The organism is Kitasatospora sp. NPDC001540 (assembly GCF_042894345.1).
Classification (GTDB): Bacteria; Actinomycetota; Actinomycetes; order Streptomycetales; family Streptomycetaceae; genus Kitasatospora; species Kitasatospora phosalacinea_C.
The window spans coordinates 1-44490 of the sequence record NZ_JBIAVO010000053.1 but is presented as its reverse complement, the minus strand read 5'-3'; the positions used below and the strand labels follow the sequence as shown (position 1 = coordinate 44490).

The window sequence follows — 44490 nt, the reverse complement described above, 5'->3', positions numbered from 1 at the left end:
GCTACCTCGCCGGCCTCCAGCTTCGCGGCGCGATGATCTGGATCAAGGACCTCACCAGGACCACCCCTTGATCACGACCAAATACGCTCCCTAGGGCGAGGCGGTCGCGGCCGGGTGCGGCGTCGGGCCGTGCTGCGCCGTGTACACCAGCCCGAAGCCGAGCACGGCCGCCAGCGTCACCGCACCCGCCCAGGCCAGCGCGCGGAGCAGACCCCGCCTCCGCCGCTCCTGCCGGTGCGCGCGCAGCGCGGCCGCCTCGGCCTCGGCGAGCTCCGCGTCGAACCAGGCGGCCCAGTCGGAGTGGAGATCGTCGGACGCCATGCAGCGGACATTAGCAGCCCTTTACGTGCCGTCCGGGGGAGCGCCGAGGGGTGTGGCGGGGGGCGCTCAGGAGTGTGGCGCAACGCGAGAGGCCCCCCGGTGAAGGGGGGCCTCTCGCTGTCTGTGCGCCGCCAGGGACTCGAACCCCGGACCCGCTGATTAAGAGTCAGCTGCTCTAACCAACTGAGCTAGCGGCGCCTGCTGACGTGGAAGACTGTAGCAGCGGGCGGGGTCGGAGCCAAAATCGATTCCCACCGGGGCGGCACCCGCCGTTCAGCGCGCGTTCGACACCCGGTCGCCGCCCTCCCGGACCCGCCCGCGGGCCGCCCGGACGCACGCCCACAGCACCACCGACGCCCCCGGCAGCCACGGCTCGCTGGTGTCCGGCGCCACGATCCACCGGCTGGACGCGCTCTCCGGCTCGTCCACCGCCCGCTGCACCGGCGGCACCGTCACCGCGTCCCCCCGGCCGTGGCAGAGCAGCGGCGGGACGTCCCGGGCCCACTCCTCCCAGGCCAGCAGCGTCCGCAGCCGGGGCGCCGCCCCCGGCTGCACGAACAGCAGCGTCCGGCCCCGGTAGGTGGCGACCGGGCCGCAGCCCGGGCCGGAGGTCCACAGCTCGTCCAGCACCCGGCGGCCGAACACGGCCGGCAGGCTGATCACGTCGAACACCCGGCCGCACGGGAGGATCGCGGGCGCCCACGGGCGGGCCTCCCACAGGGCGCGCATGCTGCTCGGGTACTCGCTGGCGGAGGCGAGCCACGCCTCCCCGGCGACGCTGACGTACTCCACGGATTGATAGGTCCAGATGTCCACCCGGTCAGGGTGGACCGGTGGCGGGACCGGCCGAGGAGAAAACGGCGTTCGCCGGACAGCGGAGGGGGTGTGGGCGTACCATCGCCCGCCGCATATGCCAGAGGCCTGGCGGGGCCTACTCCTCCGGGCCGCGGCGCTGCAGCGAGCGGCCGTACTCGACCATCTTCCGCGCGTAGTCGGACGTCCAGTCCGCCCGGTCGGCGATCTGCTCCGCCGAGAGCGCGTCGAACCGGCGCGGATCGGCGAGCTGCGCGGCCGCGAGCGCCTGGAAGTCCGTCGCCCGCTCCGCCGCGGCCCGGAACGCCAGGGCCAACTGGGTGGAACGCGCCAGCAGTTCGGACGGGTCGTCGATCGACTCCAGGTCGAAGAACCGCTCCGGCTCCGGCTCCGGCCCGGCCGGCTCGAAGAGCAACTCGACCGGCCGGATCCGCCGGGCCGGGCCCGGCACCGGGGGGACGACCGCCGGGATCGACGAACCACCCTGGTCGGACGCCTGCGGATGCGAGTCGGGCATGACGGGGCACCTCCGGGAGTGCGAGGGGGAAAGACGGCCGCCGTCCATTGTCGCGCGCGAACCGTCAGAACCGGAACGGTGCGCCCACGAGCGCTATTCCCCGCCGGGGGCGCGCAACCCGCGCTGCGCGCCCCGCGCGGGGTGCCATCAGGGGCCCGGGGAACGGCGGGCGGGGGCTGCTCACGGTTCACTGCCGGGGCGTGCGGTGGCTTCGGGTTCTGTTACTACGGCCCGAAGCAGCACGGACCTTCGGTGGGCTCCGGCCGTCAGCAGCACGGACTCGCCGTTCCCCGAGCCCCTGACGGGGCTCGCCAGCAGCACAGGCCGAGCCGTTCCCCGGGCCCCTGATGGCCCCCGAACCAGCCGCCTAGAGGCGCACGCGGTGCTCGGCGAGGTGGGAGAGGACCGCGTGGTTGGCCTCCCAGCCGTCGGGGAACTTGACGGCGACGCCGAGCTGGACGGGGTCGGTGGCCGGGTGGTCGTCGAGGAGTTCGGGGATGCCCGCGCGGGCGACCACGATGCAGGCGTGGCGGTGGCGGGAGGCCAGCACGCACAGGCGGCCGGTCTCCAGGTGGAAGGCCGTCGCGTCGGGGCGCCCGGAGAGCGGGTGCAGGACGACCGTGACGTCGTACTCGCGGCCCTGCAGCCGGTTCGCGGTGTCCACCGTCACCGCCTCCCCGGCCGCCGGGTCGACCGGGACGCTCAGCCGGGCCAGCTCGGCCCGCACCGCGGCGGCCTGGTCGCGGTGCGCCGTCCCGACGGCGACCCGGTTCGGGGTGAGCGGGGCGGAGCCCTGCTCGGAGTGCGCGGTCAGCTCGCGGTCCAGCAAGCGGCGGACGGTGGCGGCCACCGCGGCGACCGCCTGGCCGTCGGTGCGGACGGTGTGCCGGGCCGGGAGCTCCAGCAGCGCCCAGCCGCTGGCCGCGGCCTCGTCGATCGCCGCGTCCACCGCCGACCCGTCGCCGCGCCGCCCCGGCCGCAGGGTGCGGTCGTCCGGGCCGGTGCCCGCGCGGAACGGGGTGTACGGGTAGAAGGCGTCGGAGACCAGCGGCGCGGCCGAGGCGGGCAGCCGCCAGGAGACCGGGAGCCGGTGCGGGCGGATCGCCGGGTTGTGGGCGAGCAGGGTGACCACCGCGGAGGAGGACGGGTCGTAGGACAGGCCCGCCCACTGGTCGGTGCCGACCACGGTGAACGGGTCGAGCTGGCCCGGGTCGCCGACGAACAGCGCCCGTTCGAAGAGCCGGGCGACGGCCAGCAGCGCGTCCGAGCGCATCTGGTACGCCTCGTCGACGATGGCGTGCCGCCAGGGCTGCTCGGCCTTCACCCACTGCCACTTCGCCGCGGTGGAGACCACCACGTCCTGCTCCAGCAGGTCGGCGACCTTGTCCTTGGCGGTGACGTTGGCGTGCCGCAGGGCCTCCGGCGCGGGCCGGGAGTCGCTCGCGTGCAGCCGCCCGATGCTCATCCCCGGGGCCTTGGACGCCAACCGGTCGACCAGGTCGTCGACCTGGCTGTTGGTCTGGGCGACGATCATCAGCCGCTCGCCCGCGTCCACCAGTTCGCGGGCCGCCCGCACCACCAGCGTCGACTTGCCCGCGCCCGGCGGGGAGTCCACCACGACGCCGCGCGGAGCGCCCGGCACCGGGCGCACCACCGCGTCGAGGATGCCCGCGACCGCCCGGTCGGCGGCCTCGCCCGGGGCGAGGGCGGGGTCGGGGCCGGGGAAGGCGCCTTCGGGGTCGGTCACCGCTGCTCCAGAGAGATCCATGCCGTCGGTCATTCCCACTCGTCCGCACCGACCGGCGCGTCCTCGACGGCCACCGGCGGGCCGCCGTGCGTCCACGGGGTGTCGGCGGGCTCCGGCAGCGGCGCGGACTGCCGGGGCGCCAGCTCGAACAGGGTGAACACCACGGCCGTGCCGGGCTCCGGGACGCTGCCCGGCTCCGGGTCCTTGCGGCGGCCCATGCCGGACAGCAGCCGCACCACCACCTCGCCCGGCGCCGCCGAGACGATCTCGGCCCGCTGGGCGGGCTCCGCGTGCGCCCGGTGCACCTCGCGGCCCGGATCGGCGTGCGGACGGTCGTCGGTGCGCACCACCAGCAGCGGGCGCGGCTTGGGGGAGCGGCCCGCGGACCACTCCGGGACGACCTCCACCACCTCGCCCGCGAACGCCTCGCCCGCGAGCCGGCGCTCCGCCATCGCCAGCGGGTCGTCCAGCGCCTCCTGGATCTCCAGCTTCGCCTGCTCGCGCTCCCGCTGGGCCAGCTTGCGGGCCGCCGTCACCGCGTCGTCCCGGCGCGGCTGCGGGGGCTCGCCCGCCGCGACCCGGTCCCGGTGCATGGTGAACGACCAGCGGTCGCCCTCCCAGCGGTCCGGCAGGTGCCCGGCCGGGGGCAGGGCGCGCAGCAGGTCGAGGCCGTGCCAGACGTCGTGCCAGGTCGGCAGCGTCGTCGCCAGCAGCACCCGGGCCAGCTCGGCGCGCGCCTGCTCGACCAGGCCCGCCGCCCGGCGGACCTCCGCCGCGTCCCGGGCCGCCTCGGCCCGCTCGCGCACCGCCACCGCCGCGTCGTGCCGCAGGATCGCCGGGGCCAGCACCCGCTCGTCGAACTTCGGGTCGGTGGCCGGACCGGCCGGCGGGTGCAGCGGCAGGCCGTCGCCGTCCCGCGCCGACTCCACCCACTCGGCGGCCGCCGCGCCGGTGGCCGGCGGCTCGAACCCGGCGGGCGGCAGGTGCCAGGCCAGCCGGGCCGCCAGGTGCTGGTCCTCCAGGTTGCTCTGCCCGGTCGCCCAGTGCCGCGACAGCAGGCCGGTCATCGCCAGCAGCATCGAGGAGCCGGGCACCTGCGCCCGGTCCGTCAGGTGCGTCAACCACCGCCCCAGCAGCGGGACCTCGGTCGGCGACGGGTACTCGCCCGGGTCGGGGTCCTCCACCGTGCGGCGGAACCGGGTGGAGCGGCCCAGCAGCGCCAGGTGCGAGACGCCGCCCGCGTTCGGCACGATCAGCTGCGGCGCGTCCGCGCACAACTCCCGCACCACCGGCACCTTCTCGCCGCTCACCGGGTCCTTCTCGGAGCCCTCCAGCAGCTCCACCTCGTCCCCGAACGACTCCAGGTACGGCACCACCTCGCGGGCCACCGCCGCCAGGAACTCCGAACGCTGGGTGCGGTTCAGCGGCTGCGGCACGAAGTACAGCCGGGGCGCCTCCCGGTCGGTGCCCAGCAGCACCGCCAGCGGCGCCCCCGACTCGCCCGCGGCCGCCAACGGCACCAGCACCATCGGACGCTCCGACAGGTGCCGGTGCCGCACCGTGGCCAGCGGCTGCGCCCGCTGCGCCCGCACCGCCTCCAGCCGGGCCAGCGTCGACAGCAGACTCACCGCACGCCCCCGGCGGCCAGCGCCCCGGCCCGCAGCCGGGCCGCGTACGCCAGCCGTTCGGCGGCCTCGTCCAGCCCCGACCCGCCCTCCGGGCCGCCCCCGGCACCCTGCTCGGCGGCCGCCAGCGCCTCCTCGACGGTGCGCAGCGAACCCAGCTCGCCGCGCACCCCGCGGCCCAACTGCTCCACCGCGCCCGCGCAGCGCGCCTGGGAGCGGCAGTGGAAGCCCAGCTCGCAGGTGGAGATGCACTCCGGGGCGTACGAGGCGGGCACCGCGGCGACCGCCGCCGCCAGCTCCCCGGCCGGGCGCGTCGGCGCGCCCGAGGCGTCCCGGGCCAGGTCGAAGGTGACGCCCTCGGGCAGCGCCGCGAGCAGCTGGTCGATCCGCGTCATCCGGGACAACTGCCGCCGGGTGACCGCCAGTTCGCGCCGCACGTCGACCGGGACGGCCACCGGCTGGGAGGAGAAGTCCTTCGGGCAGACCAGCAGCACCGTCAACTCCGGCGCACCGGGCAGCTCCTGGACGGCGTACGGACCCGCCGACAGCGGGCGCCCCGCCAGCCGGGCCGCCGCCTCCTGCAGCGCCAGCACGTACACCGCGGCCTGCCGGGCGGCCGCCCCGACGTTCGCCGGATCGGCCGAACCGTCCAGCACCGGGAAGGACTTGATCTCCACCACGGTGCACCGGCCGGCGTGCACCACCACCGCGTCCGGCTCCAGGTAGGCCGGGCTGCCCGCCACGTCCAGCCGCAGCATCGGGTGGTCCAGCAGCGTCCAGCCCGCCGGGTCGGCGGCGGCCTCGGCCAGCGCCGCCGCCGTCCGCTCCGCGCGCACCGCGGGGGAGGCGGAGGGCAGCAGGTCCGGCACGGCGAGCGAGGCGACCTCGTCCTCCGGCAGGCCCAGGCGGCGGCGCAGCGGGGCCAGCAGCACCGCGTACCCGTCCTGCTTCAGCCGGGACTCGAACTGCAGGCCGCGGCGGATCGCGAACGGCGACTGGCCGAACGGCGCGGGACGCCCCAACTGCTGGGCCAGCGCGGTCTTGTCGACGCCCGCGGCGTCCAGCAGGGCGCGGCGGCGGCAGCCCGGATTGGCGGCGAGGGCGGCGAGGGCACGGGCGTCGAGGCTGCGCTGCGGTGCCGGGCCGCGCAACTCGGAGAGCCGCCGCAGCGGCGGGGTGGCCTGCCCCAGGTGCGAGACGTTCATGGTGCGGCCCAGTCTCGCATCCGACGGCGACAAAGCGGAGCCCGGTCGTCGAAGCGGGGCGCCGGGTGGGGGATCATGGGGAGGACGGCCCCGCCGAGGGGACCGCCACGCACCCCTTCGAACGAGGTAGCCCCCCATGCCCGCCCGCATCGTGCTGGTCCGCCACGGCGAGACCTCCTGGTCGGCCACCGGTCGGCACACCGGCCGCACCGACGTCCCGCTCACCGAGGAGGGCCGCGCGATGGCCCGCGCCCTCGGCGAACGCCTCGCCCGCGCCCCGTGGAACGGCCTGCCCGGCGCCACCGTCTGGACCAGCCCGCTCTCCCGCGCCCGGGAGACCGCCGAACTCGCCGGCTTCGGCGACCGCGCCGTCGAGAGCCCCGAACTCCTCGAGTGGGACTACGGGCAGTACGAGGGCCGCACCGGCGCCGACATCCGCGCCACCGACCGGCCCGGCTGGCTGATCTGGCGCGACGGCGTCCCCGGCGGCGAGACGCTCGCCCAGGTCTCCGACCGGGTCGACGCCTTCCTCGCCGGGATCAACGAGGAGCACGGCACCCCCGACCCCGACACCACCACCATGCACTGCGCCGACCGGGACGTCGTCCTGTTCGCCCACGGCCACCTGCTGCGGATCCTCACCGCCCGCTGGCTCGGCCTGCCCCCCGAGTACGCCCAGCGGCTCAAGCTCGGCACCGCCGCGCTCTGCGTGCTGTCCTGGGAGTACGGGCTGCCCGCGATCGAGATCTGGAACGACCACAGCCACCTGGAGCGGCTGGGGCACTGACCCCGCCCCGGTGACGAGGCCTCAGGCCGCCACCGCGTCGTAGCCGTCCAGGAACTCCCGGACCTCCGGCACGGCGGCGTGGCCGCGCAGCCGGTCCGCGGTGTGCGCCAGCATGCCGCGGATCCGCGCGGAGCGGACCTGGCCCAGCAGCGACACCGCCGCCGTGCCGTGCGTGCCCGCGCCCGCCAGGTCGCCCCGGCCCAGCCGGTCGTGCGCCAACTCGGCGGTGTACAGCACCCGGTTGCGCACGAAGTGCGGCTCCTGGAGCCCTATGGCCCGCTCGGCCCGGGCGCTGGCCCGGTCCCAGTCGCCCAGCGCCGACCAGCACTGCGCCTCCTGCCCGGCCAGCTCCGCCTCGCCGTAGAAGGACATCCACTCCGGGTCGGCGTCCGGCCGCTCGCCGCGCTCGAACAGCGCGTACGCCCGGGACAGCGCCCGTTCGCAGGCCGAGCGGTCGCCGAGCAGCGCCCAGCCGCTGGCCTCGCGCAGCACCAGCAGCGACAGCAGCCGGTCCGAGCCCAGCCCCTGCGCGGCGGCCTGCCCGGCCTGGGCGGCCCGCAGCGCCTCCCGGGGGCGGCCGGCGTCCCGGGCCAGGAAGGCGCTGTTGCTGAACACGTGCGCCTCCAGGTGCGGGTCGCGGGCCATCCGGGCGGTGGCCAGCGCCTCCGAGTAGAACGACCTGGCGTCGGTCAGCCGGTTCGAGTCGTGCGCCAACCAGCCCACCGAGATGGCCAGTTCACCGGCCCCCGACTGCAGGCGGCGCTCGGTCGCGGCGTTGTAGTCGCCGTCGTTGAGTAGCACGTAGGCGCTGCGCAGCGACTGCCCGGCCAGCTCGAACAGGGCGTCCGCGCCGTGCGCGTCGTCCAGCAGCCGGATGTCGCGGACCGCCTGCTCGACCCCCCGCACCTCGGCGGCGCCGACCCGGCGGCGCTCCGGCAGGGGCGCGGCCGCAGTCGGCGGGGTCGCGGTCGGCGGGGCCTGGTCCAGGCCCAGCACGGCCGCCACGGCGGTGGGACCGCCGTTCAGGAACGTGCGGCGAAGCACCTCGTCGTTCTCCTCGTCAGACCGGTGCGGTGCGTCCGGCGGATGTGCCGGGACGGACGGATCGGTGGCCGTCGCGCGGCGGCGGACCGCCGTCCGGGGCGCGAACCCGAGATCCGCCAGCGAGCGGTCCGGCCACATGTGCCGGAACACCCGCTCGTACGCGTAGTTGGGGCAGCGGATCTCGCCGGACTCGACCCGGCCGACGTAGCGCGCGTCGCAGGACACGTGCTCGCCGATCTCCCGGGCGGCCCGGCGGACCAGGGTGGCGAACTCCCCCGGCGAGAGGCCCCCGCGCAGCTCGCGCATCGCCTGGTTGGGGACGGGAGCCGGCCGGGACTCGCCGGTTCGGGTGGCTGCCATGCTGCACTCCGAGGTCGTTCCGGGGTGGTCGCGCCGCCTCCCGGGGGAGGCCGCCGCGTCGCCACGACAGTACCGGCAGTCACCGTGCGAACACGGCGGGTCGTCGGGAGCTGGTGGGTCAATTGCGGACGAACCGGACGGAGTTGCCGTCTTGTGCCATGAAATGCCATGGCTTGCTGTATCGGAGGCCGTGGCCTGGACGACCGGTTCCGCGTTGTCCTGATACATGGACACCGGCGGTGCGGGCCCCCTCCCGCACCGGCCCCCGTCGCCCGACCGGGTGACGGGGCACCGACCGGTTTCCGCGCGTCCCGAGGTGACAGGAGGTCCCCCATGGCCACCGGAGTTCCCCAGTACCGGCGACCGGCCGCCCCCACCGCGCCGCCCCCCGCGCCCACGGGCACCTCGGCCAGCCGCGTGGTCCAGTACGACACCGTCACCGTGCAGGTCCGGCACGGGCTGGAGGCGGTCGACATCCTCCGGCTGCGGCGGGCCTGCGGAGCCGTCCAGCAGACCGCGGGCGGCACCGCCGTCGCCTTCCTCGTCCCGGCCGGCACCGCCCTGCGCTGGCACCTGGCCGGCTCCGCCTGTACGCCGGGGGCCGAGCTGCTCCCGCCCACCGACCCGCGCTGGATCATCCCGCCCTCCGGTCCCCAGCCGTACCCCCGTCCCACCGACGCCTGGGTGCTGCGCTCCGCGCTCTGCGAAGCCGCCACCACGCTCACCGCGGGCGGCCTCGGCCCGCTCTGAACGCGCCCCGCGCGTCGACTGACGATTCGTCAGAGAACTTGCCCGACCGGCGAGTTGGCATGCAAGCGTCGTCTCACCGGGTGGACCGTCCGACCCCGCAGCGGGCTGCCCCCGTCACCCACCGTGCCCATCCCGGGCCGACTCCCGCCGCCCGCCGCGCCCGGCTCCCGCCGTCCGTCCCGGCCGCGCCCGGCGATAATGGACGCCATGGGCCGCCCACGCACCACCCCCACCGTCCCCGGCCGCGCGCACGCCGAAGGCCCGCTCACCGCCGCCGTCGCCTCCGGCACCGCCGAGCTCCGCCCCGACCGCGACCGGCCGCACGCCTGGGAACTCCGGCTCGACGGCGCCCCGCAGTCCCTGGTCGACCTCGCCGACCCCACCCACCTCGGCTTCGCCTACCAGCGCCGGATCGGCCACCTGATCGACCTCTCCGCCCCCGCCCGGCAGCCCCTCACCGCCCTGCACCTCGGCGGCGGCGCGCTCACCCTGGCCCGCTACACCGCCGCCACCCGGCCCCGCTCCCGCCAACAGGTCGCCGAGATCGACACCGAACTCACCGCCCTGGTCCGCACCGAACTGCCGCTCGACCGCGGCTGGCAGATCAAGGTCCGCGGCGGCGACGCCCGCGCCGTCCTCGAACGCACCCCCGACGACTCCACCGACCTGGTCGTCGCCGACGTCTTCGCCGGAGCCCGCGTCCCCGCGCACTGCGCCACCGCCGAGTTCGCCCGGCACGCCGCCCGCGCCCTCACCGGCAGCGGCCACTACGCCGCCAACCTCACCGACGGCGGCCCGCTCGCCTTCGCCCGCGCCCAGGCCGCCACCCTGCTGGCCGTCTTCCCCGAGGTCTGCCTGATCGCCGACCCCGCCGTGCTGCGCGGCAAGCGCTTCGGCAACCTCGTCCTGTTCGCCGCCCACACCCCCCTCCCGCTCACCGACCTCACCCGCCGCCTGGCCACCGACCCCGCCCAGGCCCGCCTGCTGCACGGCCGCGACCTCACCGACTTCACCGCGGGCGCCGCCCCCACCACCGACACCACCGCCGTCCCCTCCCCGGCCCCGCCCCCGAAGACCTTCGGCTGAGACCGGAGCCCGCGCCGGGCGTCAGCGCCGCAGCGCGGCCGGATCGAGGTCGAACGGGAACGGGTCGGTGAGGGCGGTGGACCCACCGGGCGGGACGGTGCGGTCGAGGTAGCCGCTGCCGTCGGGGGACAGGCGGCCGAGGTGCAGGCGCGGCGCCGGATCGAGGTCGAGGCGCCAGTAGTGCGGGATGCCCGCGGCGGCGTACAGGCCGGGCTTGGTCCGGCGGTCGATGACCTCGGTGGACGGCGAGGCGATCTCGATGGCGACCACGACGTCGTCGGCGTGCAGGGTCGCCCCGGCCCCGGCGGCTGCGGCGGCGATACCGGCGTGGTGGGGAGACGGGTCAGTGGCCGCCGCCGGGGAGGCCGCGGTGCTTGTACATGGCGGCGGCGGTGAGGAGCAGGCCCGCGGCGATCGGGAGGAGGACGGCGAAGGCGTCCTCGCCCGGGGAGCGGGCCGGGGCGCCGGTGAGGGTGAGGCGGTCGGGGGCGGGGTGCGGGACGGCGGCGTGCGGGCGCGGGGTGCCGAACGGGATGGGCGGGATGGAGGACTCGGCGCGGACGGGGGTCGGGGCGGGGGAGGGCAGGACGGTGTCGGCCGGGGGCGCGTCGACGGGGGAGGCGTCGGCGTGGGTGCGCTGGGCCGGGACGGTGGCGGCGGGCGCGGGGGCCGGTGCGCCGGGTTCGCGGCCGTCCCCGGGGTCGGAGCGGGAGGCGCGCGGGGGCTCGCCGGGGCGGGGCTGCGCGGGGACGGCGGAGAGCAGGCCCGCGGCGAGCGAGAACGCGTCGGGGCGGTCGGCGTGGTGGCCGGGGAGCGGGAGTTCGCCGGTGCCCAGGTGCTGGCCGAGGGTCGCGCCGAGGTCCTGCACCGGTCGGGTGCCGGTGCCGGCCGCGCCGCCGAGGCTGCCGACGGTACCGGCGGGGTCGGTGGGGTCGAGGCCGTCGACGGCGGTGGCGGTGGCACCGCCGACCGTGTCGTCGAGCAGCCCGACCTCGCCACCGCCGGAGCGGCCCTCACCGCCGGAGCGGCCCTCACCGCCGGGCCGGACGACGCTGCCGAGGGCCCGGCCGGGCTGTTGCGGTGGGTGCCCGGTGTCGGCGGCGCGGGCGTCGGCGGCGCCGAGTCCGAGCCCCAACACCTGGGCGGCGAGCATTCCGCCCGCCGCCAGTGTCCCGGGCCGCCCCCACCGGTACCGGGGGGTGTCCGAACGTCGCGGTCGCTTCGCGTGGTTGGTTCGCACACCAGGGGAGAACGAGCGGGACTCCCCGCGGTCACGCTCGTCGCTCACACTCCGTCACACTGTGCGGGGGTGCGGGAGTTCAGGCGAGCCCCCCGCGCCGGATCACCTCCGCGTACCAGCGGGCGCTGGTCTTGGGGGTGCGCCGCTGGGTCTCGTAGTCGACGTGGACGATGCCGAAGCGCTTGCTGTAGCCGTACGCCCACTCGAAGTTGTCCAGGAAGGACCACAGGTAGTAGCCCCGGACGTCGGCGCCCGCCTCGATCGCGTCGGCCACGGCCTGCAGGTGCAGTTCGACGTAGCGGACCCGCTCGGGGTCGTCGACCTCGCCGTCCGGGCCGACCACGTCCTCGAAGGCGGCGCCGTTCTCGGTGACCAGCAGCGGCAGGCCGAAGTCGTTGTGCATGCCGACCAGCGAGTCGGACAGGCCGGTGGCGTCGATCGGCCAGCCCATCGCGGTGACGTCGTCGTTGGCGAGGTGGAAGACCACGTCCTCGGAGCCCGGCCAGCAGCTGAACTCGCTGTCGCCGTGGCCGTCGTTGCGGGCGGCCTCGGCGGTCTCGGCGTCGTCGCGGGGCGCCGAGACGACGGTCGGGTTGTAGTAGTTGAGGCCGAGCAGGTCGATCGGACGGCCGATCTCCGCCTCGTCGCCGGGGCGCACCAGCTCGTCCCAGTCGACGAGGTGGGCGGTGTCCGCCTTCAGGTCCTCGTCGTAGCCGCCCTTGAACATCGGGCCGGTCCAGATCCGGTTGCCGACCGCCTCGATCCGGCGGGCCGCCTCGCGGTCCTCGGCGGTGTCGGTGAGCGGGCGGACCAGGTGCAGGTTGAGCGAGACGGCGATCTTCGCGGAGGCGGGCAGCACCTCGCGCAGCGCGCCGACGGCCAGGCCGTGGCCGAGGTTGAGGTGGTGGGCGGCCTTGAGCGCGTCGGCCGGGTCGGTGCGGCCGGGGGCGTGCACGCCGGAGCCGTAGCCGAGGAAGGCGCTGCACCACGGCTCGTTGAGCGTGGTCCACACCGGGATGCGGTCGCCGAGCGCCGAGGCGGCCAGCGAGGCGTACTCGGCGAAGCGGTACGCGGTCTCCCGGACCGGCCAGCCGCCGGCCTCCTCCAGGTCCTGCGGGAGGTCCCAGTGGTAGAGGGTGGCGACCGGCGAGATGCCGTGCTCCAGCAGGGTGTCGACCAGGGCGCGGTAGAAGTCGAGCCCGCGCTCGACGGCCGGGCCGCGGCCGGTCGGCTGGATCCGCGGCCAGGACAGCGAGAAGCGGTACGAGGTGAGGCCGAGGTCGGCCATCAGCCGGACGTCCTCGCGGAAGCGGTGGTAGTGGTCCACCGCCACGTCGCCGGTGTCGCCGTTCAGGACCTTGCCCGGGGTCCGGGCGAAGGTGTCCCAGATGGACGGGGTGCGCCCGTCCTCGGCGGCCGCGCCCTCGATCTGGTAGGCGGCGGTGGCCGCGCCCCAGGAGAAGCCGGGCGGGAAGGCCACCCGGGGGGCCGCCACCGAGGTGTGGGCGGCTGTGGTCGGATCGGTCATGGTCATACGGGAGCGCTCCCATGGCTCGGGGTGGACGGGGCGGTGTGCTGGGGCCGGTCGGCGGACCGGGGCCCGGCGGATCAGCTCTTGACGGCGCCGGAGGTGATGCCGCCAACGATGTGCTTCCCCAGAACGGCGAAGATCAACAGCAGCGGCAGGGTGCCGACGAGGGCGCCGGTCATGATCACGGCCTGGTTGATGTCGTGGCCGGAGCCGCCGCCGATGGCGGAGAGCGCGACCTGGACGGTCGGGTTCTGCTGGGTGAGCACCACGAAGGGCCAGAAGAAGTCGTTCCAGGACTGGACGAACACCAGCATGCCGAGCACCGCCATGGCGGGCCGGGCGATCGGGAACACCACGTGCCAGATGATCCGCAGGCTGTGCGCGCCGTCCACCCGGGCCGCCTCGATCAGCTCGAACGGCAGCGCCTCGGACAGGAACTGGCGCATGAAGAACACGCCGAACGCGGCCACCAGCGAGGGCAGGATCACCGACTGCAGTTGGTTGCCCCACTCCAGCTTGGTGACGATCCGGTACAGCGGGATGACGCTGAGCTGCGGCGGGATGGTCATGGTGGCGACCACCAGGGTCAGCAGCGCGTTGCGGCCGCGGAAGCGCAGCTTGGCGAAGGCGAAGCCGGCCAGCGTGGAGAACAGCACGGTGGAGAGCGACACGCAGCCCGCCACGATGGTGGAGTTCAGCAGCGCCTTGCCCATGTCCGCCTGGTCCCAGGCGGTGGTGACGTTGGTCCACAGCTCGCCGCCGGGCACCATCGGCGGCGGCGACTGGGCCACCCGCTCACCGGTGTTGGAGGCGGCGACGAAGGTCCAGTACAGCGGGAAGAGCGAGACCACGGCGGCGAGCGCCAGCAGCACGTAGGCGACCGGGCCGGCCTTGTCGTGGTCGCCCGCCTTGCGGCGGAACAGCCCGCTCGGACGGGCCTGTTCGGCGTGCTTCGCCCTCTGGGCGGAAGGGGTGGACAGGGTGGCGGCCATGTCAGCCTCCCAGCTCGTGGCGCTTGCGGTAACGGGTAATCAGGTACTGCACCAGGCCGATCAGCAGCAGGAGCAGCAGCATCGTCCAGGCCACCGCGGAGGCGCGGCCCAGCTGGCGCGACGGCCAGCCCAGCTCGTACAGGTAGAGGCTGAGCGTCTGGAACTGGTGCGCGGAGCCGCCGGACACGCCGACGCCGCCTCCGAACAGCATCGGCTCGCCGAACAGCTGGGTGGCGCCGATGGTGGAGACGATGATGGTGAACAGGATGGTCGGCCGGATCGAGGGGATGGTGATCCGGGTGAACTGCTGCCAGCGGTTGGCCCCGTCCAGGCTGGCCGCCTCGTACAGGTCCTTCGGCACCGCCTGCATCGCGGCCAGGTAGATCAGCGCGTTGTAGCCGGTCCAGCGCCAGGTCACGATGGTGGAGATGGCGATCTGCGAGGGCCAGGTCTCGGAGTACCAGTTCGGGTGGATGCCGACCGCGTCCAGCATCCAGTTGATGAACCCGTAGTCCGGGTTGAACAGCTGGACGAACACCAGGGTCGCGGCGGCGATCGAGGTGGCGTACGGGGCGAGGATCGCGACCCGGAAGAAGCCGCGGCCGCGCATCCGGTAGTTGAGCAGGTGGGCCAGCCCGAGCGCCATCAGCAGCTGCGGGACGGTCGAGATCACACCGATGGTGAAGGTGTTGCGCAGCGCGGTCCAGAACTGGTCGTTGGACCACAGGCGGGTGTAGTTGCCGAACCCCCGCCACTCCATCACGTCCGGCTTGAGCAGGTCGACGTAGTGCAGCGACAGCCAGCCCGTCCAGATCAGCGGGAAGAGGCCGAAGGCGGCGAAGCAGATGAAGAACGGGGCGATGAACGCGTACGGGGACGCCTTCAGGTCGAACCGGTACAGGCGGGAGCGCCAGGCGGGGCGCGCGGGCGGGGCCTCGGCGCGGACGTGGGTGGCCACTTGGGGTTTCCTTCCCGGGGGTGGCGAGGGGCGGCGGAACGGCGCCCGGCCGGGTGGGCGGACCCGGCCGGGCAGTAGGGATCGGCTACCGGCGCGTTGCCGGCCCGGATCAGTTGCTGGTCTTGTCGTCGATCAGCTTGGAGACGTTGGTCCAGGCCTTGGCCGGGTCGGTGCCGTGCTCCTCGATGTCGAGGATGCCGTTGTCGGTGATGATCGTCTTCACGTTGCCGTCCTGCTCACCGATCGGCGCCGGCTTGATGGACTGCGCGGCGGCGGCGAAGATCTGGCCGGTCGGCGCGTTGTTGAAGTACTCCTGCTTGGCACCCTGGACGGCGGGCTGCTGCAGGCCGCCGATGGTGGAGGGCAGGTTGCCGACCTTGGTGAAGACCTTGGCCTGCTGCTCCGGCGCGGTCAGCCAGGCGACGAGGGCCGCGGCCTCCTTGGTGTGCTTGCCGGCCTTCGGGACGGTCAGGAAGGCACCGCCCCAGTTGGAGGCGACCGGCGGGGCGGCGACGTCCCACTTGCCCTTGCCCGAGTCGCCGGAGTACTTGCTGATGATGCCGGTCATCCAGGACGGGCAGACCACGGTGGCGAACTTGGCGTTGGCGAACGCGGCGTTCCACGGGTCCTGGAACTGGCGCAGACCGGCGCTGATCTTCGCCTGCGAGGCGGCGACCGCGAGGTCCCAGGCGGTCTTCACGCCGGGGCTGGTCTTGTAGACGAGCTTGCCGGAGTCGTCCGAGTACTGCTGGGGCTGGGCCGACAGCACGGCGTTGAACAGGCCCGAGGCGGAGTCGGTGAAGAAGGTGCCGGCGGGGGCCTTCTGCTGGTACTGCTTGCCCGCGTCGACGAACTTCGACCAGTCGCCCGCCCACAGCTTGCCGACCGCCTCGCGGTCGGTGGGCAGGCCCGCCTGCTGGAACAGGTCGGTGCGGTAGCAGATCGCCATCGGGCCGATGTCGGTGCCGAGGCCGATCAGCGAGCCGGACTTGGTGGTCGCCTGCTTCGACTTCCAGGCCAGCCAGTTGCTCGGGTTGACGCCCTCGGTCTTGCCGAGGTCGACGAACTTGTCGCCCAGGGTGTTGGTGGCCTGCGCGATGTAGCCGACCTCGACCGCCTGGATGTCGGCCAGGCCGCTGCCGGAGCTCAGGTGGGTGGTCAGCGCGTCCCAGTACTTCTGGCCGTCCTGGACGGTGTCGTACTTGATGGTGATGTTCGGGTGCGCGGCCATGTACTCGTCGTACAGGCCGGCCTCCACGTAACCGAAGGTGCCGAAGTCGCCGACGTTCAGGGTGATCTTCGCGTTCGGGTCGCTCTTCCCGCCGCTGCTGTCCGAGCTCGACGAGGAGCAGGCCGTGAGCATCAGGGTGGAGGCGGCGAGGATCGCGGTGGCGGCGACAGCGGCTCTGCGGGGGCGGGAGGTGGTGCGCATGGGGGCGAACTCCTTTGTCCGGGTGGTTGTCCGGGTCGGGCCCAAGTGGCTCCGGCGGTCTTCCGGGGCCTGCGGGTGGGCTTTCGTGGGTCGTGCCGGGCTTGAAACGAGAGCTTCGTTGGGTGTTCTTGGTGCGCCGAACTTGGCTACAGTGTGGGAGCGCTCCCACAGCTAGGCATGCCGGAAGGTTGCTGTGTCGCGGGGGTGAGTGTCAAGACGTGGTGACATAAACGTTGCCGGAGCGTTTCCGCCTTCGTTACCACCGCCGTTGACGCCCTCGTGCTGCCCCCGAGCCGGTCCCGGGCCGCCCCGGATGGTCGGAAACACCGTGGGACCGGCCACAATGAACAGTCCGTACGGGCCCGGGGCGGGCCCCGCGGATCCGTCCCATCCGTCCCATGAGACCGAGAGGTGTAGCGATGAGCCCGACCGCACAGCGCCCCGACGCGCTCCACCCGGGCGCCGGCGGCAGAGCCACCGCGCGCCCCACCCTGGAGGAGGTGGCCGCGCTGGCAGGCGTCGGCCGCGGCACCGTCTCCCGGGTCATCAACGGCTCCCCGCGGGTCAGCGCCAAGGCCCGCGAAGCCGTCCAGACCGCCATCGCCGAACTCGGCTACGTGCCCAACCGGGCCGCCCGCACCCTGGTCACCTCGCGCACCGACTCGATCGCGCTGGTCGTCCCCGAGGCCGAGACCAGGCTGTTCTCCGAGCCGTACTTCTCCGACATCATCAGCGGCGTCTCGGCCGAACTCGCCGAGACCGACATGCAGCTGCTGCTGATCCTGGTCCGCAACCAGCGCGAGCGCGACCGGCTTTCTGCCTACCTGACCGCCCAGCGCGTCGACGGCGTCCTGGTCGTCTCGGTCCACCGCGACGACCCGCTGCCCGGACTGCTGGAGAGCCTGGAGATCCCCTCCGTGCTGGCCGGTCGGCGCAGCGACCTCGAACCGCTCAGCTACGTCCACGCGGACAACGCGGGCGGCGCCAGGATGGCCGTGCGCCACCTGCTCCGGCGCGGCTGCACCCGGGTCGCCACCCTCACCGGCCCGCTCGACATGGAGGTCGCCCAGGCCCGCCTCGGCGGCTACCGTCGGGCCCTGGAGGAGGCCGGCCACGCCTACGACGAGGAGCTGGTCGGACTGGCCGACTTCACCGAGGAGGGCGGCCGGGTCGCGATGCGCGAACTCCTGGCCCGCAAACCCGAGTTGGACGGGGTCTTCTGCGCCTCCGACGTGATGGCGGCAGGCGCGATGCAGGTGCTGCGGGCCGCCGGGCGCCGGATCCCCGACGACGTCGCGGTGATCGGCTTCGACGACTCGATCGTCGCCCGGCACACCGACCCGCCGATGACCAGCGTCCGGCAGCCGATCGAGGAGATGGGCCGCACCATGGCCCGGCTGCTGCTCGACGAGATCCACGAACGCGGCCGGGCCCGGCGGCAGGTGGTGCTGGCGACCGAGCTGATCGTCCGCGACTCCGCCTGACGGCGCGGGCGCTGCGGGGCGCTACGGGGCGCTACGGGCCGTGCCGGGGCGCGCTGAGACGTGCCGGGCCGGGCCGGGCCGTGCACTGCGGGGGCTGTGCGGCGGGGCGTGGTGGTGCGTGGTGGCGGTGCCGGGAGGGTGCGGGACCGGGTGTCCGGCCCCGCGGGCCGTCCGCTGTCCGCCGTCCGATCAGGAGTTGGGGCGCAGCGTCCAGACGATCTCCAGCACGCCGGTGACGGCGCCGTCCTCGCGGGTGATCTCCACGGTGATCGGGAACTCGGGGCGCTTGCCCTCGTCCAGCTCCGCGATCACCTCGGCGACCGGGCGGCCGAGCGTCGCGGTGGCGGTCACCACGCCGCGGGCGAGCTTCTTGAACGAGATCTCGCCGACCGTCGGCAGCGGCACCGCGCGGCCCAGTTGGTCGCCGAACGCCGCCAGCACGATCGCCCCGCTGGCGGACTCGGCCAGCGTGAACATCGCCCCGGCGTGCGGGCCGCCCACGTGGTTGCGGTACTCCGGGAGGTCGGGCAGCCGCAGCACGGCCCGCTCCGGGGTGGTCTCCAGGTACTCCAGCTGCAGGGTCTTCACCATCGGGACGGTGGAGGTGAGCAGTTCGCCGATCGCAGTAGTGGTCATGCGGCGATGTTACTAGCGGGTAGCTTGGTCGTCCATGGCTCGGAGCCGCTGCGTCGGTCGTCCTCCGGTGCGGTGGTGCGGGAGTTCGTCGCGCGGTGCGCGGAGGAGCGGCGCGGGAAGGTGCGGGAGCGACCGACCGGACGCGTGCGCGCCCCCAATTCGCCGTCGGCGCAAGCGGTTCCGGATGCTCCGGGGAACGCGCCCCGGGGAACGCCGAAGGCCCCGGTCGATTCCTCGACCGGGGCCTTCGCGCCTGGGGTGAGTGACGGGACTCGAACCCGCGACCACCTGGACCACAACCAGGTGCTCTACCAACTGAGCTACACCCACCATCTGTCAGGTGCTTTCCCGCTTGCGCGTTCCCGCTCCGACAGGAAGAACTCTACAGGATGCCGAGGGGTGCTCGCGCCAGGGTTTCCCCGACCACCCGGGTCGGACCGCTGGTCAGGTGGTGGGCACCTGGTGGCGGGCGGCGATCTCCCGCGCGGTGTCGGTGTCCGGGCCCGGCGGCGGGACGAACACGGCCTCGCGGTAGTACCGGAGTTCGGCGATCGACTCGCGGATGTCGGCCAGCGCGCGGTGGCTGCCGCCCTTCTGCGGGCTGTTGTAGTACGCGCGCGGGTACCAGCGGCGGGCCAGCTCCTTGATCGAGGAGACGTCCACGATCCGGTAGTGCAGGTGCCCCTCCAACTCGGGCATGTCCCGGGACAGGAAGCCGCGGTCGGTGGCCACCGAGTTGCCGCACAGCGGGGTCTTCCCGGCCTCGGGCACGTGCTCGCGGACGTACGCCAGCACCCGCTCCTGCGCCTCGGCCATGGTCAGGCCGTCCGCGAGCTCGTCGAGCAGGCCCGAGGCGGTGTGCATCTGCCGCACCACCTCGGGCATGCCCTCCAGCGCCTCGGCGGGCGGGCGGATGATCACATCCACGCCTTCGCCGAGCACGTTCAGCTCGGAGTCGGTCACCAGGGCGGCGACCTCGATCAGGGCGTCCCGATCGAGGTCGAGGCCGGTCATCTCACAGTCGATCCATACCAGACGGTCATTCACGCCCTCACCCTACGGCGCGGTCCCGCGCCCCCGACACCGCACGCGCCCCGTCGGGACCGAAGTCCGCCGTGTCGCGCGCCCCGCGCTCCGGCTCGGCCTCCGGACGGTGCACCACCCGGCGGTCCCGGGCTGCGGGCTGCCTGCCGTCCGCGTCCTCCGCGACGGCGTGCTCCACCGGACGGTCCGGCCGCTCGGCCGACCCGCGCCCGCCCGGGTACGCCGCGCTCGGCCGCACCGGCTGCCCGGGGGAGGGCTGCGCGTGCGCGTGCGCGGGCGACGGGCCCGGCTGGGTGCCGGGAGCGGCCTGGCCCGCGGTGCGGGCGGCGTACCGGGGGTCGACCGGACGCTCCGCCCCGGGACGCCCGTAGGCCCCCGGCGGACCGGCCTGCGGCGGCACCAGCGGACGCGGCCGCTGCCGCCCCGCCACGCCCCCGCCGGGACCGGAGGCCCCGACGGCGGGACCGGTCCCGCCCGGCGCCTGCTGGCCGTGGCCCGCCGTCCCGTGCCCGACCGTCCCGTGCGGGGCCTGCGGGTGTCCGCCCGCGCCCGCGCCGCGCTCGACCGGGAGGCCGTTCGACGGCGGCGGCACCGCGGGCCCGCCGACCGCCGGACGCCGGGCCCGGAAGGCGGTCCGGTACGCGGCCGGGGAGACCCCGAGCTGCCGCCGGAAGTGCCCGCGCAGCGCCACCGGCGAGCGGAAGCCGCACCGGCGGGCGACGTCGTCCACCGACAGGTCGGAGGTCTCCAGCAGTCGCTGCGCCTGCAGCACCCGTTGGGTGATCAGCCACTGCAGCGGCGCGCTGCCGGTGAGGGTGCGGAAGCGGCGGTCGAAGGTGCGCCGCGACATGTAGGCGCGGGCCGCCAGCACCTCCACGTCGAACTGCTGGTTGAGGTTCTCCAACGCCCAGGTGACCACCTCGGCCAGCGGGTCGTTGCCGATCTCCTCCGGTAAAGACTGGTCGATGTACTGGGCCTGACCTCCGCCGCCGCGGCGGTTCGGCACCACCAGCCGACGGGCCAGCGCGTTGGCGGCCTCGGCGCCGTGGTCGCTGCGGACCACGTGCAGGCACAGGTCGATCCCGGCCGCGGTGCCCGCGGAGGTGAGCACGTCGCCGTCGTCCACGAACAGCTCGCGGGGGTCGACGTGGACCCGCGGGTAGCGCTTCGCCAGCGTCGGCGCGTACATCCAGTGGGTGGTCGCCGGACGGCCGTCCAGCAGCCCGGCGGCGGCCAGGACGAAGGCGCCGGTGCACAGGCCGATGATCCGGGCGCCCTCGTGGTGGGCCTTGCGCAGCGCGGCGATCGCCTCGACCGGCGGCGGCTGCGAGATCGACCGCCAGGCCGGGACCACGATGGTGCCCGCCCGGGACAGCGCCTCCAGCCCGTACGGCGCGGTCAGCGTCAGCCCGCCGGTGGTGGTCAGCGGGCCCTCCTCGCCGGCGCACACCAGCAGCCGGTAGCGGGGGACGCCGGCGTCCTGCCGGTCCACGCCGAACACCGACAGCGGGATCGAGCTCTCGAAGATCGGCGCTCCGCTGAACAGCAGCACCGCCACCGTCTCGCGCCGCCGCCGACCCGCCAGCTTGCGCGGGGAGGACAGCGCACCGGGGCCGGGGCCGACCGGGAGCACGTCCGTCGCGGTGCCCGCGCCCGCGCTCGTCGCGCCGTGCGCGGACGCCGCCGGGGGGGGGCGCCGCGGCGGACGTCGCCGAGAGGGACGGAACCGCGGAGTGCTGACCCGGCGTCATCCCTCCCGGGCCGCCCTGGAGCTGACCGCCGCCAGGCCCGCCGACCGGTGAACCGGACGTCGCACCACCGAACTTGCCGAGTCTCGCCGTGCCACCGGGACGGGACGACGGCTGGCGACCGTTCTCAGGACCCGCGTCGCTCCTGCTCACCCTGCTCAAGGCGCTCCAGCCCCCTCGGTGGTGTGGTGGTCTCGGCTGCCGCTCTGCGAGCCAAGATCGAATCTACTTGGTGGACCGTTGCCGTTGTGACAAGTTCACCATCCGACGCTATGTCGACATGGCAATTTGGCGTGAAGCATTCGATCACGAAGCGTGGCACCCGTCGACCCCGCTGTGAAGGGGGCGCGGAGAAGCGTGGCCGGTTGTCGCACGACCCGTCGGTGATTCCCCCGTCGACGGTGCACTCACCGCCCGCTGTGTGCTGCGGATTTGCCCGAACGACAGGGCCGCGGCGCAAGTTGGCCGAAAACGGACGGTTGAAATCGGGGGCGCGAAACCACCCTCCACGCGCCACAGCGCACACCTGAGCCGTGATCCCCGCGCCCCTTCAGTCCCCCGGCCCACCGCGAACCGGCCACTCCGGAACGCCTCTCACCTCACGCTCCGTCACTCCGTGCCCGTCGTTCCACTTGTGCCCCACCCGTCACAGCCACCCCACCGTCCCGCCCCTCCCCGCCGGTCCGCCCCGCGGGCCCGGGTGCCGCACATTCGTCCGAATCCGATCCCTGGACGGGCGGGCCGGGCGCGGGGAGCCGGCGTCCGTTCGTCCCGGGCCCTGTGCCGCCGGGCTCCTGCGCCAACTCCGCTCCGCCGGGGGGTTCCGCACGTCCGCAGCGCGGGTGCGAGTGGGGGCGCGGGCCGTTGGTGACGAAGCGTCAGATTCCTTGGTGGGTGCGGGAGATGGCGGAGGTGGTCGGTCGGCCCGGTCGCGCTGTCGGCTCAGCTCGCGGCGGCGGCCGGGGCGGGTTCGATCGGCGCGAGCGGCACGGCCTTCGTCGGCGCTGCGTTCGGGGGTGCTGTGCTCAGGGTCGCTGCGGTCAGGGTCGCTGCGGTCAGGGTCGCTGCGGTCAGGGAGGCAGCCGGGGCGTTCGGGAGGTTCGGAACGTTCGGGGCGACCCGGGCGGGCGTCGGGGCCAGGCGGGAGGCCGGGACGGCGAGGCGACCGCGCGAGCGCTGGGGGCGACCGGCCGTGGTGGGGGCGAACCCCCGTCCGGCGGTGGGGTGTTCGTCCGCGGCGAGGATCACCCGTACCGCCTCCGGCAGGTTCGGCGAGCTGACCGTCGGGCGGTAGGCCCGCTCGGCCCACGGGCGGCCGTGGTGCAGCCAGGCGCTGCGCAGCCCCGTGGCCGCCGCCCCCGCGATGTCGGCCGGACCGTAGTCGCCGACCATCCAGGTCTGCGCCCTCCAGTCCCCGGCCGGTCGGAACCCGCACCGGCGGGCCGCGATCTCGAAGATCAACGGGTCCGGCTTCAGGCAGCGGGCCTCCTCCGAGATGACCCAGCCGTCCACCAGGGCGGCGAGCCCGGTGCGCCGGATCTTCTCCAACTGGGGCATCGTCCCGCCGTTGCTGACGATCCCCAGCGTCCACCCCGCCTCGCGCGCCTCCCGGAGCGCCGCGACGTGCGAATCCGGGCACCGGATGTGGGAGTTGATGCCGGTCCGGTAGTGCGCGAGCATCGAATCGACCGACCGGTCGAAGCCGTAGCGGCGCTTCGCCGCACCCAGTACGGTGCTGCGCGGCACGTAGCCGCTGCCGTCGAGCATGACCAGCCAGTCGAGGTCACCGGCGGGGAGGCCGTTCTCGGAGAGGAAGTCCTCCGCCCACGCCCGGAACGCGGCGTCCCTGGGCAGCAGGGTGTTGTCGAGGTCGAGCAGGAGCAGCGGCATGCCGAGCATGCTGCCAGCGGCCACCGCGTATGCACCTGGCAATTGCCAAAGGCAGGTGGAATTTCCGCGAAATGGCCGAATCCGGATGCTACCCGCGCAACTCGGACCATGATCCGAAAAGCCGTCGGTCCCACCGGGCGGTCCCCGAACCGGCGGCGGAGTGCGGACGTGGGGCAACTGCCGTGCACCGCTTGCGGACAGGGGCGATGACAGTCGGGTCACGTTGTGTCGGCGCACTGTTGCGCACATCGCGTCTCGTCGGTCAAGCTCCTGGGAACCCGTCGCGCGGGGGCGCACGTTTCGGCACGTGCTTCCCCCACCCGCGGGAACCCGATCGCACGAGGGCGCCGTCGCTGGGCGGGGCCCGCCCCGAGCCGTACTCTGAAAGGCACAGGTCTCCGACGGTGGTAGTCGTTCCCGGACGCGTCGCCACCGCTGCCGTCCCTGTCACCGGGACCGGACGGTCCGCCGCCGCGTCCCCCTGCGTAGGCCCGCTTCAGTTGAAGAGTTTTGAGCCATGGCCGGTCACGAGCCCTCCGCTTCTGCCCACGGCAGCCCGTACGACGGCGGCCGGTACGACGGCAGGTCCGACGCCGGACGCCCCGGCGCCCCGCCGCTCGCCGATCCGGCGCGCCCCCCGGACGTCCGGCGCCCCGGCCTCCGGCAACCGGACGTCCGGCAGCCCGGCGTCCGGCAGTCCGACGTCTGGGTGCGGCGGCCCGACCGGCCGCGGCGCGGCACCGGAGGGCTGCTGGGCCACCGGTCGGACCGCAATCCGGAGCACGGGGACCAGGAGCGCGGCGGCCCCGAGCGTGACACCCCCGGTACGGCGGCGGACCCCGTCGTCGGCCCTCGACCCGGTACTGCGGAGGACGCGATGACCGACCGATCCCGTCCCACCGTCGGCCGCCGCGACGACGAGGGTGAACCCCAGCTCCAGGAGCACGGCTCGCGCGCCTGCGACCCGCAGTTCCAGCACGGCGTGGTGGTCGGTTTCGACGGCTCGCTCTCCAGCGAGCGCGCGCTGGCCTACGCCGTCGGCATGGCCCGCCGCTCCCACTGCGGCCTGGTGATCGTCCACGTCGCCAACCGGCTGCCCGCCACCGTCTGGGCGGGCTGCGAACCGCCGGTCTTCGTCGACCTCCCGGACCAGCGCACCGAGATCCTCGGCCTCGAACTCGCCTGCGCCGACTTCCTCTCCGGCGTCCCCTGGATCCTGGTCGAACGCGGTGGCGACATCTGCCACGAGATCGAGGAGGTCGGCCGCGAGTACGCCGCGGACGCCATCGTGGTCGGCAGCACCCACGGCCTGCTCGGCAAGATCTTCGGCTCCGTCTCCAGCCGCCTCGCCCGCCGCGCCAACCGCCCGGTGATCGTCATCCCCTGACCGGCCGCCCCGACCGGCCGCCCCGACCAGCCTCTCCTGCCCGGTGTTGCCCTGCCCGGTGTTCCTCGTTCGGTGTTCCCTGCTCGCCCTCGACTGCGGCGACCTGCCGCTATCGGCCGATCGAGTCGTTCCCGAGCGCTGCGGTGCGCCGTACCGGTGAACGGGCGATCCCCTGCTCGATCATGCGGGGGTGACCGATCGTCATATCGACGTACAGACCACCGGATGGCGCAGCGCAGTGGCCGTCCTCCGCCGCCCCGCGCCCGTCGTGCTCGGGGCGGCGCTGCTGGCCCCCGTGGTCCTCGGCGCCTGGAGGGCGGAACCGGGAACCACCCGGGGCGGTGAGGTGCGCGACGGACTGCGGTTGAGCGTCAGCACCAACACCAGCACCGACCCCGCGGTACGACTGCGTGCCGGGGAAGCGGCCACCCGCACCTACCACCTGAGCAACCACGCCGAGTACCCGCTCGGCAACGTGCTGCTGAGCGACCCCCAACTGTCCGGGGGGCAGCTCTCCTGCGGCGCCGACCGGAGCATCCCGCCCGGCGGCGCCATCGACTGCACCGCCACCCTCACCGTCGCCCCCGGGCCGCAGTCCGCCCGGGTCTCGGCGGTCGCCGACGCACCGAACCACTTGCCCCAGTCGCACGCCGACGCGGCCACCGGCTACCTGGGCATCACCGCGGGCATCCGGCTCACCCGGCTGGGCGCCCCCTCCGGTACGGGCCTGTCCCACCGCTCCACGCCCCGGACGCCCCCGAACACCACCCCCGACCCCACGGCCGCACCTGGCACCGCGCCTGTCGCCGCCCGCCCCGCCCAACCCGCCCGCCCCGCCCAACCCGATCGGCCTGCAGTCAGGGCGGTGGCTGCGGGCGGTGGGAGCATCGAACTCCAGTACCGCCTGGAGGCGTTCGGTGACGTCCCGATCACCGCCGCCTCGATCACCGAGGGACTGCCCGGTCTGGGCCAGGTGAACTGCGCGGGCCCCGACGGCGGGCACACCATCGCTCCCGGCCAGACCGTCGACTGCCGGGCGACCGGCACCGCCCGCCCGGGACGCCAGACCGGTACGGCCCGGGCGGAGGGCACGGCCGACGACGCGACCGTCGGCCCGGACGGCAGTCGCCAAGCACCCCGCCGGGTCTCCGCCGAGGCCGACGGCTCCTACGACGGCCTGCAGCCCACCCCGCCCGGCCCGGAGCCGACCGAACCCACGGCCGCAGGCCCGGGTTCCGGTGCCGGTTCCACCCCAGGAACGGGCAGCGGCACCGGCAGCGGGGCGGGGGCGGGCCAGGGAGCGGGCAGCACCACGGGCGCCGGGACCGTTCAGCCGGCCCCCGGTACGGCGGGCACCAGCGGCACCGGAACCGCCGGAGGCACGGGCACGCCACCGGGCTCCTCGACGGACGCCGTCCCGCCGGGGCTGCTCCCGATCACCGTCCCGCCCGGCACCCAACCGGTCGCCGCCGCTCCCGGCCAGCCCCCCGCCAACGCGACGCAGGCGCAGGGTCAGGTGCAACAGCCCGCAGCCGGAGTCCCTGCCCTGGCCGGGCAGTTGCTCGGACCGTTCCTCCCCGGACGGGCTCCGGCGCTGCTCCCGGGCGGAACCGCTTTCGCCCGCCCCGCCTCGCCCTTCGCCGCTCCCGGTCAGCTCGCTGCATCAACTCCCGCCACGAGCAGCCCCGTTGCCACCACAGCCAACCCACCCGCCTCCGCCTCCGCCTCCGCGTCCGCCTCCGCACACGCTCCGAGCCCCGCCGCCGGCCTGCAGCAGTCGCGACCCGCAGCCGACCGCTCCCCGGGCGCGCAGGCGCAGAGCCAGTACGCGACGGGCGACTGGCCTGCTGAGGAGGAGGAGAACCCCTGGGACACCACCGAGGTGATGATGCTCCTGCTGGCGCTCCTCCTTCCGGTGCTGTGCGTCCTGGCGGCGATGTTCACCGTGCGGAACCGGAGCCGGAAGTGACGGCCGTGACGGAGGTGACAGCCACGACGATCGTGGCGGTGGCGGTGGCGGTGCGGGCGACAGCGGCAACGGCGCAAGCGGGCCGAAGCACGCTGCGCCCGGGTGCGGTCGGGCCGCGATGCTGACCGTCGCCGTTGCCGCCGTGGCGGGGGCGGTGCTGGCGTTGGTGCTCGGCCTGCTGCTGGGGCGGACCAGACGGGCGCGCGAGGGGTCGTCGACGCCGCAGGCGCTGTCCTTCGCGGGGGCGGCGATCCTCGGCTTCTTCGCGCTCTTCCTGGGCTTCAGCATCGCCGGCACCTGGCAGCAGCTGAACTCGGCCCGCCAGCACACCTACGAGGAGTCGCGGGCCCTCACAGAGGCGTACTGGACCGCCGGTGGTCTGTCCGGCGCAGACCGGCCGGTGGTGCGGGAGAGGCTGAGGTCCTACACCAGGGTGGTGATCGACGACGAGTGGGCCACCATGCAGCACGGCACCGGCAGTCAGGCCGCCTGGCAGGCGGTCGACCGGGTGCGGGCCGCCGTCGACCAGGCCACGGTGCACAGCCAGACCGAGGCGAGTGCTCGGACCGATGTGCTGCGCAGCCTGTCCGAGGTCAACGCCAAGCGCAACGCGCGGCTGGGTGATCTCCGTGCGTCGGTGCCCGTCCTGGCGATCGGCGGTCTGCTGGTGGGGGCGGTGTTCGTGCTGGCCACCCCCTCGGTGATCGGGTTGACCTCCAACCCGCGGAACCTGGTGCTGATGTGCTTCGTGGGCGCCTCCGTGGCGTTCGGGGTGAGCATGGTGGCGGTGATGAGCGGGCCGTTCTCCGGCGCGGTGCGCGTCCAACCGACGGCGTTCCAACTGGCGTTGGACCGCTATGACCAGATCGACAGTGACGCCGGGGCGTCGGCCCTGCCCCCGTTCCGGTCCTGACCGGAACGGTCAGTTGGGAGCGGTCAGGAAGTCATGCCGAGCTCGCGTGCGATGAGCATCCGTTGGACCTCCGAGGTGCCCTCTCCGATCTCCAGGATCTTGCAGTCGCGCCACATGCGGGCGACCGGGTACTCGTTCATGAATCCGTAGCCGCCGTGGATCTGGGTCGCCTCCCGGGCGTTGTCGACCGCGGCCTCGGAGGCGTACAGCTTGGCGATGGCTGCCTCCTTCTTGAAGGGTTCGGAGTGCAGCAGCCGGGAGGCGGCGTCCCGCCAGGCCAGGCGGGAGGTGTGCGCGCGCATCTCCATGTCGGCGAGCTTGAACTGGATGACCTGGTTGGCGCCGATCGGCCGGCCGAAGGCGCGGCGCGTGGCGGCGTACGAGAGCGACTGGTCGACGCACCCCTGGGCCAGGCCGGTGGCCAGGGCCGCGATGGCGATGCGGCCCTCGTCGAGGATGCGCAGGAACTGGGCGTAACCGCGGCCTCGGCTGCCGAGCAGGTTGGCCGCGGGCACTCGGCAGTCGGTGAAGGACAGTTCGCGGGTGTCCGAGGCGTTCCAGCCGACCTTCGAGTACTTCTTCGACACCTGGAACCCGGGAGTCCCAGTGGGAACGATGATGGAGGAGATTTCCCTGGTGGGCGAGTGATTTGACGATCCATCACTCGAACGTGTGAGCGGCTCGGTCAGTGCGGTGACGGTCACCAGGCCGGTGATCTCGGTGCCGGAGTTGGTGATGAAGCACTTGCTGCCGTTGATCACCCACTCGTCGGTGGCCTCGTCGTAGCGCGCGGTGGTCCGGGTCGCCCCGGCGTCCGTGCCGCCCTCGGGCTCGGTCAGGCCGAAGGCGCCGAGCACCTCGCCGGAGGTCAGCTTCGGCAGCCACTCGCGCTTCTGCTCCTCGGTGCCGAAGAGGTGGACGGGCATCGCGCCGAGCGAGACGGCGGCCTCCAGGGTGATCGCCACCGAGGAGTCGACCCGGGCCAGTTCCTCCAGGGCCAGGCAGAGCGCGAAGTAGTCGCCGCCCATGCCGCCGTACTCCTCCGGGAAGGGCAGCCCGAACAGGCCCATCCGCCCCATCTCCCGGACGATTTCGTACGGGAATTCGTTCTGCTCGTAGTATTCGCCGATCTTCGGCGCAACCACGTCGTTGGCGAACTCCTCCACGGTGCGGCGGAGTTCCTCGTACTCATTGCTCAGGCGGTGGTCGAGCACGGCTGATCCTCCCGGGATCGCGGCCTGGTGGGCCTGGTGGGGACGGGGGGTCGGAGCAGGGTGTCGGGGTTCAGTCCGTCGGCCCGAGCAGGGCGTGGACGGTCCTCGACGGGCTGGGGCGACCGAGGTGACGGGCCATCCAGCCGCTGGTCGCGGTGAGTGCGGCGAGGTCCACGCCGGTCTCCACGCCCAGGCCGTTCAGCATCCAGACGAGGTCCTCGGTGGCCAGGTTGCCGGTCGCGCTCTTGGCGTACGGGCAGCCGCCGAGGCCGCCGGCCGACGCGTCCACCACGGTCACCCCGGAGCGCAGCGCCGCCAGCGTGTTGGCGAGGGCCTGTCCGTAGGTGTCGTGGAAGTGCACGGCCAGGCGTTCGACCGGGGCGCCGGAACGGGTGAACGCGTCGATCAGGGCGTTGACGTGGCCGGGGGTGGCGACGCCGACGGTGTCGCCGAGGCTCAGCTCGGTGCAGCCCATCTCCAGCAGCGCCAGACCGTGGCGCACCACCTGCTCGATCGGGACCGGCCCCTCCCAGGGGTCGCCGAAGCACATCGACAGGTAGCCGCGGGCCGGGACCCCGGCGGCCGCGGCGCGCTCGACCACCGGACGGAACATCGCCATCGCCTCGTCCGCCGAGCGGTTGAGGTTGCGCCTGGCGAAGGTCTCGGTGGCGCTGGCGAAGACCGCGACCTCGGTGGCGTGGTGGGCCAGCGCCCGGTCCAGGCCGCGCTCGTTGGGCACCAGGACGGGCAGCCGCAGGCCGGGGTGCTGCGCGGGCAGCCCGGCCAGCCGGGGCATCAGCTCCTCGGCGTCCGCCAGTTGGGGCACCCACTTGGGGTGGACGAAGCTGGTGGCCTCGACGGTGCGCAGCCCGGCGGCGGCGAGCCGGGCGACGAACTCGGCCTTCACCTCGACGGGCACGAGGGCGCCCTCGTTCTGCAGGCCGTCGCGCGGGCCGACCTCGTGGATGCGGACCCGGCCGGGCAGCCCGGGGTCGCGCACCGGCTGCGGCAGGCCGAGGTCCAGCACGGTCGGCCCGTCCGTCCCGTTCGGCGCGGCGCTCATCGGACCGCCTCCCGGAGGGGCTCGGCGGACGCGGGGGAGGAGGCGGGGTCGGACGGGTCCTCGTCCGCGGCGACCGTCACCAGGGGCGCGTCCATCGCGACGGTCGCGCCGGGGGCCACCCGCAGGTCGTCGACGGTGCCGTCGTGCGGCGCCGAGATGACGTGCTCCATCTTCATGGCCTCCAGGACCAGCAGGGCCTGGCCGCGGCGGACCCGTTCGCCGGGTTCGACCTTGACCACGGTGACGGTGCCGGGCATCGGTGCGGTGAGGGTGCCGTGGTGGGCGGCGCCGGCTCCGGCGCGCTCCGCGATTGCGTCGAACGGGTGAACGGGCCAGGCGTCCCCGTCGACCCCGAGCCAGTGGGTGACCCCCTCCGGCGTGCGCTCCGAAGCGACCGTGAAAGTGGCCTGCAGGCCGTCGACTGCAAGGCGCAGCAGGTTCCCGTCCCGGCTCGCGCGGGCCCTCCGGACCGGGGCGTCGCCCAGACGGACCTCCCACTCGGGGGCGGCTGCCGCGGAAAAACCGATAGCGCTCTCGAATTCACCACTGGTAATCATTCGACAGCTCACGGTGACCGGCTCGCGGCCGGGCAGCCGGAGCCGGTGCGTGGTCCACGCGGCCTCGCCACCGAGTCGCCAGCCCGAAGGGAGGGAGAAGGGATCGGTCCAGCCGTCGGAGGCGGCGGCGCGGCCGAGTTCGAGCTGCCGCAGCAGTGCGGCGGCGAAGTGGAGCAGGTCGATCGACCCGGGGCGGATGTACGGGGAGCTCAGCAGCGAGGCGTCCTGCTGGGCACTGCGTTCCACCAGCCCGGTGTCGAGTCGGCCTGTCGTGACCTCGGGCTGGGCCAGCAGCCGGCGCAGGTAGCCGGTGTTGGTGGTGACGCCCAGGATGCGGGTCTCGGCGAGTGCGGCCCGCAGCCGACGGATCGCGGTCGGGCGGTCGGGCCCGTACGCGATCACCTTGGCGAGCATCGGGTCGTACAGGCTGCCGATCCGGTCACCGGGTGCGATTCCGGAGTCCACCCGGACGCCCTCCCCGGAGGGTTCGTCCAGCAGCAGTACCTCGCCGCCGGTGGGCAGGAAGTCCCGTTCCGGGTCCTCGGCGCAGATCCGGGCCTCGATCGCGTGGCCCAGGAAGGAGATGTCCGACTGAGCGAACGGCAGTGCCTCGCCCGCGGCGACGCGCAACTGCCACTCGACCAGGTCGAGCCGCTGCGGGCCGTCCGGCCCGGCCACGGCCACGGCCAGTTCGGTGACGGGGTGTTCCACCTGGAGGCGGGTGTTCATCTCCATGAAGAAGAAGTCGAGGACCTCGTCCGCGTCCGGCCCCGCGGGGCCGACACCGGGGACGATGAACTCGACCGTGCCGGCACCGGTGTAGCCGCAGGCCTCGGCGGCGCGCACCGCGGCCTCGCCCATCGCGGCGCGGGTCCGAGGGTTCAACAGGACGGAAGGAGCCTCTTCGATGAGCTTCTGATGGCGGCGCTGCAGACTGCACTCGCGCTCGCCGAGGTGGACGGTCCGGCCGTGGGTGTCGGCCAGGACCTGCACCTCGATGTGCCGGGGCTGGTCGACCCAGCGCTCCAGCAACAGGGTGTCGTCGCCGAACGCGGTGCGGGCCACCCGGCGGGCCGCGGCCAGCTCGGCGGGCAGCTCGGCCGGGTCGCGGACCAGCCGCATGCCCTTGCCGCCACCGCCGGCCGAGGGCTTGAGCAGCACCGGGTAGCCGATCCGGTCCGCCGCCTCGATCAGTTGCTCGTCGCTGGGCGAGCCCTCCTCGCTGCCGGGGACGACGGGCACCCCGGCGGCCCGGACGGCCTCCTTGGCGTTGATCTTGTCGCCCATCAGCTCCACCGCAGCCGGCGGCGGGCCGATGAAGGTCAGCCCGGCCCGGGTGCAGGCTTCGGCGAACGCGGAGTTCTCGGCCAGGAACCCGTAGCCGGGGTGGACGGCCTGCGCACCGGTCCGACGGGCGGCGTCCAGGATCAGGTCGGCGCGCAGGTACGTCTCGGCGGCGGAGCTGTCGCTCCGGTCGGCGGGCCCGAGCCGGACCGCGAGGTCGGCGGCTCGGACGTGCGGGGCGTCCGCGTCCGCGTCGCTGTGCACGGCGACCGACCGCACGCCCAGCCGTCGGAGGGTGCGGATCACCCGGAGCGCGATCTCGCCGCGGTTGGCGACGAGCACGGTGTCGAACATGAGAGGTGTTCCTCCGTCACGAAGGGAACGGTGAGCTGGTTGACAGTGCGTCACTGACGGCGCGTCACCGACGGCGGTCCGGGCGGTCGCGGCCGACCGTCACATTCGGAAGACCCCGAACGGGCGCGGGTCGGGGAGCGGGGCGTTGGCGCAGGCGGTGAGCGCCAGGCCGAGCACGGTCCTGGTCTGCAGCGGGTCGATCACGCCGTCGTCCCACAGCCTGGCGGTGGCGTAGTACGCGTTGCCCTGGCGCTCGTACTGCTCGCGGACGGGGCGCTTGAACTCGTCCTCGTCCTCGGCGCTCCACTCCTCGCCCCGGGCCTCGAACTGGTCGCGGCGGACGGTGGCCAACACCGAGGCCGCCTGCTCCCCGCCCATCACGGAGATCTTCGCGTTCGGCCACATCCACAGGAAGCGAGGTGAGTAGGCCCGCCCGCACATCGAGTAGTTGCCCGCCCCGTACGAGCCGCCGATCACCACCGTCAGCTTGGGCACCCGGGTGCAGGCCACCGCGGTGACCATCTTGGCGCCGTGCTTGGCGATGCCGCCGGCCTCGTACTGGCGGCCCACCATGAATCCGGTGATGTTCTGCAGGAAGAGGAGGGGGATGCCGCGCTGGTCGCACAGTTCGACGAAGTGCGCGCCCTTGAGCGCGGACTCGGCGAACAGGACGCCGTTGTTGGCGACGATGCCGACCGGGTGGCCGTGGATCCGGGCGAAACCGGTCACCAGGGTGGTGCCGTACTCGGCCTTGAACTCGGCGAACCGGCTGCCGTCCACCAGCCGGGCGATCACCTCGCGCACGTCGTAGGGGGTGCGCGGGTCCACCGGCACCACGCCGTACAACCCGGCCGGGTCGACCGCGGGCGGCTCGACCGGGGCGAGCGGCCACGGCTTGGCGGCGCGCGGACCCAGCCCGGCCACGATGGTGCGGACGATGGAGAGCGCGTGGGCGTCGTCCTCCGCGAGGTGGTCGGTCACGCCCGAGGTGCGGGAGTGGAGGTCTCCACCACCCAGCTCCTCGGCGGTCACCACCTCGCCGGTGGCGGCCTTCACCAACGGTGGGCCGCCCAGGAAGATGGTGCCCTGGTTGCGGACGATCACGGCCTCGTCGCTCATCGCCGGGACGTACGCACCGCCCGCGGTGCAGGAGCCCAGCACCGCCGCGATCTGCGGGATCCCGGCGGCGGACAGGCGTGCCTGGTTGTAGAAGATCCGGCCGAAGTGGTCGCGGTCGGGGAACACCTCGTCCTGCATCGGCAGGAACGCCCCGCCGGAGTCCACCAGGTAGACGCAGGGCAGCCGGTTCTCCAGGGCCACCTCCTGCGCGCGCAGGTGCTTCTTCACGGTCATCGGGTAGTACGTGCCGCCCTTGACCGTGGCGTCGTTCGCCACCACCAGGACCTCGCGGCCGGCGACCCGGCCGATGCCGGCGATCACCCCGGCGGCCGGGGCGGCGCCGTCGTACAGTCCGTCGGCGGCCAGCGGGGCCAGTTCGAGGAACGGCGAGCCGGGGTCGAGCAGGGTGTCCACCCGGTCCCGGGGCAGCAGTTTGCCGCGGGCGACGTGTTTGGCGCGCGCCTTCTCGCCGCCGCCGAGCGCCGCCGCCGCGAGCTTGTCGCGCAGTTCGGCGACCAGCTCCCGGTGGGTCCGAGCATTGGCCAGCCCGGCCGGGGAGGACGGGTCGGCCACGCCCTCCAGCCGGGGGGCCGGTGCGTCGGAGGCGAGGAACGGCGGGGCGTCCGGGGCCGCGTCCCGTGACGGGGCGGTGGACCACGGAGGGGTCTGTGCGGAAGAGAGGACCATCCCAAGAGCTCCCTTGCCCTCGGATTCGGATCGGGGCAGGCCGAAGGGCGAGTCGGCGAGCCCGTGTTAATGAGCGTTAACTCTGTGGCCAGGTTAACCATCGATAACCCGACTGTCTACGATGGGCAGCATGCCCAACCGCGCCACCGCCCCCGCGCTCCCACGCCGTGACCAGATCCGGAAAGAGGCCGCCAGGCTGTTCGCCGCCCGCGGGTTCCTCGGGGTCGGCGTCGACGAGATCGGCAAGGCGGTCGGCATCAGCGGTCCCGGCCTGTACCGGCACTTCGCTGGCAAGGACGCGATGCTCGCCGACCTCCTGGTCGGCATCAGCGAGCGCCTGCTGGAGGAGGGGCGGCGCCGCGAGGGCGAGGCCGACGGGCCCCGGGCCGCGCTCGACTCCCTGATCGACGGGCACATCGACTTCGCCCTGGACGACCGGGACTTGATCACCCTCCACGACCGCGAACTGCTCCACCTCAAGGAGACGGACCGCCGCCGGGTGCGCCGACTCCAGCGCGGCTACGTCGAACTCTGGGTGACGGTGGTGCGCGAGGCCTTCCCGCCGCTGGCCGTGCCCGAGGCGGAGCCGGTCGCCCGCGCCGCCGTGCACGCGGTGTTCGGCCTGCTCAACTCCACCCCGCACAGCGCCGCTCCGCAGCAGCCCCAGGGCGCCGGACCCGATGCCGGTGCGGGCGCCCCCGCCGAGCGGTCCAGCTCCGAGCGGTCCGGACTGGCCCGGGACAGCATGGCGGCGTTGCTGCGCGCCCTGGCGCAGGGGGCGTTCGTGGCCGCCGCCGCGGAGGTCGAAGGGTCCCGATCGGCCCGCTGACCGGCGGCACCGAGGTGCGGCGGTCAGCCGGGGCGGTCAGCCGGGATGGGCGATCGGGGTGAGGCTGGCTACACCCTCCGCCTAGGTCGATCGGCTGACCCAGGTCTAGCCGATCGCAGGAGGCGCACCACCGCGCGGCGCGGGCAACCTGGAGACGGGAAGGAAGCTCGGCCCCGGGTCGTTCAGCCTTCCGTGCGCCCTCGAACCCGATGGACGCCTGACCGGCCGAATGGTTAGCATCACTAAATATGCCCGAGACTCATGGTTTCCCAGAGCGGAGTTGGCTCCGCCGGCTCGGCGGCTACTGCTGGCGGTACCGCCGCAACCTGCTGCTGTCCTTCGGGGCGTCCCTGGTGGGCATGGCGGTCACCGCGATCGTCCCGCTCATCACCAAGCTGATCATCGACGACGTGATCACCGCGCACAGCCGTCCGCTCACCCCCTGGGCGGTCCTGCTGCTGGTCGCGGCGGCGGTGGTGTTCCTCTGCACCCAGGTCCGGCGCTACTACGGCGGCCAGCTCGCGCTGGACGTCCAGCACGACATGCGGGCCGACCTGTTCCGCTCGCTGACCAGGCTCGACGGGCACCGGCAGGACCGGCTGGACACCGGGCAGGTGGTCGGCCGGGCCACCTCCGACCTGCAGCTCGTCAACGGACTGCTGTCGATGCTGCCGATGATGACGGGCTACGGCCTGATGTTCGTCATGTCGCTGGCGGTCATGCTCTGGCTCTCCCCACCGCTCACCCTGATCGCCCTGGTGATGGGCCCGGCCCTGTGGTGGCTGGCCACGCTCAGCCGCAAGCGCCTCTTCCCGGCGACCTGGGCCGCCCAGCAGCAGGCCGCCGAGGTCGCGGGCGTGGTGGACGCCGCGATCGGCGGGGTCCGGGTGGTCAAGGGCTTCGGCCAGGAGGCGCAGGAGCGCCGCAAGTTGGAGCGCGCCTCGCGCGAGCTGTTCGCGGCCCGGCTGCGGTCGATCAAGCTGAACGCCCGCTACACCCCGGCCATGCAGGCCGTGCCCGCGCTCGGGCAGGTCGCGGTGCTCGCCGTCGGCGGCTGGCTGGCCGTCCGGGGGGACGTCACGCTCGGCACCTTCGTCGCCTTCTCCACCTACCTGGCGCAGATGACCGGCCCGGTCCGGATGCTCGCCATGGTGATCACCGTCGGCCAGCAGGCCCGCGCCGGGGTCGAGCGCGTCCTGCAACTGATCGACCAGCGCCCGCTGGTCACCGACCCCGCCGACGCCCGCCCGCTCGACCCGTCCGCCGCCCCGCCCGGCACCCCCGCGCTGGAGCTCGACCGGGTCGACTTCCACTACCGGGCCGAGGAGCACCCCGAGCCGGGCAGCGTCCCCGACGGCGTCCCGGTGCTGGAGGGCCTCAGCCTGCGGCTGGCCCAGGGGGAGACGCTGGCCCTGGTCGGTGCCTCCGGCTCCGGCAAGTCCACCGTCGCCCAGCTCGTGCCCCGCTTCTACGACCCCACCTCCGGCACCGTCCGACTGTTCGGGCAGGACGTCCGCGAGGCCACCCTGGACTCGGTGCGGGCCACCATCGGCATCGTGCCCGAGGAGAGCTTCCTGTTCTCCGAGAGCGTCCGCACCAACATCGCCTACGGGCACCCGGAGGCCACCGAGGAGCAGATCGAGGCCGCCGCCCGGATCGCCCAGGCCGACGGCTTCATCCGCGAGCTCCCCGACGGCTACGACACCAAGGTCGGCGAGCAGGGCCTCACCCTCTCCGGCGGCCAGCGCCAGCGCATCGCGCTCGCCCGGGCCGTCCTCACCGACCCGCGCATCCTGCTGCTCGACGACGCCACCTCCGCGGTGGACCCGCAGATCGAGGCGGAGATCCACGACGCGCTGCACAGCGTGATGGCCGGTCGCACCACCCTGCTGATCGCCCACCGCCGCTCCACCCTGCAGCTCGCCGACCGGATCGCCGTCCTGGACGCGGGCCGGCTGATCGACCTCGGCACGCACGAGGAACTCACCGCCCGATGTCCCCGCTACCGCTCGCTCATCACCGACCCGGACGCCTTGGCGGCCCCCGCCCCGGCCCCGGCCGACGGCGCCGCGCCCGAGCGGGCCGCCGGTACCACCGCCGTCGGTGCCACCGCCGCCAGCACGGACGCCGGGAAGCCGGGAGCGGACGCCGAACTGCTCGCCAAGGTCGCCGCACTGCCGCCCGCGACCGACACCCCCGGAGTCCCGGTCGAACGGGCCGAGGCCGCCGACCCCCGGTTCGGCCTCGCCCGGCTGCTCGCCCCGTTCCGCCGCCCCCTGCTGCTGGCCCTGCTCCTGGTCGCGCTGGACACCGCCGCCGGGCTCACCCTCCCGGTCCTGATCCGGCACGGCATCGACGACGGCGTCAGCAAGGCGGCCCTCGGCGGCGTCGCGGTCGCCTCCCTGCTGGCCCTCGCCGTGGTCCTGCTCGACTGGCTGGTGCAGGCCACCGAGAGCCGGGTCTCCGGCCGCACCGGCGAGCGCGTCCTCTACACCCTGCGGCTGAAGATCTTCGCGCACCTCAACCGGCTCGGCCTCGACTACTACGAGCGGGAACTGACCGGCCGGATCATGACGCGGATGACCACCGACGTCGACTCCATCTCCTCCTTCCTGCAGACCGGCGTGGTCACCGCCGTGGTCAGCGTCCTCACCTTCTTCGGCATCTTCGCCGCCCTGATCGTGATCGACCCCGGCCTCGCCCTGGTGGTCTTCGCGGTGCTCCCGCCGCTGGTCATCGCCACGCTGGTGTTCCGCAAGAAGTCCGCCCAGCAGTACCAGGTCTCCCGCGACCTGATCAGCACCGTCAACGCGGACCTGCAGGAGAACGTCGCGGGCATGCGGATCGTCCAGGCCTTCCGCCGCCAGGACGCCAACACCGAGCGGTTCGTCGAACGGGGCCTCGCCTACCGGCACGCCCGGGCCAGGGCGCAGCTCTACATCTCGCTGTACTTCCCGTTCGTGCAGTTCCTCTCCAGCGTCGCCTCCGCCCTGGTGCTGATCGCCGGAGCCTCCCGGGTCGACGACGGCACCCTCACCATCGGCGCCCTGGTCGCCTACCTGCTGTACATCGACCTGTTCTTCGCGCCCGTCAACCAGCTCTCGCAGATCTTCGACGGCTACCAGCAGGCCGCCGTCGGCCTCGGCCGGATCCGCGAACTGATGCGCACCCCCACCAGCACGCCGCAGGCCGAGCACCCCGTCCCGGTCGGCGCGCTGCGCGGAGAGATCGACTTCCGGAACGTCAGCTTCGCCTACAACGGGGGCGGCGCGGGCAACCCCGACGTGCTCTCCGGCATCGACCTGCACATCCCGTCCGGCCAGACCGTCGCCCTGGTCGGCGAGACCGGGGCGGGCAAGTCGACCCTGGTCAAACTGGTCGCCCGGTTCTACGACGCCACCGGCGGCACCCTGCAGGTGGACGGCACCGACCTCACCAGCTACGACCTGGACGGGTACCGGCACCGGCTCGGCGTCGTCCCGCAGGAGGCGTACCTCTTCGCGGGAACGGTCCGGGACGCCATCGCCTACGGGCGCCCCGGGGCCAGTGACGCCGAGGTCGAAGCGGCGGCCAAGGCGGTCGGCGCCCACGACATGATCACCCGGCTGACCGACGGCTACCAGCACCGGGTCGCACCCCGCGGCCGCAACCTCTCCGCCGGTCAGCGCCAGCTCATCGCCCTCGCCCGCGCCGAACTGGTCGACCCCGACATCCTGCTCCTCGACGAGGCCACCGCCGCACTCGACCTCGCCACCGAAGCAGCCGTCAACCACGCCGCCGACCGGCTCAGCGGCGGACGCACCACCCTGGTCATCGCCCACCGGCTCACCACCGCCGAACGGGCCGACCGGATCGTCGTCCTCGACCACGGCCGCATCGTGGAGGACGGCACCCACGCCGAGCTGCTCGACCGCGACGGCGCCTACGCCAAACTGTGGAACGCCTTCATCGCGGAGGGGCACCCGACACCGGCCCTGGGCTGAACCGTCGGACGACGGCCCCGGCGGAGGGGCGGCAGCGGACCACGACGGACCGCGCCGCCCTGACGCCGGGGCCGACGACCCCGGCGGCCGCCGCGCCGTCCAGACCTCCGCCGTCGCCGCCCTCGGCACCGCCTGCGGGCCGTTGGCCGGTGCCACCCCGGCGAGCAGTCCCGGCTACCCGGCGACGGGCGCGCTGCTCGCCGCCCTGCTGCTGGTCGGCGCCGGGCCGCTGGCCCCGGCCGCCCGAGCCCGCGGGCCCCACCGGCCCGGTGCCGGGCGCCCGCCCGGGCCACGCCTCCGACTACGCCTTCAGCAGCGCCCGGAACAGCGCCTCGACGTCCGCCCCGGACGGCAGTTCGCTGACCTGGCCGTCCCCGACCTCCACCACCCGCCACCCCTCGGCCCCGTCCGTCCCGCTCGCCCCGTCCGCGCCGGTGCTGCGGGCCAGGTCGGTGGTGACGAAGCGGCACCCCAACCGCCGGACCAGCGGGCGGACGGCCGACAGTTCGGGTTCCACCCGGACCGCCGGGCTGTCGGGGTGCGGTCCGACCAGCACCGGCTCCCCGTCCAGCCACCAGACCCGGGCCTCCTCCGCCCGTCCGTCCGCGGCCCGGGCGAACGACTCGAAGCGGCGCACCACCAGCCCGCCCGCCAGGAACTCGCCCTGCAGTTCGGCGAAGCGCGACGCCACCCGCTCCAGCGCGTCGAGGTCGGCGAGGTCCGGCACGTAGCAGGCCTCGTCCCACTCGTGCTTGCGGGACTTGACGTAGTCCTTCACCACCGCGGGCCCCCGCCCGCCCAACTCCGCGGCGGCCGCAGCCAGTGCGCTCCGGCTCCAGTCCGGGCCGGGCAGCCACCTGCTGGCCGGGGTCAGCGGTTCGAACGTCCGGTACCAGCCGGGCAGTTCGTGGGCGGTCGCGTACGCGGCCGGTCCGGTCAGCAGTGGGCGGCCGCGGTCCGCCAGGGCCTCGGCGAGTTCGGCGTACCGGGCGGTGGGGACCATCCAGCCCCGGTACCAGAGCGGCCCCGCACCGGCCGGGATCCGGCGGACCGCGGCCGCGACGTCCCCGGCGAGCAGCGCGTCGTGGTCGAGCAGGACGTGGTCGCCGCCCACGGCCCGGAGCGCCCCGGCCTCCCAGGCGAAGTGCGGGTCCACCCGGCGGGGGAGGAGCGGGTCGGACGGAAGGATGACGGCGGATTCGACCATGCGGCTCAGATTAGGTCCACCGAGCGGTGGAGAGCCCGGAAACCCCTTGCCCCGGCACGTCGTTCCGCCCGAAAACCCGATCGACACCCCCTCCGCCGCTCTGCCAGGGTGGACCCGTGCGATGGATCAGGCGTGCTCGGAAGCCCGTCGGCGAACGGCGTCCCCGCCAGGCGGCGCGGACGCTGGTGCTCTCCCCGCAGGGCGAGGTGTTCCTGTTCAGGTCCGACAACTCCGAGGTCGGGGTGCACTGGAACGCCCCGGGCGGCGGGGTGGAGCCGGGCGAGTCCCCGATCGAGGGAGCCCTCCGGGAGCTGCACGAGGAGACCGGCTGGACCGACCTCCGGCCGGGCCCGCTCGTCTGCACCTGGGAGCACGACTTCACCTGGCACGGCACCCCGGTCCGCCAGCACGAGCACATCTTCCTGACCCACGGCCCGCGGCGCGAACCCGGGGACGTCGCGGAGGTCCACCGGGTCGACGGCATCCTCGGCTGGCGCTGGTGGACGCCGGAGGAACTCGCCGCCCCCGACGCCGACCCGACCTGGCCGCCGGACCTGTCCACCCTGCTCGCCGGGCTCCGCACCGCGCCACCCGGCCCGATCGAGCCCGTCCACCTCGGCTACGTGCCCAACACCGCCACCGCCCCGGCCGCGGGCAACTGACCCCGCGGCCCCCACCGTTCCGGCCGACTCAGCGGACCGGGCGCCGACCCCGCCGACGTCCGCGCGTCGTCGGCAGCTCGGCCTGCCAGTCGCGCATCCCCAACTCCCGGTCGTGCACCGCCTCCGGGTTGATCACCACCGACAGCAGGGCGGACCGCAGCTCCTCCGGGGACAGGCCGGTCGAACGCTGCAACTGCTCGGTCGGCACCGACACCGCGATGGCCGACCGCCACTCCGGCAGCACCACCTGGCAGGTGCCGGAACCGAACCGCAGCAACTGCGCTGACACCCGCCGGTCCGGAGCCCGCCCACCCGGACCGACCCCCTCCGCCAACCCGGGCGACCCGCCGATCAGCACCCCCATCGGCACCCCCACCAGGTCCGTCGGCGCGCCCTCCAGCCCGACCGCGTCCTCCTCCGCCCCCGCCCGGCGCCCGGCCGACGGCACCGCCCGCACCTGGCTCAACCGCCGCGAGGGCGCAGGACGCCGCTGCGGACGCGCCTGCCCCACCACCTCACCGGCGCCCCAGACCCCCGACGACCACCCGACCGCCGCCCCGGACGCACCCACGCCCGTGCTCGTCCCTGCGTCCGCGCCCGCACGCGGACCCGTACCGACGCCCGTACCGGCGCCCGCGCCCGTCGCGACGTTCTGCGCCGCGCCCTCCGGAGCCGGACCCTCCGCCGAACCCGCCTGCACCGCGCGGCGGTTGACGTCCGCGCGCGGTCGGTCCGACGCGTTCTGGTCGAGCGAGGTCATGGCTGTTGCCCCTCCGGAATCCGAGTTCGCCCGATCCTGCACCACCGGTGCGCGCCGGGCCAAGGGACGTGCGCACGCGGCCGGCGGTTCCCGTGCAGGGAGGGTAAACCCGTTGCGGAGCCCGGGCACCGGGCTAGGGTGGAGGCATGTCTCTCACGTCATGCCTGTGCTGGTGGCCGTCCTAGGACGGCCGGTTCCCACGCATGACCCCAGGGCCGTCCGCAAGGGCGGCCCCGGCGCGACCACCTCGGACGGACCCAGGGCAGGCCCCGGCGGGCGGCCACCACCCGTAACCGAGGAGCCCCCCGCCATGACCGGCAAAGCCCCCGCCACCGCCGACCGCACCGCCACCGCCGACCGCATCCCCGTCGAGAGCGCGGCGAACCCGCTGGTCGCCGCCACCGTCGCAGGGCACCACCGCATCCTGACCGGCGACCGCCCCACCGGCCCGCTGCACCTCGGCCACTACTTCGGGACACTCCGCAGCCGGGTCGAACTCCAGGCCCAGGGACTGGAGTTGATGATCGTGATCCCCGACTACCAGGCGATCACAGACCGGGACCGCGCCGACCACCCCGCCGATCACGCGGAGGACCTGGTCCTCGACTACCTGGCCGCCGGGGTCGACCCGGAGCGGGCCACGATCTTCACCCACAGCGCCGTCCCCGCCCTCAACCAGCTGATGCTGCCCTTCCTCAGCCTGGTCAGCGTCGCCGAACTCTCCCGCAACCCCACCGTCAAGGACGAGATCGCCCACTCCCGGCAGTCCGCCGTCAGCGGGCTGATGTTCACGTACCCCGTCCACCAGGCCGCCGACATCCTGTTCTGCAAGGCCGACCTCGTCCCGGTCGGCCAGGACCAACTGCCGCACCTGGAAGTCACCCGCACCATCGCCCGCCGCTTCAACGACCGCTACGCCACCCTCTTCCCCGAACCGCAGGCCCTCCTCTCCCGCGCCCCGCTGCTCCTCGGTACCGACGGCGGCAAGATGAGCAAGAGCCGGGGCAACTCCGTCACCCTCGGCGCCACGGCGGACGAGACCGCCCGCCTGCTCCGCGGCGCCGTCACCGACCCCGACCGCCACATCGCCTACGACCCCGAGCACCGCCCCGGCGTCTCCAACCTCCTGCTGCTCACCGCGCTCTGCCAGGACCGCGACCCGCACGCCGTCGCCGCGGAGATCGGCGACGGTGGAGCCGCCCACCTCAAGCGCACCGCCACCGAGGCGGTCAACGAGTACTTCCGCCCCCTGCGGGCCCGCCGCGCCGAACTCGCCGCCGACCGCACCGTCCTGCGCGAGGTCCTGCACGCGGGGAACGCCCGCGCCAACGCCGTCGCCGACCGGACCCTCGCCGAGGTGCGCGCCGCCATGGGCACCTTCTAGCCCCGCCCCGCCCCGGCCCACCCCGCCCCGCTTCCGCCCCCGCAGCGGCAGTGGCTCCGCCGGGGTGGGCCGTTCCCGGACGGGGGATACCGTCAGCAGACGGAACAGCGGCCGCCCGCCTCCTGTCCCCACCCCCTGCTCGCGCTCCCCGAAGGAGTACCGGATGCCCCTGCGCCCGCTCCGCCCCGGTGACCGGGTCGCCCTCGCCGCCACCAGCGGCGCGATCGACCCCGACCGACTCGCCCTCGGCACCGACATCCTCCGCTCCTGGGGCCTGGACGTGGTCGTCCCCCCGCACCTCCACGACACCCACCCCACGCTGCCGCACCTGGCCGGCACGGACGCCCACCGCGCCGCCGACTTCCAGGCCGCCTGGCTCGACCCCGACATCGACGCCGTCCTCTGCGCCCGCGGCGGCTTCGGCGCCCACCGGATGGTCGACCTCCTCGACTGGGACGCGATGCGCGCCGCCGAACCGAAGCCCCTCGTCGGCTTCAGCGACGTCACCGTCCTGCACGAAGCCGTCAGCCAACGGCTCGGCATCCCCACCCTCTACGGCCCGATGCCCGGCACCACCGTCTTCAGCACCGACGCCGCCACCGCCGAACACCTGCGCCGCACCCTCTTCGAACCCGCCACCACCACCGTCCTCACCGGCCCCGACGCCACCGCCCTCGCCCCCGGCCAGGCGCACGGCGTCCTGATGGGTGGCTGCGCCTCACTGCTCGCGGCCGACCGCGGCACCCCCGGAGCCCGCCCGTCCTTCGCCGGCGGCCTGCTCCTGCTGGAGGACGTCAACGAGCAGCCCTACCAACTCGACCGGATCCTCACCCAGCTCCGCCGCAGCGGCGCCCTGGACGGGGTGGCGGGGGTGGTCCTCGGGTCCTGGGACAACTGCGGCCCGCTCGACGGCGTGCGCGCCGTGATGCTCGACCACTTCGGCGGGCTCGGCGTCCCCGTCCTGTGGGAACTCGGCTTCGGCCACTGCCCGTCCTCGATCACCGTCCCGCTCGGCGTCCCCGCCACCCTCGACGCCGACGCCGGCACGCTCACCCTCGACGCCCCTGTTCTCAGCGCCCCTACCGGCGCGTAGGGTGCGAGCCATGCACGTCGAAGGCACCTCCAGCACCGCCCCCACCGCCGAGCAGCCCGCCGCCGTGGCGGAACAGGTGCTGGCCCGAGCCCTCGGCCTGCTCCGCGGCCCCGGCAGCGGTACCGGCCGCGTCCTCCTCGGCCTGGCCGGACCGCCCGCCGCCGGGAAGTCCACCCTCGCGCGCCTCCTGGCCGACGAGATCAACCACCGCGAAGGCCCCGACACCGCAGCCCTCCTCCCGCTCGACGGCTTCCACCTCTCCAACGCCCAGCTCGACCGCCTCGGCCTGCGCCCGCGCAAGGGCGCCCCCGAGACCTTCGACGCCCACGGCTACCTCGCCCTCCTCCAGCGCGTCACCACCGACCGCTTCCACGACATCTACGCCCCCGATTTCGACCGCACCCTCGACGAACCGGTCGCCGCCCGCCACCTCGTCCGCCCCCACACCCGCCTCGTCATCACCGAGGGCAACTACCTCGCCACCCCCACGACCCCGTGGACGGACGCCCGGGCCCTGCTGCGCGAACTCTGGTACGTCGACGCGGACGAGAACACCCGCGACACCCGCCTGCTCGCCCGTCACACCGCAAGCGGCCAGGACCACGCGGTCGCCCGCCGACGCATCGACAGCAACGACCGCCCGAACGCCACCCACGTGGAGAGCAGCCGCGAAGCGTGCGACTGGGTGGTCCACACGGACGAGTTTGCATCTGTTCGCCGGTCGGCGTAGTGTTGACTGGTCGCTCGGCAGGGAGCACCGGACACGCATCTGTGTGGACGGTCCCGGGGCGGCCAATCCCTTGGAAAACCAGTGA

35 protein-coding genes, 2 tRNA genes and 1 pseudogene are annotated in these 44490 nt (G+C 74.2%); 13 read left to right on the top strand and 25 right to left on the bottom strand.

Annotated elements, in window-relative coordinates:
• Positions 1-90: 90 nt before the first annotated feature.
• The 7 genes from ACFY00_RS35765 to ACFY00_RS35735 form a co-directional block, all read right to left on the bottom strand.
• Positions 91-321 carry a hypothetical protein gene (locus ACFY00_RS35765; protein ID WP_388037776.1) on the bottom strand — a complete coding sequence of 77 codons (231 nt, stop codon included), beginning with the start codon at positions 319-321 and terminating at the stop codon, positions 91-93.
• 124 nt (positions 322-445) lie between these two features.
• Positions 446-519, bottom strand: a tRNA-Lys gene (locus tag ACFY00_RS35760).
• A gap of 75 nt (positions 520-594) precedes the next feature.
• Positions 595-1137: a bifunctional DNA primase/polymerase gene (locus ACFY00_RS35755; RefSeq protein WP_388037773.1), complete on the bottom strand. Its 543-nt coding sequence runs from the start codon at positions 1135-1137 to the stop codon at positions 595-597.
• 115 nt (positions 1138-1252) lie between these two features.
• Positions 1253-1651, bottom strand: a complete 399-nt coding sequence (locus ACFY00_RS35750; RefSeq protein WP_388037771.1) for a hypothetical protein — start codon at positions 1649-1651, stop codon at positions 1253-1255.
• Positions 1652-2018: 367 nt separating this feature from the next.
• Positions 2019-3419: an AAA domain-containing protein gene (locus ACFY00_RS35745; protein ID WP_388037768.1), complete on the bottom strand. Its 1401-nt coding sequence runs from the start codon at positions 3417-3419 to the stop codon at positions 2019-2021.
• 8 nt (positions 3420-3427) lie between these two features.
• On the bottom strand, positions 3428-5026 hold the full coding sequence (locus ACFY00_RS35740; RefSeq protein WP_388037765.1) for a hypothetical protein: 1599 nt from the start codon (positions 5024-5026) through the stop codon (positions 3428-3430).
• Complete coding sequence (locus ACFY00_RS35735; protein ID WP_388037762.1) at positions 5023-6228, bottom strand: hypothetical protein; 1206 nt, start codon at positions 6226-6228, stop codon at positions 5023-5025. Before ACFY00_RS35735 ends, ACFY00_RS35740 begins: the two co-directional genes overlap by 4 nt.
• Before the next feature lie 136 nt (positions 6229-6364).
• Here ACFY00_RS35735 and ACFY00_RS35730 point away from each other — a divergent pair, with 136 nt between their 5' ends.
• Positions 6365-7015 carry a histidine phosphatase family protein gene (locus tag ACFY00_RS35730; RefSeq protein ID WP_388037760.1) on the top strand — a complete coding sequence of 217 codons (651 nt, stop codon included), beginning with the start codon at positions 6365-6367 and terminating at the stop codon, positions 7013-7015.
• A gap of 21 nt (positions 7016-7036) precedes the next feature.
• Here the strand turns inward: ACFY00_RS35730 and ACFY00_RS35725 are convergent, their stop codons facing one another.
• Positions 7037-8419: a tetratricopeptide repeat protein gene (locus ACFY00_RS35725; RefSeq protein ID WP_388037757.1), complete on the bottom strand. Its 1383-nt coding sequence runs from the start codon at positions 8417-8419 to the stop codon at positions 7037-7039.
• A 333-nt stretch (positions 8420-8752) separates the two neighbouring features.
• On the opposite strand from ACFY00_RS35725, the gene ACFY00_RS35720 reads away from it, so the two are divergent.
• Positions 8753-9169, top strand: coding sequence for a hypothetical protein (locus ACFY00_RS35720; protein WP_388037754.1), 417 nt, complete (start codon positions 8753-8755; stop codon positions 9167-9169).
• A 207-nt stretch (positions 9170-9376) separates the two neighbouring features.
• Positions 9377-10255: a spermidine synthase gene (locus ACFY00_RS35715; RefSeq protein WP_388037751.1), complete on the top strand. Its 879-nt coding sequence runs from the start codon at positions 9377-9379 to the stop codon at positions 10253-10255.
• Between the two features lie 21 nt (positions 10256-10276).
• Here ACFY00_RS35715 and ACFY00_RS35710 read toward each other — a convergent pair whose 3' ends face one another.
• From ACFY00_RS35710 to ACFY00_RS35685, 6 genes are all read right to left on the bottom strand, one after another.
• Positions 10277-10525, bottom strand: coding sequence for a Uma2 family endonuclease (locus ACFY00_RS35710; RefSeq protein ID WP_388037749.1), 249 nt, complete (start codon positions 10523-10525; stop codon positions 10277-10279).
• Positions 10526-10598: 73 nt separating this feature from the next.
• On the bottom strand, positions 10599-11408 hold the full coding sequence (locus ACFY00_RS35705) for a hypothetical protein (protein WP_388037747.1): 810 nt from the start codon (positions 11406-11408) through the stop codon (positions 10599-10601).
• 166 nt (positions 11409-11574) lie between these two features.
• Complete coding sequence (locus ACFY00_RS35700; RefSeq protein ID WP_388037744.1) at positions 11575-13029, bottom strand: glycoside hydrolase family 1 protein; 1455 nt, start codon at positions 13027-13029, stop codon at positions 11575-11577.
• Between the two features lie 74 nt (positions 13030-13103).
• Positions 13104-14018, bottom strand: coding sequence for a carbohydrate ABC transporter permease (locus ACFY00_RS35695; protein ID WP_388037741.1), 915 nt, complete (start codon positions 14016-14018; stop codon positions 13104-13106).
• A 1-nt stretch (position 14019) separates the two neighbouring features.
• On the bottom strand, positions 14020-14976 hold the full coding sequence (locus ACFY00_RS35690; RefSeq protein ID WP_388037739.1) for a carbohydrate ABC transporter permease: 957 nt from the start codon (positions 14974-14976) through the stop codon (positions 14020-14022).
• Positions 14977-15085: 109 nt separating this feature from the next.
• Positions 15086-16408: an ABC transporter substrate-binding protein gene (locus ACFY00_RS35685; protein ID WP_388037736.1), complete on the bottom strand. Its 1323-nt coding sequence runs from the start codon at positions 16406-16408 to the stop codon at positions 15086-15088.
• Positions 16409-16827: 419 nt separating this feature from the next.
• Here ACFY00_RS35685 and ACFY00_RS35680 point away from each other — a divergent pair, with 419 nt between their 5' ends.
• Positions 16828-17892, top strand: a complete 1065-nt coding sequence (locus ACFY00_RS35680; RefSeq protein WP_388037734.1) for a LacI family DNA-binding transcriptional regulator — start codon at positions 16828-16830, stop codon at positions 17890-17892.
• A gap of 189 nt (positions 17893-18081) precedes the next feature.
• Here ACFY00_RS35680 and ACFY00_RS35675 read toward each other — a convergent pair whose 3' ends face one another.
• The 5 genes and pseudogenes from ACFY00_RS35675 to ACFY00_RS35655 all read right to left on the bottom strand — a co-directional run bounded on the left by ACFY00_RS35675 (position 18082) and on the right by ACFY00_RS35655 (position 23234).
• The gene (locus ACFY00_RS35675; protein WP_030462090.1) at positions 18082-18528 is read right to left on the bottom strand and encodes a DUF4442 domain-containing protein; all 447 of its coding nucleotides are present in this window, start codon (positions 18526-18528) and stop codon (positions 18082-18084) included.
• A 254-nt stretch (positions 18529-18782) separates the two neighbouring features.
• A tRNA-His gene (locus ACFY00_RS35670) sits at positions 18783-18858 on the bottom strand.
• Positions 18859-18972: 114 nt separating this feature from the next.
• Positions 18973-19575 carry an oligoribonuclease gene (orn, locus tag ACFY00_RS35665; protein ID WP_388037731.1) on the bottom strand — a complete coding sequence of 201 codons (603 nt, stop codon included), beginning with the start codon at positions 19573-19575 and terminating at the stop codon, positions 18973-18975.
• A gap of 597 nt (positions 19576-20172) precedes the next feature.
• Positions 20173-21205, bottom strand: a pseudogene (locus ACFY00_RS35660) (helix-turn-helix domain-containing protein); the annotation flags it as partial.
• A 1057-nt stretch (positions 21206-22262) separates the two neighbouring features.
• On the bottom strand, positions 22263-23234 hold the full coding sequence (locus ACFY00_RS35655) for an HAD family hydrolase (protein ID WP_388037728.1): 972 nt from the start codon (positions 23232-23234) through the stop codon (positions 22263-22265).
• Positions 23235-24087: 853 nt separating this feature from the next.
• Here ACFY00_RS35655 and ACFY00_RS35650 point away from each other — a divergent pair.
• The 3 genes from ACFY00_RS35650 (at position 24088) to ACFY00_RS35640 (ending at position 27479) form a co-directional block, all read left to right on the top strand.
• Positions 24088-24597: a universal stress protein gene (locus ACFY00_RS35650; RefSeq protein WP_388037778.1), complete on the top strand. Its 510-nt coding sequence runs from the start codon at positions 24088-24090 to the stop codon at positions 24595-24597.
• 190 nt (positions 24598-24787) lie between these two features.
• A complete protein-coding gene (locus ACFY00_RS35645; RefSeq protein ID WP_388037726.1) occupies positions 24788-26566 on the top strand; it encodes a hypothetical protein in 1779 nt (592 codons plus the stop codon).
• 118 nt (positions 26567-26684) lie between these two features.
• A complete protein-coding gene (locus tag ACFY00_RS35640) occupies positions 26685-27479 on the top strand; it encodes a hypothetical protein (RefSeq protein WP_388037723.1) in 795 nt (264 codons plus the stop codon).
• A 23-nt stretch (positions 27480-27502) separates the two neighbouring features.
• Here ACFY00_RS35640 and ACFY00_RS35635 read toward each other — a convergent pair whose 3' ends face one another.
• The 4 genes from ACFY00_RS35635 to ACFY00_RS35620 form a co-directional block, all read right to left on the bottom strand.
• Positions 27503-28693 carry an acyl-CoA dehydrogenase family protein gene (locus tag ACFY00_RS35635; protein WP_388037721.1) on the bottom strand — a complete coding sequence of 397 codons (1191 nt, stop codon included), beginning with the start codon at positions 28691-28693 and terminating at the stop codon, positions 27503-27505.
• Between the two features lie 70 nt (positions 28694-28763).
• Entirely contained in the window at positions 28764-29756 is a 993-nt protein-coding gene (locus tag ACFY00_RS35630) for a hydroxymethylglutaryl-CoA lyase (RefSeq protein WP_388037719.1), read from the bottom strand.
• Entirely contained in the window at positions 29753-31951 is a 2199-nt protein-coding gene (locus ACFY00_RS35625; RefSeq protein WP_388037716.1) for a biotin carboxylase N-terminal domain-containing protein, read from the bottom strand. Before ACFY00_RS35625 ends, ACFY00_RS35630 begins: the two co-directional genes overlap by 4 nt.
• A 99-nt stretch (positions 31952-32050) precedes the next feature.
• Positions 32051-33757 carry a carboxyl transferase domain-containing protein gene (locus ACFY00_RS35620; RefSeq protein WP_388037713.1) on the bottom strand — a complete coding sequence of 569 codons (1707 nt, stop codon included), beginning with the start codon at positions 33755-33757 and terminating at the stop codon, positions 32051-32053.
• 130 nt (positions 33758-33887) lie between these two features.
• On the opposite strand from ACFY00_RS35620, the gene ACFY00_RS35615 reads away from it, so the two are divergent.
• Complete coding sequence (locus ACFY00_RS35615) at positions 33888-34586, top strand: TetR/AcrR family transcriptional regulator (RefSeq protein WP_388037710.1); 699 nt, start codon at positions 33888-33890, stop codon at positions 34584-34586.
• 248 nt (positions 34587-34834) lie between these two features.
• Positions 34835-38569, top strand: coding sequence for an ABC transporter ATP-binding protein (locus ACFY00_RS35610; RefSeq protein WP_388037708.1), 3735 nt, complete (start codon positions 34835-34837; stop codon positions 38567-38569).
• Between the two features lie 301 nt (positions 38570-38870).
• Here the strand turns inward: ACFY00_RS35610 and ACFY00_RS35605 are convergent, their stop codons facing one another.
• Positions 38871-39776, bottom strand: coding sequence for an ATP-grasp domain-containing protein (locus tag ACFY00_RS35605; RefSeq protein ID WP_388037706.1), 906 nt, complete (start codon positions 39774-39776; stop codon positions 38871-38873).
• Positions 39777-39892: 116 nt separating this feature from the next.
• Between ACFY00_RS35605 and ACFY00_RS35600 the strand changes: the two genes are divergently transcribed.
• The gene (locus ACFY00_RS35600) at positions 39893-40438 is read left to right on the top strand and encodes an NUDIX hydrolase (RefSeq protein ID WP_388037703.1); all 546 of its coding nucleotides are present in this window, start codon (positions 39893-39895) and stop codon (positions 40436-40438) included.
• Positions 40439-40466: 28 nt separating this feature from the next.
• Here ACFY00_RS35600 and ACFY00_RS35595 read toward each other — a convergent pair whose 3' ends face one another.
• Positions 40467-40886 carry a hypothetical protein gene (locus tag ACFY00_RS35595; RefSeq protein ID WP_388037701.1) on the bottom strand — a complete coding sequence of 140 codons (420 nt, stop codon included), beginning with the start codon at positions 40884-40886 and terminating at the stop codon, positions 40467-40469.
• A 622-nt stretch (positions 40887-41508) separates the two neighbouring features.
• On the opposite strand from ACFY00_RS35595, the gene trpS reads away from it, so the two are divergent.
• The 3 genes from trpS (at position 41509) to ACFY00_RS35580 (ending at position 44405) form a co-directional block, all read left to right on the top strand.
• Positions 41509-42582 (top strand): tryptophan--tRNA ligase, encoded by a 1074-nt coding sequence (gene trpS / locus ACFY00_RS35590; protein ID WP_388037700.1) that lies wholly within the window; start codon positions 41509-41511, stop codon positions 42580-42582.
• Between the two features lie 163 nt (positions 42583-42745).
• Complete coding sequence (locus ACFY00_RS35585; RefSeq protein ID WP_388037698.1) at positions 42746-43675, top strand: LD-carboxypeptidase; 930 nt, start codon at positions 42746-42748, stop codon at positions 43673-43675.
• A gap of 10 nt (positions 43676-43685) precedes the next feature.
• Positions 43686-44405, top strand: a complete 720-nt coding sequence (locus ACFY00_RS35580) for a nucleoside/nucleotide kinase family protein (RefSeq protein WP_388037696.1) — start codon at positions 43686-43688, stop codon at positions 44403-44405.
• Positions 44406-44490 lie beyond the last annotated feature (85 nt).

Excerpts from the sequence above, each read along its gene's own strand:
- ACFY00_RS35765 (WP_388037776.1), bottom strand. The coding sequence starts at position 321 with ATGGCGTCCGACGATCTCCACTCCGACTGGGCCGCCTGGTTCGACGCG.
- ACFY00_RS35750 (WP_388037771.1), bottom strand. The coding sequence starts at position 1,651 with ATGCCCGACTCGCATCCGCAGGCGTCCGACCAGGGTGGTTCGTCGATC.
- ACFY00_RS35745 (WP_388037768.1), bottom strand. The coding sequence starts at position 3,419 with ATGGATCTCTCTGGAGCAGCGGTGACCGACCCCGAAGGCGCCTTCCCC.
- ACFY00_RS35735 (WP_388037762.1), bottom strand. The coding sequence starts at position 6,228 with ATGAACGTCTCGCACCTGGGGCAGGCCACCCCGCCGCTGCGGCGGCTC.
- ACFY00_RS35730 (WP_388037760.1), top strand. The coding sequence starts at position 6,365 with ATGCCCGCCCGCATCGTGCTGGTCCGCCACGGCGAGACCTCCTGGTCG.
- ACFY00_RS35725 (WP_388037757.1), bottom strand. The coding sequence starts at position 8,419 with ATGGCAGCCACCCGAACCGGCGAGTCCCGGCCGGCTCCCGTCCCCAAC.
- ACFY00_RS35720 (WP_388037754.1), top strand. The coding sequence starts at position 8,753 with ATGGCCACCGGAGTTCCCCAGTACCGGCGACCGGCCGCCCCCACCGCG.
- ACFY00_RS35715 (WP_388037751.1), top strand. The coding sequence starts at position 9,377 with ATGGGCCGCCCACGCACCACCCCCACCGTCCCCGGCCGCGCGCACGCC.
- ACFY00_RS35705 (WP_388037747.1), bottom strand. The coding sequence starts at position 11,408 with ATGCTCGCCGCCCAGGTGTTGGGGCTCGGACTCGGCGCCGCCGACGCC.
- ACFY00_RS35700 (WP_388037744.1), bottom strand. The coding sequence starts at position 13,029 with ATGACCATGACCGATCCGACCACAGCCGCCCACACCTCGGTGGCGGCC.
- ACFY00_RS35695 (WP_388037741.1), bottom strand. The coding sequence starts at position 14,018 with ATGGCCGCCACCCTGTCCACCCCTTCCGCCCAGAGGGCGAAGCACGCC.
- ACFY00_RS35685 (WP_388037736.1), bottom strand. The coding sequence starts at position 16,408 with ATGCGCACCACCTCCCGCCCCCGCAGAGCCGCTGTCGCCGCCACCGCG.
- ACFY00_RS35680 (WP_388037734.1), top strand. The coding sequence starts at position 16,828 with ATGAGCCCGACCGCACAGCGCCCCGACGCGCTCCACCCGGGCGCCGGC.
- ACFY00_RS35675 (WP_030462090.1), bottom strand. The coding sequence starts at position 18,528 with ATGACCACTACTGCGATCGGCGAACTGCTCACCTCCACCGTCCCGATG.
- ACFY00_RS35650 (WP_388037778.1), top strand. The coding sequence starts at position 24,088 with ATGACCGACCGATCCCGTCCCACCGTCGGCCGCCGCGACGACGAGGGT.
- ACFY00_RS35640 (WP_388037723.1), top strand. The coding sequence starts at position 26,685 with ATGCTGACCGTCGCCGTTGCCGCCGTGGCGGGGGCGGTGCTGGCGTTG.
- ACFY00_RS35630 (WP_388037719.1), bottom strand. The coding sequence starts at position 29,756 with ATGAGCGCCGCGCCGAACGGGACGGACGGGCCGACCGTGCTGGACCTC.
- ACFY00_RS35625 (WP_388037716.1), bottom strand. The coding sequence starts at position 31,951 with ATGTTCGACACCGTGCTCGTCGCCAACCGCGGCGAGATCGCGCTCCGG.
- ACFY00_RS35620 (WP_388037713.1), bottom strand. The coding sequence starts at position 33,757 with ATGGTCCTCTCTTCCGCACAGACCCCTCCGTGGTCCACCGCCCCGTCA.
- ACFY00_RS35615 (WP_388037710.1), top strand. The coding sequence starts at position 33,888 with ATGCCCAACCGCGCCACCGCCCCCGCGCTCCCACGCCGTGACCAGATC.
- ACFY00_RS35610 (WP_388037708.1), top strand. The coding sequence starts at position 34,835 with ATGCCCGAGACTCATGGTTTCCCAGAGCGGAGTTGGCTCCGCCGGCTC.
- ACFY00_RS35605 (WP_388037706.1), bottom strand. The coding sequence starts at position 39,776 with ATGGTCGAATCCGCCGTCATCCTTCCGTCCGACCCGCTCCTCCCCCGC.
- trpS (WP_388037700.1), top strand. The coding sequence starts at position 41,509 with ATGACCGGCAAAGCCCCCGCCACCGCCGACCGCACCGCCACCGCCGAC.
- ACFY00_RS35585 (WP_388037698.1), top strand. The coding sequence starts at position 42,746 with ATGCCCCTGCGCCCGCTCCGCCCCGGTGACCGGGTCGCCCTCGCCGCC.
- ACFY00_RS35580 (WP_388037696.1), top strand. The coding sequence starts at position 43,686 with ATGCACGTCGAAGGCACCTCCAGCACCGCCCCCACCGCCGAGCAGCCC.